Source organism: Shewanella sp. SW24 (assembly GCF_025653395.1).
Taxonomy (GTDB): domain Bacteria; phylum Pseudomonadota; class Gammaproteobacteria; order Enterobacterales; family Shewanellaceae; genus Shewanella; species Shewanella oncorhynchi.
The window spans coordinates 1-57671 of sequence record NZ_JAKKSH010000029.1 but is presented as its reverse complement, the minus strand read 5'-3'; the positions used below and the strand labels follow the sequence as shown (position 1 = coordinate 57671).

Sequence of the window (57671 nt, the reverse complement as noted above, 5' to 3'; positions counted from 1 at the left end):
CTGGTCATACAGTAGCACTTTTTCGATTACTTCCAGTGTGTTGCTGCTCTATCTGCAGATAACTATAAGGAATAGGCATTGAATAAGCAGGCTGAAGTTTTATTGAAATACCGATGGTCTTTGCTGGTCTTGCTGGTAGGCATCACGCTTAGTGTATTACTGGGATATCAAACCCAGAGCAACAATATGCTGCGTATTCATCAGGCGATGCAAGGGGAGCTTGATCTCGTCTCAGAGGACATCTTAACCAAAGTTAAGCTATACCAGTATGGTTTACGCGGTGTCAGAGGTTCAGTATTAACCGCAGGTGAGCATGGCGTCAGTCGGGCACTATTTTACCGCTATAGTTTAACGCGTGATGTTGATGTCGAATTCCTCGGCGCTCGAGGTTTTGGTTTTATTCGCAGGGTGCCTGTCAGTGAGACGCCGCGGTTTTTAGCAAATGCGCGTGCAGACGGCTGGCCTGAGTTTAATATCAGGGAACTATCGCCGAACTCAAAAGAGCGCTATGTGATTCAGTACATTGAGCCTGTTGAACGAAATAAAGCCGCAGTGGGTTTGGACATCGCCTCAGAGCATAATAGATACGGTGCCGCAACATCGGTCATGCTGAGTGGTGAAGTCAGATTAACCGGTCCCATTACTCTGGTGCAGGCTTCAGGTTTACCTGAACAATCATTTTTAATGCTGATGCCCCTGTATCGGAGCGTGAAAACACCAGAGACCTTGGCAGAGAGGGAAAAACAAGCTTTTGGCTGGAGTTATGCTCCCCTGATCATGACTGAGGTATTGGCTCATGTCAGAGTAGATTCCAGTAAATTTACACTTAGCCTGGACGATGTAACTGAACCAGAAACTCCGGTTCGTTTTTTTAATAATACTGTGGATGCAACGGGCTTGTACGCTGTAAATGCTGTACACACTATTTATGGACGCAGCTGGCGCATTAATATGGCGGCTCAACCTGCATTTATTCAAAGCATGCAATTGCAATCACCTGTTCAACTCGGTTTGTTTGGCACCTTGGTTTCTTTGCTACTGGCACTGCTTGCTGGCTTAGTTGAGACTAATCGAAGAAATAGAGAACGATTGTTTGCGCAACAAGCCAAGCTGGTTTCATTAGTGGAGAGCTCAGCGGACGGTATTATTTCTTGCACCCTGGATGGCAGAGTTTTAAGTTGGAACAAGGGAGCGGAATCACTCTTTGGTTACACCAGTGAAGAAGCTATAAACACGGAGCTACAAAGTTTGATTGCCCAGCCTTTGCTGGCCGATGAGCTATCCGCTAGGCTGCGCTGCGTGGCGAAAGGTCAATCGATCACCAATTATGACACTGTGCATAAAACAAAAGGCGGCTCACTGATTGATGTTTCTATCACTTTATCGCCTATTTACGCTGAAAACGGCAAGGTTGTAGCAGCATCAAAAACGGTAAGAGATATTTCTGCGCAAAAATTAGCTGAAGCTGAAGTTCGCGAATTAAATACCAGTTTAGAAGCCAAGGTAGCTCAAAGAACGGCGGAGATCGCCAGTCTCAATCTATTATTCAAAAATGTACTTGCTTCTGCATCCGACTTTGCCATCATGGCCACAGATATGCAGGGGACGATCCAGTTATTTAATCGGGGTGCTGAGCTTTTATTAGGCTACAGTGCGGATGAAATCATGGGACAAGCAACGCCTTTGCTGTTCCATTCTGCAGAAGAGCTTGCTCGTCGTCTTGGTGCTGTTGATGAAAAGCATCCGCTTTTATCTTCACCTGATTTTCAGAGTCTCATTGAGCTTTCAGAGCATCCTGAGGGGTTCAGGGAATGGTGCTATCTGCACAAAGAGGGACAAAAAATAGATGTCAATCTGGTCATCACTGCAATGCGTGATGATAAGCATCAACTGGTTGGTTATCTCTTTATTGCTACAGATATTACCCTACAAAAACAAGAACAAAACCAGCTGATAGCCACACAACAACAGCTAAGCAGTAAGACTGAACAGTTGATGTTAGCTTACAAAGTTGCAGAGCTAGGTATTTGGGAATGGCGTTTAGCAGACAATTCCCTGGTATGGAATGACAAAATGTTCGAATTTTACGAGCAGCCTTCCGCATTAAATCACAATGGCCTGAATTACTCTCATTGGGAATCCAGAGTGCATCCTGATGATCGCGATGCTTCAGCATCCCTATTGCAAGATGCGGTAGCTGGCACAAGGGATTACACTCCTATCTTTCGTTTACAGTTGCCAAGCGGCAAGGTTCGCTATATTCAAGGCAGTGCTTATGTTCAGCGAGATTCTCAAGGTGCCGCCATCCGGGTGGTGGGTATTAATCGTGATATCACCGCTGAGCGTGAACTTGAGCTTCAACTGCGAGAGTCCAAATATTTAGCAGAGGCGGCAAATAGTGCCAAGTCGATGTTTTTAGCTAATATGAGTCATGAAATCCGAACACCGATGAACGCGGTCCTTGGAATGTTGCAGCTGATCAAATCAACGGAACTCTCGGCACAGCAGCACGACTACACCAGTAAAGCGCAAATAGCAGCCAGATCCTTGCTGAATTTAATCAACGATATTCTTGATTACTCCAAGATTGAGGCAGGTAAACTCGAACTGGAGCAACAACCATTTAACACCGAATCATTGCTTAGAGAACTTGATGTGGTGTTATCCCCCAGTTTAGGCAAAAAAAATATTGAGTTGCTGTTCGATGTTGACAGTGCATTACCAGCGGCTGTCGAAGGTGACAGTGCATTACCAGCGGCTGTCGAAGGTGACAGGCTAAGATTGCAACAAGTGTTAGTAAACCTGATCAGCAATGCGATTAAGTTTACAACTGAGGGTGAAGTGGTTCTTCAATTAACGCTGTTACAATTACAAGACAAAAAAGCACGGGTCCGTTTTAGTGTTCGTGACACTGGTATTGGTATTAGTCCGTCTCAGCAGCAACGTATTTTCGAAGGATTTACTCAAGCCGAAGCCTCAACAACCCGGCAGTATGGCGGCACAGGCCTTGGTCTGGTGATCAGCAAGCGTATTGTTGAGTTGATGGGGGGAGAGTTGCAGTTGCAAAGTGAGCTAGGCAAAGGCAGTCGTTTTTGGTTCGACCTGGAGTTTCATGTTGCCACTGAAGTGGAGGCGCAGCGCCTCATTACTATCAGTTCCGACACCAGGGTGTTGATTGTTGATGACAACGCAACGGCATTAGAGATACTGCAAAAAACAGTAGAGCAACTCGGTGCGAGTGTCATGCTCGCGCGTTCTGGTGAAGAGGCGTTGGCCTGTGTTGAGCATTGTTTTGCAACCAATCAAACATTGCATGTGGTGCTGATGGATTATCGCATGCCAGGCATGAATGGCCTGGAAGTGGCACAGTGTATCAAAGCAAAATCCGATGCAAGCAATTTGCCTGTGGTGATTATGGTCAGTGCCTTTGGCCGTGACGAAATTATGAAAGCACAAACTACTGAAGTCCTTCCTTATGCTGCTTATCTGACGAAGCCAGTCACACCACTGCAAGTTGGCGCGCTTATTGAGGGTTCCATCTCTGGAGATATACTAAAACCTTCCGCGCGAGTGAGGCCAGAGCAAAGCACATCACCTTTGCGCGGCCTGCGTTTACTACTTGTGGAAGACAATGAATTTAATCGTGTAGTGGCTTCTGAGCTGCTGGAACATGAAGGCGCAGTGGTAGATATGGCCTTCGGTGGGCAGGAAGGTATTGATGCGATTATTAAAGGGAATACCAGTTACGATCTGGTATTGATGGATGTTCAGATGCCTGTCGTTGATGGCTTAGAGGCCACACGTCAAATCCGCGCTGATAAGCGCTTTGCATCACTTCCTATTATCGCTATGACAGCGAATGTTTATACATCTGATCAGGAAGACTGCATTAAGGCTGGAATGAACGGGCATTTAGCCAAACCTTTTGATTTAGATAAAGTCATTGAAACTATTTTATTTTTTACCAACAAGAACCTTGATAAAGATACTCACCTTTCCTTTTTAAGCTATGAGTCAACGGAGCAACCGGCTCACTCAGCAAGGCTTTCTGGTGAGGTGGCAGTTAGCAATGATGTTGAGAACGCAAGTCAGAAGGCTTCATCCGAAACGATTAACCTTGCTCTGCCTGAATTGCAAGAAATTCATTTTGAAAGAAAAAATCTTGAAGTGTTGCTTAAGCCTTTTGGAGGGAAAGAGGCATTCTTCAGACGGTTAATCCATGTATTCGAAGCAAACTTTACCAGCCAGCTAGTAAGTCTGCAGGAGAAGATTAAACAAAACGATCACCACGAAGTTCTGGCTATTCTGCATGCCATCAAGGGAACGTCAGGCACTATAGGTCTTGCAACTGTATATCAGGTAATTTGCCAGCTTGAAACTCAGCTTAAACAAGATTTTAACTCAGAAGAGTTCCAACTTAGCACTCTTTATTCCGGACTTCCTGAGCGCTTAGACTTTATTGCACGGCATGAGTTGTCAGATATTCATCAGCTGCTTGCAAAAAAGGAGGCTAAAACTTCTGAAGCTGCTTTACCCCCAGCTTACGATAAAGATGACTTAGTACAAATGCTCGAGACACTCAGGCCATATTTGCAGACTGCTAATCTGGAAGTGTTAACTTTGTCTCAGCAGCTGAAAGAAAAACTTGTTGGTCACGAGCAATGGCTCAGTATGACAAAAGACCTTTTTGACGCGATAGAAAAGTTAAATTTCGATCTGGCTCTGCTTGAGTTGAATAGATTAAACAAATGATGACAAACGAAACGTCATGACAGTGAACAGATAAGCCACAGTAGACAAGAATATACAGGCGGGGTTATGCAATTAGAAAAGATCATGTACGTATTTGAAGCTAATCAGTTTGGAGATCAACAAGAAGCTATTTCTCAACGCTTTTATGCGTTCGCATAACTATTAACACTGGAGTCGCTCATGCAAATACCCGAGTTGCCCTTTACAGAACAAGAAAGACTTTTGACGCTGCAATTGACTGGGTTACTCGACACTGAGTCAGAGCCTCGTTTCGATCGACTCACACGCCTGGCACAAATGACTTTAGGTACAGAAATCGTGCTTATTTCTCTGGTTGATTCAGAACGTCAATGGTTTAAATCTAAACAAGGCCTGGATGCCTGTGAAACGACAAGGGATATTTCATTTTGTGGCCATGCAATTTTGGCTGATGGTATTTTCGAAGTTCCAGATACCCTAGCCGATGTTCGTTTTGCAGATAATCCTTTGGTTTTAGGTGCTCCTTTCATTCGGTTTTATGCTGGAGTGCCTTTGTTAAGACATGGTCAGGCCATAGGAACACTTTGTTTCATTGATAGCAGTCCCCGCCACTTTTCAGACAAAGAAAGAGAGATCGCGGCGGAGTTCGCCAAAGTAGTAGAGCAGGAAATTCAGGACAGGCTTCAGCAAGAAGCCCACCAGCAGTTGGCTGCAAGCGAGTTAATGTACCGCTCAGTGTTAGAAGGAACAAGGATAGGCACCTGGCAATGGAATGTGCAGACAGGAGAAACCCTGTTTAACCAGCGCTGGGCTGAAATCGTTGGGTATGAACTGGCCGAACTGGAACCTGTTTCTATCAATACCTGGCTAAATTTGGCACACCCTGATGATTTACCTGGATCTGGCCAACAACTGCAGGCTCATTTTGACGGGGACGCTGCGTTTTATGATTTTAAGTGCCGAATGAAACATAAAGACGGCCATTATGTGTGGGTGCATGACAGAGGTCGGGTGATTTCATGGACCTCAGATGGTAAGCCACTGATGATGTATGGCACTCATGCGGATATCACTGAGCAAAAAAACAGTGAGTTGGCCTTGTTGCAAAGCAGAGACCAGTTTCAAACCTTAGTCTCCAATATACTGGGCATTACTTACCGATGTCAGGCCGATGAAAGTTGGACTATGTTGTTTATGAGTTCTCATATCGATCCTCTGTCTGGCTATCCTGCCTCTGACTTTATAAACAACGCAGTGCGTAGCTATGCCAGCGTGATCCACCCGGATGACAGAAAATGGTTGGAAGATAGCGTTGCGAAAGCTATGGTCAACAAAAAAAATTGGGTACTGAATTACCGTATTTTACATGCTGATGGTTCAGTTCGCTGGGTAGAGGAAAGAGGCGCCGCTGAATATGATTATGCAGGTAAGGCACTATTCCTCGACGGCTTTATTCTTGATGTCAGTAAAGAAAATAAGCTACAGGAACAGTTAGTAAAGCTAACCCAGCAATTACCGGGCGTTGTCTACCAATTTCAGTTATGGCCGGATGGCCGAACAGCGTTCCCTTACACCAGTGCCGCTATTGAAAACATCTACGGAATAAAAGCCGAAGATGTTATCAACGATGCATCGCAGGCTTTCGCTAAGATATATCCGGACGATTTACCTGCCGTAGCAAAAAGTATTGAAGATTCACGTCTTGGCATGACCCTATGGCAACATGAATATCGGGTTTTCAAAAAAGATGGTTCACTGATGTGGCTATCTGGCAGAGCAACGCCAGAAGTACAGTTGGACGGCAGTACTTTATGGCACGGTTATATTCAGGATATCACTCAATCGAAAGAATACTATCTTGAGCTTGAAGTGCTGAATAAACAATTGCGGTTTACCCAGCAATGCCTTGAGCTTGCCAGCGAACAAGCAAAAATTGGTTATTGGCAGGCTTCGCTTAACAATAGTTCGCTGTGGTGGTCTCCCATTATTTATCAAATATTTGGTTTTGATCCTAATGAAACTAAGCCCAGCGTTACACTGTTTAAAAGCACCTTACACCCTGATGATGTGGCAAAAGTGGAACAGAGTGAACAACGTGCCCGAGAAACAGGTATTCATAACGTGGTACATCGAATTGTGCGCCCAGATGGTGAAATCCGTTGGGTACATGAGCTGGCTCAACTACTGCCTGAAGAGAAAGACCCCGATTTGACATTGGTAGGTTCGGTGCAAGACATCACTGAGCGTATGAAGTTACAACAAATAAAAGACGAATTTATCTCTACGGTAAGTCATGAACTTCGTACACCTCTTACCTCGATCCATGGCGCATTAAATTTACTGACTGCGTCTACCTTAGTCCAACTTCCACCTAAAGCCGAGAAGTTACTGGGAATTGCTAGTAGCAACTGTCAGCAGTTAAGTCGCTTGATTAATGACTTATTGGATATTGAAAAATTGGTGGCGGGAAAAATGCTGTTCGATATAAAGTTAATGGAACTATGGCCAGTTCTGCAAAAAGCTCTGGATGACCATCAGCCTTATGCAGCACAGCAAAATATTCGTTTGCTATTAACGCTTGATACACATGCAAAGGATATTGTGATCTCTATTGATGAACACAGGTTGATGCAGGTATTAACCAATTTACTTTCAAACGCAGTGAAATTTTCGCCTTTAGGGGGCGAGGTTGTATTGTCAGCTAAACGCATTTCTGATGAAGTAGAAATTTCTGTGCAAGATAGCGGCCCCGGGATTTCTGAAGACTTTAAACACAAAATTTTCCAGCGTTTTTCTCAAGCTGACGCCAGCAGTGCCAAGATGAAAGGTGGTACAGGTTTGGGGTTAGCGCTTTGCAAGGAAATAGTCGAAGCTATGCATGGCTCTATAGGCTTCGAGTCCGAACCTGGTTGCGGTGCAAGATTCTACATCAGCTTCCCATTAAGAGATTGATAGTCTAGCCTGATACTAAAATTTTGCAGGAGTAATGCATTTGCCAACTAAAAAGTCGCCTGAACAACTTCAACAATTTATGGAAGAACTGCAAGCAAGTTTTTTGGCCAAGTTAGGTTTAAAGGCAGAATTATTTGCTGAGATATCTCATCAGTTGGAATCAGGTATTCTCACTACTTTCCCTGAACTTATTAGTGAAGCTCATCAGTTAGCGGGCTCCTGTGGTACTTTTCAGTTGAATCATCTGGGAATGCTGGCCCGACAAATTGAAACCATAGCTTTGAGTGTTGATGCTTCAGAGAAACTACAGGGAGACAGGCTCAAAAGTTTGATTGATTCGTTGAGACTTTTTGTTAACGAGGTTGAACAGGTTCTGACTGGACCCAGAGACTTCGCTACAAATCTTTTGCCTGCATTCGAGATGGCACAAGACGTTTGGTTAGTGCTCAACCCTTCGGCTTTGCGCGACGAACTATGTGCTCAGTTAGGCGCCTTTGGTTACCCAGTCAAAATTTTTTCAACTTTTGCTGAATGTATTGAAGCGCTGAGGATCCAAACGCCAGCCTTATTGTTTTCTGAAGCAGTGTTAGCTGATCAGCTTTTGTTTGACCAAAAAGAACTGATCGACATTATGAGCGAGCATAAACGCTGGCTGATGGTTTATTCTGCCACAGACAGTTTTGATTTACGGATCAACGCCGTCAGACATAAGACTCATGGATATTTTGTCTCGCCTCTGGATATCCCAAGTATGATGCAAAGAATTACCCGCCTATTTGATAACAGTACATTTTCAGATAAGAAAGTGAGTATTCTTGATGACGACCTTTTACTAGCTGAGCATTACAGCTGGGTGCTTGAATCTGCGGGAATGGAAGTTCAGGTGATCCGGGACTCAAGATTAGTCATACCGGAGTTACTGTCTTTTAAGCCAGATGTTCTATTACTTGATATGCATATGCCAGAGTTTTCTGGCGCTGAAATTTCAGGTGTTATCCGGCAGTACGAGTCGTTAAGTAGCCTTCATATTGCATTTTTATCTGCTGAGCGTGATATTCAATTGCAGTTACAGGCTTTATCTTACGGGGCTGATGATTTTATTACTAAACCAATCTCTAATGAGAATTTAGTTACTGCCGTCAAGTTAAGGCTTGCGAGAAACAGAGATATTAAGTCGTTAATCGAGCGGGATAGCCTGACAGGTTTGGTTAAACACGGCAGTATAAAAGACGCTGCATTGATTGAGTTTGATCGGATGCGGCGTTCTGGTGAGCACTTTTGTATAGCGATGATTGATTTGGACCATTTTAAGAGTGTGAATGACTCTTATGGCCATGCTATTGGTGATGTTGTGATAGGGACTATTGCAACCTTACTTAGGAAGAGGCTCCGCCGTAGCGACAAAGCTGGGCGTTATGGCGGTGAGGAGTTTATGGTCGTGTTGCCTAAATGCAGCGCTATGGACGCTAAATTGCTCATAGAATCTATTTTAGGTTCTTTCAGGGACATTCATTTCAGTGCAGGGCAGCAATCCTTCTCCTGCACATTCTCTGCAGGTATCGCCTGTAGTTCAACGGGTTATGCAGATGCAGATATGATGATGAACGCCTCCGATCAAAGGCTCTACAACGCCAAACGCAGCGGCAGGAATCGAGTGTGCGTTAATATTGAAGGCGAGTAACAGAATAGGAGCACATCCTTTATATACTCAATGGCAGTTGGTGATTAAAACCAGATATTTATTCAACCTAAACCTGAATTCATTATATGGCCGCTGTTCGCTCATAACTGACTGTCAGGTCAGATATGAGCTAGTACAATTAATCATCGTCATAGTAGTCTTCGATTTTAGCTGCATCCCAACCTCTATCCCAATCTTCTTGCGACCACCAATCAGTTTCTGACCAGTCGTATGGATTGGCAGACTTGGATTTACCTTTCCAATAGGCGTTATAGCCTTCTTTATATTCACTCGACATTTATTTACTACGCGGTGCGTTATTGCCGCGCCCTCCACCTGATTTTTCTCCTGTTTTGCTTGGACCATTTACCGGGGCAGGTCTGCTTGATTTCGCCATGTTAGTCTCCTTTTTGCTTTACACTAGGCTTTGGTTATTCGAATTTGATTGAAAAACGTATTTCTGGTAATTCGGTCACTTTTTTGTAGGTAACATCTGGCTCGAATGGTGCTATTTCTTCACCATCAAAACTCTCGTTAATACCAATAGGCAAAGGTACAAATTTGCCTCTTTTTCTGTCGGTTATCGTTTTCATTAGGTCATCTATATTGGCCGCTGACCAAGGTGCACGTTTGATTTCACCGTGTTCATTTACCCAAACCTTGTAGATGCGTATTGCTTTGGTCATTTCATCTTTATCGTCGTAATTCATATAGAACATGCCAGGCTGAGAGCGGCGAGGATCAGAAATAGGGACTGTATCCAGCCATTCAGAGAATGAGACACGAAATTCAGCAGCGGAATTAAAGATGCGATGTCCTGTGTCTATTATTTTGCGTTGGCCGTACTCAGTGAATTGGACAATAAATTTAGAAGCTGAACCTTCAGGAACAAGTGGATCACCATCTAAGCAAACTTTCTCAACACAGCCGTAAAGCAATCGGTCACGAGTCGTTTCCCATGTATCTTTTTGCCAGTCAGAAAGTTCAGCCCATACCAAGCCGATTTTTTCATTAAGCTCTATAGGTCGTATGGACCAAGTAAGTTCGTCTTCGAAGAAAGTAATCGATATCTTTTTAACCTGAGTCCCATCGATAATTGTTAATCGTGGCTCGTATCCATCTCCATAGACTTTGGCTCGGGACGTTATATCTTCAATAGTCTGGTAATATCCTCTGGCAATCTCACCATCGATAGAGAAAGGAGTTGTGATGTACCATAGCGAATTATCTGAGTTTATGTTTGTGCTCAGCTCTTCAGGTGAAATATCGAAGTGCTTGGCTATTAACTGGATTTTTTCAGTTGTCGTGCGTCCATATCTCTCTATATTCTGATAATGCCTTTCAGTGACTTGACACGCCTCAGCTGTCTCAGCTTGCGTTTCACGTTTATTCTTTCTGAGGTGCTTTAACAAATTTTTATTTAATTGAACTGATTGCTGAGCCATGTGTGTTTCATCATTGAGTGAAGTTGTGGCGATTATAAACGTATGTGAGTTCGTGTAAATGCAGCCATGCACGAAGTCATGGCTTGAATTTGAATTGGTAAGATTTGAGAAAAGGTCAATGATACTTCGGTAACTGCTGTTTAGTTTCTAGATTGATAAACCAAGTCATTTTGTAGCGGCACACTGAATTTGTGCCAAGCGATGAGAGAACATTTGTTGCATATAAGCTGTGGGCTCATGAAAAATCGAATGTCTGCAATTAAGGCAAAGTAGATATTCATGTTGTCCTAAATTGTTTTTGAAAGCGGCAAAATAATTCAATTTTGCCGCGTTTATTTCCCGCCAATGTACCTAATTGCTGAAGCCAAACTCACTAAACACTTGCCTGCAAGATTGAAGCGCCAAACGCTCGTAACGTATCTTCCTCAATTCTTCACGAATATAGCTTTCCCTCTGGGGCGATAACTCCAATAAGATTTGCAGGCCGTTTTCTCTGCCAGCCAGCATGGCTTCTTGGTCAATGAACTGCTCTAGCTTTTGAGTGATGATGGCATTCGGTTCAGGCGTTAATGGTGGGCTTTCTGGAACAGATTGTTGAAACTGTTCCTGTTGGGAATTTTCTGTAGGGATTGAAAATAGCAACGGAGTGGTACCTGGTTGCCGCGTGACAACGATCTTGCCCTCATTAGCCAGACTCAAACTCACCCTATGAAAAACCTGTTTTAAATTTTTGCGATTGTACTCCTGTAACCCAGCGTGATCCGCGAATAGCTCCATCAATTGAGTGCCGGTCTTGGGGTGGCCATCTGCCAGTGTCGCTTGGATAAAATTCACAACTTCCTTTTTTTCGGTTTGTTTCATTGTTATCGCCTCAGATATCTAAGTTTTCTGACGCCTCAAGAGCATCCTGAACGTCAATTCCCAAGTAACGGACCGTACTTTCAATTTTCTTGTGGCCAAGCAACAGCTGAATAGCCCGGATATTTTTATCGCGCTTGTAGAGGATTGATACCTTGGTTCTGCGCATGGAATGCGTGCCATAGAGACTTGAATCTAGCCCGATCGACTCGACCCATTTATGGACAATTCGATCATAAGCACGGGTCGTCATGTGAGGAATACTGTGTTTTCGGGATGGAAATAGAAAGTCATCGAACTTCAACGTTTTCAATTCGACCCAAGCTTTGACGGTTTTACGTGTCTGAGGTGTGATCTCGAATTGGACTGGTGTTCCAGTCTTTTGCTGCACGATACTTGTTCTGGCCAAGACCTCCCCTGATCGCATCACATCAGAAACTTTGAGCGATACTAAGTCACAGCCGCGTAACTTGGAATCTATCGCTAAATTTAGTAACGCCAATTCACGAGTGTTCTTTACAATTTCGAGCCTAGTTCGAATAGCCCAGATCTCCTGCTGCTTCAATGGAGCCTTCTGACCGATGATCCGGCCCTTATTCCATGCAACACGTTTTTCCATGATGACCTCCCGATTTTTTGAGAAACCATAGGGTGAAGTCACTTGGTATAGATGCAAAGCCCTCTAAAATAAAGCTCAAAAAACACACAAAATGAGGAAAGCTTTTTCAGTGAATTCCGCTCTGCATTCGAAAGCAGACGTTCGATGTAAGAAACTGAAATGTCAGGAATTGGCACAGAGCCGTCATTCGGCTCTGAAACGTTTTTGTCCAAAAGTGAGTTTGAAAATGATCAAACTTAATTATGAGAAACTGAAATTCGTCCTCAGATAAATTATCAAACAATAGCGGTATTACCGTTCATGACACCCATAATTTTTATCAAACTTTATTATGGTCGTACAGGTGTTAATGACTAACATCGATTGGCCATCCGGCGCGACATGTGCGACTCAGGAAGAGGACGGTGAAATCATTTTCTGGAAAGCCCCGGTGGAGACTGTATTGTCAGTGCGTGACGACGCTGAAAGCCGTGGTGATCTGCCATCTCTTCTCCATAAGGATATGGTACATAGCTGGTATCATAGGGATAGCGGCCATGACGATGATTTACCAGAGCTGGCGTGTGATTGGCGTACCGCGTTAGTCACCAAACCAGCTCGGTTCTAAGTTAAACGATGACAGAGATAGGCCAGAGATGAAAATCAGTAAGTTAGTTGAACATCAGTACCGTGCTAAGCCAAAACAGCTGGCGTTAAAACCGATCCTTCACCTCGTCTGCGTCTTAGAAGAAATCCTAGGAAATGCCAGTGCTGAGCAACTGCTGGCTATTATCAAAGACCATCAACAGCTAGTTGCGTTGCGTAAGCAATGCGCCACTCCGCACCACAACACGCTTGACGTTTATCGGATAGTGCGGAAAACCTCGCCGTTCAGGGCGAGGATGAATAGCGCAACGGCGAAGCCGTTCTGAGGGCTACGCCGGAGTTTGTTGCTGCTCAATATACTGCCGGATGATCTCAATTGGCGCACCACCACAGCTCCCCGCAAAATAACTGGGCGACCAGAGCGCACCTCCCCAGAGTTTCTTTTTGATCGAAGGGTAATTCTTTTTTCGGATCATCCGGCTGGATACACCTTTGAGACTGTTAACCAGATTCGACACGGCCACCTTCGGCGGGTAATTCACCAACAAATGCACATGGTCGTCTTCACCGTCGAACTCAACCAGCTCTGATTCAAAATCAAGACAGACCTTTTCAAAAAAGATTTTTAGATCATCCAGCACTTCTTTGGTAAAGACATTTCGTCGGTATTTTGTTACAAAGACCAAATGAACGTGCATTTTAAAAACACAATGCCTGCCATGCCTTAAATCGCTTTCAATTTCCATAGACCAATCTATAATTGAGTTGTATTGACACAGTATGAGCAAGCCATGCAACGACTGCAAGCCTACAAATTCGAACTGATTGTCACTGGAGAGCAGCAGCGCCAGATGCGCCGCTTCTCCGGTGCTTGTCGGTTTGTCTATAACAAGGCGCTGGCGTTGCAAAAAGAACGACATGAGCAGGGTGAAAAGAAACTATCGGCCTTTGAACTGAATAATCTGTTACCACAATGGAAAGCAGAGCCAGAAACAAAATGGCTGTCTGATTCACCTTCTCAAACGCTGCAACAGTCGCTGAAAGATTTAGATCGGGCGTACAAAAATTTCTTTGCCAAACGAGCAGACTTCCCGCGCTTCAAAAAGAAGGGTCAGTCAGATAGCTTTCGCTATCCACAAGGGGTGAAACTGGAGCAAGGCAATAATCGACTCTTCCTGCCCAAGCTCGGCTGGCTGCGTTACCGCAACAGTCGGACGGTGGAAGGTGAGATTAAAAACGTCACGGTCAGTCAGGTTTGTGGTAAGTGGTATGTATCGATCCAGACCGAGCGGGAAGTTGAAATTGCCGTGCATCAGGGCGATGCCATCGGCATTGACATGGGCATTGCCCGCTTTGCCACCCTGTCCGATGGCCGTTTCTACGCCCCGCTCAACAGTTTCAAACGGCACGAAACCGCTTTGCGCAAGGCGCAGCAGGCCATGAGCCGCAAGGTAAAATTCAGCAATAACTGGAAAAAGGCCAAAGCCAAAGTTCAGCGCATTCATTCCAATATCGGCAACAGCCGCCGTGACTACCTGCATAAAATATCAAACGACATTAGCAAAAACCACGCGATAGTCTGTATTGAAGATTTGCAGGTCAAAAACATGTCAAAATCAGCGGCAGGAACCGCCGAGCAACAGGGTAGGAATGTTAGGGCGAAGTCAGGCCTGAATAAAGCCATTCTTGATCAAGGCTGGTTTGAGTTCCGTCGCCAGCTCGATTACAAGCTGGCATGGAATGGCGGCCACCTGATCGCCGTTCCACCGAAAAACACCAGCCGGACGTGTCCGTGCTGTGGTCACATATCGAAGGATAACCGCGCCACGCAAGCTCGGTTTGCCTGTGTGGAATGTGGCTTTGAAGAAAACGCCGATGTCGTCGGCGCGATCAATGTATTAAGGGCGGGACACGCCCGATTAGCCTGTGAAGTGAGTGGTGCAACAATGCCGCCAGCAGCAGGAACCCACCGAAGCGAGTCCGGCGTTCGCGCCTAACCGCAGTAGGAATCCTCGTCGTTTACGGCGAGGAGGATGTCAATTCATAGACGGATGGCGAAAAAGCGATATCCCCAAAAGTGGAAAGGAAATACCTGACAAGCTATTAGAGATGTACAAGCTAATCGGGAACACGTTCCGTAGTTTCTCTGAGGATGATATTGCGAATAACATCTTAAGTGGTGAGTTAAGAGAGGTTCGAAATGACTGATGAACGCTTAGATAGAATGCACAAACTGGCTCAGCGTTTAGCTAAAAATGGCACGATGGATCAGCTAACCATGCGAAAAATCGATGCACTCGCGCTCAGCGCAAAGCTAGATGAAATGACAGCAGAGCGAATAAAGCATATTAGGGAGCGTGAGCACATTAGCCAAGGTGTCCTCGCTACGATTCTGAATATGAGCAATGAGAGCATTCAAAAATGGGAACAGGGAAAGTCTAAGCCACAGGGTGCCGCGTTAAGATTGCTTAACATGATTGATAAGAATGGCATTGAGTGTGTGCTTTCTTAAGAGACACAAGCCGCAGACGGAGCCGATGGTTCCGTTTTTTGCTTCTACCGTTCAAATTCCTGCAAATCTGCACCAAGCTAAATCACACCTAACAGCATGAATGTAAAGTGTTAACTTAAATATTTTCAGCTTAATTCCACCGAATCAAAGTTTGAATTTAGCCCTCCCTTACTTAAAATAATGTGACATAATTTACTATTAAATACCCCTACGAGAATTTGCGCATGGTTCAATCAAATCAACAGATAGAAACGATTTTAGCCGCATGGCTTAGCGTGGGGAATGAGTTCAATCCTCATAATAAATTGTATCGGCATCCTGAGTTTATCTTTAGAAAAGCCGGAGAGTGGAATGGATGGAATGATTTTTTTGGTCTGAGCCCCGATGCAGACACTTATGAGGAAAATGATCGAATAAATGAGTTAGAGAATCAGGCTTGGGAGTTATACAAAGAACGCTTTCATCAAGTGCGCCTTCCTTAATATATGTCCCCTGGGAGCGTTGCCGGGAACAACACATCTCCCATGTAAAGGCCTAACAGAGTTACGGACCTGGGGGAATCATGTCCCGGAGCTGAAGAAGTCCCGGACTAAAACACTCACATCTATGTCAGTGCTTAACACACATCTCAACGTCGCTTCATATCTATCCGGGCATTGGCCAAAATCAACAATTCCCATGTAATCGCCTAACAGAGTTGTCAGCCTGGGGGGAAAGCGTGTCCCGGAGCTGTCGTACTTGAGCCATCAGAAAAACATCAATCCCCGTTTGAGAGATTCCCTAGAAATTTGTGTCGTTTTGAATCTGTGAGAAGCTGCTAGAAACTCAAAGCAGGAGCGTACAAGATGACGATGAATATCCTAGGGACAGTAACAACGAGCGAAGGTGGCAGCACTCAATGCCTTAATCAATCCGGCAAGTGGGACTGTAGTTCTCTCTTTAATTGCTGTGATTGCGGCGTAAGCGACGGCGGCGCGGGTTGCGGTTGTCAATACTGTTTTAGCTGCAATGCTTGTGATCATTGCCTACAAGAAGAATGAATCGCTATGAGACCACTGTGTTATTCGGCAATAAGGGCGCGATTAAGCGCCTTTTTCCATGCTTAATGGCAATAAAAACCCGCACTAAGCGGGTATTAATTAGAAGGGACGCTCTTAGCCATTAGAGGTTTTCACGCGCCCAGTCGTAGGCTTGGCGATGATTGTCTAACGAGACTAGGCTGACTGCCAGCTCAACAAAGCCAGCCGCTCGAAGTGCTTCACATTGTTCAAGGTATTTGTCCATTTCGCTTGCGGCAGCAAGAAACGCATCCTCAATTTTTTCGTAGTCTGAAGAAGTGCAGTTGCTAACATCTGACTCGTCAGTGATTTCTTTAACAAACGCTTCTCTTGGGTCTACTGATTGAGTTTCCATCTATTTTTCCTCATTGGGTTATCTACTGTGAATAGGCTACCAATGATTGAATTTCTGGCAAATTTCAGATCTGGTGGATTAGACCTTCGGGAAAATATAGGTGCGTTCTATCTCGAAGCAGTGCAACGGTACTTTGTTAGCGCCGTACTCAGAATTAAAGTTGACCGTGGCTTCAAAATACCTGACGCGGGATACCCCAGCCTGCTTGTAAAAGTAATCAGCGGTTTGAGAGCGGTCATCGTTGTAGCCGCTCAACAAACTAAACTCTCGATGGATCCCCCCAAAAGCCTTCACGAAGGGATAGTACAATCTTGAGCGACTGCCATCATCAAAATCAGACTGATAACCGAGCTGTTTACCTACAGGCGAAGTCTCAGAGCAATCCAATTGGGTAAAGGATTTTTTCTGTTCTATTCCACCGTCTGCGTAAACACAGAGTGAACACGCTAGAGCTACTGAACACAAAAATCTGACTTTCATTTTAACCTTCCTTTTATCCACAATTTTTGTGAATAACGCTTGGATATGCTTAATACAAAATTAGGTTTCATCTGTTTCATCAGCAATTTAACACAAAATCCCCAGATAGAATCAAATCTATAGGGGCTAAATTACATCTTAGGCAGCTTCTTAGGTGCCTTGATGAAACAGAATATAGGCTGCGCCATTATCAATGGCCTCTAGGACCGCACCCCTGATTTCCTGCGGCACATCATCTATTGATACATCACCATCTTCATCGGAAATGCAGCAGGTGTTCACAACGAACTCCCAAATGCCGCAGTTATCCGCGTCATGGTTCTTGCGATGCGTATACGTCGCGATTTCTTCAATCCATGCCCAGACAGGCGTTTGCTCTGGCGTATCGTATTCAACGTATTCAGCCACATTGATGTCAGCAATATTCAGTATTTCCACTACCCTTTCCTCTCAGAATTATCGAGCCATTTGACTCATGCTCATTAACTCATATTGGGAAATTCACGCAAAAATTCGGGGTTCCCAGGCACGAATCAACTTACTCTGTTAACCTATTACTTTAATATTTTTTCGGTCACCATATATGGTTGTAAATTACGCACAAAAAACCGCTCATTGGGAGCGGAAACTCACTTGCGTGGATTGCGCCTGCAAGAGAGACTGTGATGGCCAGTGATAACATCTTGTATTTCACAGAAACATCCTTATATAGCACTATTGAAAAATTTAAGATTAATGTTTGCGGATAACATCGATTTCTTTCGAGCAAGCATAAATTCGCTTTGCCTTTCTCCCGAATCCATTAAACCCATATTTGAAAATATTTTGGCTCCGACTTATTGGGATCGGCCAGTTAAAGGCATGGCGCCGCAGGCTTTATGAGCCCCAGTGGACAGAACAAAAGCCGCTAAAAAGCGGCCATTTGAATAATCCCTACGAGTTATCGACGATAGTTATAATTCTGTTTCTGTGTATTTTGTGGGTAACCGCCCTGTGGTTGAGGCTGGTAACCGCCCTGTTGCTGTTGCTGTTGCTGTTGCTGTGGAGCATTTTGCTGGTAACCTTGCTGCTGCGGGGCATTTTGCTGGTAACCAGAGCTTTGGCCAGCACTGTCCTTTTGTGAGCTACCTAAAAGCTGTACCTGACCATCAAAGTCCACGACTACCTCTGTTGTGTAACGGTCTTGGCCGTTAGCATCTTTATATTTACGAGTCTTTTGCTTGCCTTCAATATAGACCTGACGGCCTTTACCACCGTATTGATTAATAATCTCTGCCAGCTTGCCCCAGACAACAATCTTGTGCCAATCGGTCACCTCTTGCTGAATACCCGCTTGGTCTTTCCAAGTGTCACTCGTGGCCACACTGAAATTTGCTACGCTTGAACCACTAGGAAGTGTTTTAAAATCAATATCCTGACCGATATTACCAACGATGATAACTTTATTAACTGAACCCATTTAGCTCTCTCCAAAGAAGTAATTAACGAGTATATTAAAACACAGACTCATAATCGCACAAATTTTGTATATTTAAATATTACTTGCCACCAGTTCCACACAAAACGGTGATACCGCCCTACCTACTCGCTTAGAAATCGCTTTCATTAGCAGAGTAATCTGCACGTATGCGGCAATTAGCTTGCTACGGCTCGGATCTTCTAGTCGTAACCAAAGAGAATGAAATGGATCGTTTACGTTGTTGCTTAGACAACCGTTGGCCAGCTGTAACAGATAACCCTGCACGTCCAGCCCAGTACCGGACTTCAATGACGAATACGATTTCACAGTTAATGGCTGACGATCACCAGCATGGATACACAAGCGGAAATCCTGCTTGTCGTGAGTAAGCACTGCATCGGCACCATAGAAACTAAATGCTTTACCAATTGGGTCGAGATTGCCGCTCGAAATCTCTGAATAGACAGCGTGAACAAACAACGCCTTTTGAGCGGGAGTAATATCCGGCGTTGGCTGCTCGCAAACTCTGGCACCGTGGTTAATTAACGTGTCAAACAATGAAAGCAGACTGTGTAAGGCGTTAACTTCGTTATCGGGCCACAACGAAGACAGTAAATCGGTTAACTGACTAGAGCTGGATAGTTTCATGAATGCCTCGCAATCAGGGAAAGATGGCCCGATATTCGCACCTGAATCAATTCACGCAAATTTGCTATCCCCTCCCCTGCCACGATTCACCGCAGAATTTCAATATAAATACCGTGTGACCACCAGAGTTTACTCGTCTACTCATAGATTTTTCTCGTCTGCTCTGGAGTGGCTTTCACAGTTTGATGCTAGAAATCAATACTGATACACAAATATATAGATCAAAATCTATCTGTTCCAGAAAATTACATTTAAAATCAGCAACTAACGCAAATTACAAATCATTTTTCCTCCTTGAAAAAATCTGAATCAAAAACTTAACAAAATTGCGCAAAAAAAATACAGATTTTTAATTGAAAGATCCTGTTGTTCAGCATGGAAAATAAATATATATAGAACAGCAGCTTACACTTGAATGACGAATTTTAATCACATTTTAAGACGAGTAAACTATATGGATTACACGAATAAAATATTGGTGTATTACGAGTGAAATATTGTGCAAACACGAAAACAATATTGAGAAACACGAATAAAATATAGGAGTCAACTTGTAAAAATTGGTAGGACACGAAAAAAATATGGAGTAAACACGAAAAAAATATGGAATAGCTATTTGGTGACCGTTATATTGATGCTACGGGAGGATGCCATGACAGATAAAACAAACAACACGCAGATTCAAAATGGTTCAGATGGGGTAACAACAACATCGAAAAAGGTCAAAACTGACAAATTTGATGTTCATCCTGAAGCGCAGCTGCCTCAGACTTATAGAAAGAACCACAATTTAATCTACAGTCGCATTTCAATGACGACTCATGAGCAAAATCTACTAGCTCTATTTCTGATCCAGATGCAAAAGACAGAATGGAAAGAAGATACCCAGCTCGAAATTTCTATCCCAGCTTCAAGATTGGCTGATTGGCTGGAAGTCGAATCCAAGAGCCTAGCTGCAACAATTAAACCTGTGGCACTTCGGCTTCAGAAACGAACTGTTCTAGCAGAGCACCCAACAACTCATGAATTTGAATCATCCGTGCTTTTTCCTACAGTGAAATACGCTCGAGGAAAGTTAACAATGGTTCCAAACTATGATTTGAGAGATTTCTTCCACGATGCTTCTAAGGGTTATGCTTCGGTCAACGTAGCAAGATTCCTACGACTGCGAGGTAAATACTCTAAACCGATGTATGACCTATTATCTCGGTTCAAAACACCTGACAAGCAGTTGTATAAAACAGACGTTATAACGCTCAAAGGTGTTTTCGGGTTAGTTGACGACAAAGATAACTATCTTCCAGGCAAGAAAACGATGAAGGACACATCGGTGTTCGTTAATCAGGCACTTGTAAAGTCGATTGAAGAAATAGAAGAAGCCTGTGGTGACGAATTGATGTTTTTCAACACAGATGCGTCGGGCAAAAAACGTCATGGCATTATCGAAAATAAAACTGGCAACAAAATCACGAGCATCGAGTTCGAGTACCTTTGGATAGATCAATTCATTAAATTGCATCCAATGGATCTCGAGGCGGCAGCGGAAGTCGCAATGAATGCAGAAAATCGCCTCCGTTTGAAGAAAGAAAAGATTACACAGGAAGAGACCGAGCAGCTGGCCGTCGCATACTACGTACTTTCAACACACTATGAAAAATACAGACCCCGCTGTAGAGAGTTATTTTACGATATCTACAAACACTACCGAAAAATTTCAATTGAAAAAGCGGAAAACTATACAGAATCGGAACGGCCCAAACTAAAGAGTTCAGCCCTCGATAAATTAGACTTCTTGTTAAACGTCGAAACCGACAAATAACTCCTCCCCTATCACTCCCTAGATCTATTCCAGTAGTTTACTCAATTGCGAGTAAACTACTGGGTTGCACACGAATAAAATACACAGAAAGTCACGAGTAAACTGCTGGTATATACACTAGCAAACTACATGAGTATTTAGTCAAAAATCTTAAAACCTATGTATCAAGGACTTACATTGAAAATATTACGAGTAAACTACATGTCTCGACACGTATAAACTCTATGAGTCACACGAATAAACTAATTGTTTAAGTACAAAGTTTATTCAATTTAGGGAGTCAACCCTATTTTTAGTACAATAAATAAGCTAATTTTTAGGTTGTGGATAAGTACACTAATAAACTCTATGGGTAACACGAGTAAAATCAGGGTATTACACGAGTAGACTCAAGTTTGATCACGAATTAGATCTGGGTGTAAAGCGAGTTAGATCTGGGTAATCGACGAGTTAGATCTAGGAGTAAAGCGAAAAAACTATTTAAAAAACTATCTTAAGTTGCTGAAAAATTAAGGTAATACTTTCCTTATAGATCTTTATATCTTTCATAGTTCTTAATAAAAAGATCATATTTTTTTATAATCCCAAGCAAATAGATCGTTTATTTGATCTTCTTAAGATCAAAAGCATCAACCCCCTCATTAAGACCTGAACCAATGCACTAATGGGCATTACGATCATTTTAGACAATATCACTAAAAAACCCCCTACTAATCATAATGAAAATCTCTCTGGGATTATTCAGTGGATTTATCTCATGCAGTCAAAAACTAGCTACAAGGTGCGGAAAATAACTCACTCAATATGAGGTGTGTATTTTTACGCACTTACTATTGAAATCCACACCTTTTAGCAGTAGTCTTATACGCAATTGATAAATGGAGTTAAATTTCGATGAATGATCACTTCAGAGACAAAATGCAAATCACTGCTGACAGAGCACGTAAAATGCTCAATACAATGTCAGACTCTATTTCTAAGCACAAAATCGAATTTGGTTTAGACACCTTTCACCAGCGTTACTCAAAAGGCGCATTAGCCAACTTGAGAGGCCTTACACGTAAAATCGTGGAAAAGTCGATTAATGAGATGGAAGCTGCCGGTTACAAATTCGATAAAAAACTAAACGGTAGTGTTGAGGTTTATGATCTCACTGTTGAACAGGTAATCGATATTTACAAGCATCGTGGACACAAAGCGTTAAGAGAAAAATTTGAACGCGGCTATGTAGTATTCCTTTGTAACCTCAAAGGCGGTGTAAGTAAGACAGTTTCTACAGTGAACATTGCCCAAGCGTTACGTTGCCACTCTGAAATGATCCAGCATGACTTAAAAGTGTTAGTGCTGGACATTGATCCTCAAAGCTCAGCCAGTATGTTCATGAGCCATAAAAACTCTATTGGCACTATTGATAACACAGTTGTACAAGCGGTGTTTCAAGACCTGACCCGTGAAGAGCTATTAGATGAGTTTGTCATACCTACTCAAGTTCCAGGTGTAGACATCATACCTTCAAGCATCGCAGATGCGTTTATTGCTTCACAATGGGAAGCTCTATGCGTTCAGCGTTTTGGTTCGGATATTAATCCGTTTGAGGCTTTATCTCGCAACGTGTGTGAAAAGCTGATCAACGATTACGATTTTATCTTTATCGACTGCGGCCCACACTTAGACTCACTTTTAAAAAGCGCATTGTGTGCAGCTGACGTCTTAGTTACTCCGTTACCACCATCAACTGTCGATTTGCATTCAACATTGCAATATGTGACTCGTATTCCTGAAATGCTAGATCATTTAGAAGCAGAAGGCGCAGCAACAAATCTAAAAGGCCATTTGGCATTTATGTCTAAGTATTCGCAGAGCGAACAGGATATTAACAGCTCAATGATTGCTAACGCTGTTTTTGCTGAAGACATGATGATGGCTAGCATTCCTGAATTATCTGCTTTCAAGCGTTGTGCAGAAACATTTGATACCGTTGTGTCAGTACATCCTGGTAGCTACACAGGGGACTCAAAAGCCCTTAAAAAAGCTAGAGAGTCACTAGACCAATTTACCTTGGCGCTATTCCAACACATTTCAAGAATTAGAGGATCAGAATATGGTTTCTAATCCTAAAGAAGCACGTAAACGCGTACCCTTCGGAAGATCCTTAATTGACTCTGCTGGTTTAAATAGCCAATTACATCCAGAATCTGCTGAGTCTGCACTCGTTGCTAATACTGATGTACGGAACGAATCAGCCGCTGCAATTAAAATTAAATTGTCCAGTGGTCGTACTCTTACATTCACTCGTAAGCACTTAACGGCAGAAGAACTCAAAACAAAGTCTTTTGTACACCCATTTAACCCGCGTCCCGCTGCCGATGTAACTCCAAATTCATTGCTGCTCATCCGTGAAACAATAGCAAAAGTGCAATTTTCAGATGCATTGGCAACACGAGATTCTACTGGCTATCACTTGTTTGATGGTCAGCGCCGCCGCATGGCAGCAATCTTAGAGGGTTCCGGTCTAAATGTGCTGTTTACTGATTTTGAGCTCACGGAAGAAGAAGTTCACGAAATCGTTAAATACGTCCAAACCTCAGAAAAGTACAGTTACCGAGATGCTGGTTTTCAGATGAAAAAAGCACTCGCTAAAAACGAGATTGAGATTGCTAACAATGACGAAAAAGAAAAGCCTCAAAAACTCTCCCTAAGAGATCTAGCTGTTCAATTCGACGTTTCTTATTCGTATGTAACGAGAGCGCTGAAGGCCACAGAAATTCCAGATGAAATTATTGAGTTGTTCCCCTGCCCTTCTGCTTTAAGTTCGACACAGATTATGGCTCTTTATGACATTACTCAAAAGCATCAACTTTCCGTTTTATTGAACGAGCATTTACTATCGGCAATAGAAAACATTCGCATAGATGCAAATGAAAGCGGAACATCGGTAGCGGGATTATTCGATGTTGATGGCCTGAAAAACAGTCAGATACTGAAGGTGTTTGAAGATTTCGATAAGCAATTAAAACCCAAGAAGTTGGCAAATGATAAAATTGCAGAGGGTAATGACCGCAATCGTTGGGCTAGATTATCTACTCAAAACCGAAAGACAAAGGTGGAAGTGACAAGGTTGTCGGAGCAAGAGATTGAGAAGCTAAAACAATTCTTAATTGATTTAGTAGAAGCTAAAAACCAGTAGTAAAAAGAAACTGACAGGCCGACCGCCAAGCCTGACCTGTCATGCACCAACAAACATACTTATTCGGAGTATTTATGTCAGCAGAAGTGATGTTAACACTAGCCACGGCCTTAAACAACGCGATTACCAATAAACAACCATTCAGACTTCCTGCAATGAAGTTCTATGAACTGGCGGAACTTAATCGTTGTTGCGCGAAATTGAGACAGAGGGCCCATTAAGAAAATGAAGCCAGCAGTGATGCTGGTTTTTTTGAGTGATTCGGTGGAATCAAGCGTTAAAATATTGGATATATATTTTAAATACAACAACTTAAGAGATTTTTAGTTTGGTGCGTTTTTTAGATAGAACCTAAATATCTGCACCAAGCAGCCTAGCGCGTAAGGTGTTGATAGTAATATGTATTTTAATTTTTTATATCAGTGATTCCACCGAATCAAGCCCGAGTTTTCTGCCCAGCCCTGGTATAGTGTTAAGCTCTAACTGATTTCGTTCCGCCCAGTCCCGCAATATTTCAATCAATGCTGGATTGTTTAGCTTAAATGCTGCTGCATAAGCCTCCCCTTTTAGCACAAACCCGTTTGCTCCGGCATCTAGTATCGCCTTAGCAATCTCAGGCTGATTTGAAGTAATTGCCGCACGCAGCAAAACACCATTCCTAAAGTTCAATAGATTACCCGTGAGCCCTGCTGAGATGTACTTGGCCACCAAGTGAGGTTTTTTATCGTAAATGGCCTTAAGTGCTTTGAGTTGCAGATTCATGTTCCTTCTCCTCCCTATCGAGTTGCAGCCAGAGAAGATTTACGTCTTGCCAATTTGATAACAGACTTGCCTTGTTCGGTGTAGCCTCGGTACTCGTTTTTCTTAATGCTATTTTTCATATTCTCAAGAATTATTGGCAGATCTTGCTCAGCGATAGTCCAATCATCATCGTGAAGCTCAAACACTTCACAAATTGCACAATCTCCCGTTTCTACGGTAATGAGTGGGAATAGACGCTCTGCATACTCGGTTTCTTTCAAATGTGGCTTAATCACTTTTAAGTAAAACACAGCTTGCAAATCGTAGCGTAAGTCTGCGAACTGGTAGGCAGCTAATGCTGGGTTAGCACTGCGCGTGGTTTTCAAATCGCAAGGAACAATGAATTTTTTTACGGCAGTTAACCAATCCACTTTACACTTAAGCATCAATCCGGTCTCAGGATCTCTTGTAAAGAATGCGACCTCCGCCATACCGTTTTTACGATTTAAAAATTTGTTCGCGTGAGCGTTGCGTTCAATGGCTTGATTGAGTCCGATAACACTATCAAACATCTCCTTTGACACTGGCAGCTTAAGCGCCTTAAGCGCGATGTGTTGATTATCCTGAAGTAATTTAATGATTGCAGCACAGGTCACCGTAGACTGAAGTTCGGTATCGCATAACGCAAAACACTCGTCACCAATATTCGCTTTTATCCACTCCAATTGACGAGACTCGAACGGTTTTTGCGGAGCGTTGGCTTGCTCAAGACGTTTGATTAATTCGGCAATGGTGCCGCTGGTTGTTAGTTTGTTGGCTGTGCAGGCATCTTTAAGCTCGGTTAATGATTTTGGATCATCTGGGAATTGCTCTGAGTCGAGCAGAGCAAATCTGCGAGCATTAAATACATCGGCTCCCTCTAGTGTTAATTCATGGCTTAGAACACCGGACTCGCGGGATTTAGCGCTGAAATTTTTACCTTTACCGTTGATATACGCTTGTTCGTATTTCATTGGGCTATCTGCATAGCACTTAACCTGACTTGAGCTAATGGCATCTAATGAGTGATACACATCGTTTGGAATATCTGAGTAAACACCTTCGATAAGTTCACCGGTGTCAGATAAGAATTGTGCTTTGCCGTCCACATAACCAGGCTTGACTAAATGCGTCAGGCTTGCGGGGATGATGCTTGAGGTTTGCTGGCTGGTGATGGTAACCGTGCTCACGCTGGCAGGATCAAAAAATGCGTTCATAGCAGAATTTAACGCATCTAAATCAAAATCAAATGAACTCATGATACTCACTCCAAAAATCTAAATCTTCAATTGCAACCATCATTACACGGCTTCCAAATGAGGCAAATTTTTAGAAATGGAGCAAAAAAATGCCCGCAAGAGCGGGCTATTGGAGTGAGCTTTTAGCTAATAGCTATAAGTTCTAGTTGTTTTAATAATGACTGCATCATACCAATCAAATTTTATTGCGCAAGAAATTCACGAAAAATGACTTGAAAATTGACTTGTGGATGCAAAACTGCTGAAATGCGCAACACACTTTTTGGATTGTAAGCGCTATGAGTATCAAGAAAAAGATAACCAAAATTGCGTTAGCAGTATCGCTTGGTTTGTGTCATCCGCTGGCTATGGCCAACAGTGGCTTAGATGCTTTGTTAGAGGCTAACAAATCAGCTAAGCAGTCACAAACACAACCAGAGAAAATGCCGGAAGGAGAGGGTAAGGAGCTTATCAAGAATGCTTTCTCGATGTTAAACGACATCGTATGGTCTCAAGCGCTTCCCGTGAAAGGTATGGTGATGATGGTCTCTCGAGATGGTACTCAAGTGCTCGCCTCCACGGATGGAAGGATTCTCGTTAAAGGCGGCGAGGTATTCGATGGCTGGAACCGTTCACCTATAGCAACTGAAGCCAACGCAAAGGCGGCATGGCTTGCCAAGATTGATAAGGTCTTAGGGGTTTCTGTGAAGGATATGGCTGCATATTACATTGGTGATTTAGCAAAAACAGAGCCCGATCTAGTTGTATTTGTAGATCCTTTATCGAAGTTAAACGCTGACCTATTTAACAAGCTCCTTTCGATTAAAGGTAAGCAAATCGCGTTACTGCTTACCCCAATAGTGAATGGTAAAGAGGCTGCGATCAGAGCTAGGGAGCTGTGGTGCGCCAAAGACCAAAGTGAATCCCTACGATTGCTAGTTAACAGTGATTTCACCACAGCCCCAGAAACCCTCGAAAACTGCGACATTAAAAAGCTATCCACCACGATTGGGGTTACTCAATTTCTACAGATCCGTCGTTTACCCTATTTCGTTAACGGACACGGACTGCACAACGTCGGATTACCCGATTCATTAACTGATTTCATTTCCCAAACGGAGAAATAATGATTACTCGAGCATTAAAATTAGGCATGGTCGCAGTTAGTTTGGCAACTCTTTTTGGATGTCAGTCGATGTTCGAAACGGGTGAAGAACCTACGGTTTGTGTGAACACTCAAAACAGCGGATTACCCTGTACCACCACTAGAGAAATTCTGAAACTGGCTGATACACCAGGCGGCATTGAGGCAGAAAAAGCGCGGCGAGCAGCTGCAAGCGATGAAGATTGCCCTGACTGTAACGTACCTAAGAAGTCAGTGGCTACCTCCGGCGCAATGGCCAATCAATCCGGCTATGGCTTGGACGCTAACGGCCAACCAATTACCCTGAATGACGTCAGTAATGCTTACATGTTTAGGGCTGATAACAACCGTGCATTACCCGCACCAGAGCCTATCGCTGTTCGACAGGCGCCCAAAATGCTTCGTGTTGCATTTGCTCCATGGCAAGACGACAAAGGCCGTTTACAGAACGTCGGTTATGTCTATACCGAAATTGAAACCCGTAAATACACCTATGGCCGTGAAGCATTCAACATGCCTGCTCAAATCACTCCGCTTTATATTCGTCAGCAATCCATTGAAGAAGAGCGAAGGGGTAACCCAAGCGAAATTAACGGAGTTGGCATTAAGACAGGTAAACCTGGGCGTAATAATTTCAATGCTGATCTAGAAGCGGCAAAGGCCACTTTGGACCAAGCGCCAAAAGCAGTTCAAGAAGCGTTACGCGCTAACGGCAATTAACACGGGTGCGAAATGACAACTGTAAATAACTGGAAAAATAGTCAAGGCATTGAGAAATATTCCTCAATCATCCCAATCTTAGATGAATTTGTGAGTGAGGAAGGGGAGCATCTTGGTTACATCTTAGAAGGGGGTTACCTTGGCGTAACGTGGCTATGTCCACCGTCAGGTGGTTATGGTGCAAATACGATTTCCACGCTGGATTCGATTTTCAAAAAAGTCTATCCAGAAGGGACTGTGCTGCAATTCTCGCTAGTGGCTTCAGACGACTTAGTAACAGTGTTAGACAATTACCGACATTGCCGTGGCAAGCGTAATCGGTTCGATACGGTCATTGATAATGACAATATGACCGAATACATGGTTGATTATTATAAAGCGCTTGCTGATACCTCAATCCCTTCGCGAGATATGGAAGGTGTACCGCTTCGCAACTTCGAGGTATGGGCCTCAATCAAGGTGCCTATCAAGAAAGCCATGCCGACTACAGAGGAAGTCGAAGATTTTGTAGATATGGCTAACAACCATGAAGCGTCATTACAACAAATCTTTGGTGTAGCGACCAAAATGCAACCTGAGATCCTAATTAACCGATTGCAGATGATCCACAACCCATCCCCGAATGCAGTTTGGCGCCGTGGAATTAAAGTAGATGGTAGACAAGGCTGTTACCGTTCTACTCAGCCCATCCGTGCGCAGTTGCTTGAACCTGGCACTGAGGTCAAAGTCGATGGTTCTGATTATATGGCGATTAAAGCGGAAGATGGTTCTACACGATTTATTCAAAGTGTGAGCATTAAAGAGTTCCCAGATTCCATTTACCAAGGCACGTTACATTTAATGACTGGCGATTGGTTGAAAGGGGATGATGGCGCTATTCCCGGCAATTTCATGATCAACCTTGTTGTTGAAATGAGCCCTAAGAAAGTCGCTAAGGATTACTCCAAGCGCCGCCTAATGGCCAAACAGATAGGTGAAGGTCCGTGGGCTCGTTGGATTTCGTCTTTGAAATACGGCCTGCAAGATTTTGAATACTACGAGCATTATCTAGAGCGAGAAAAGGCTCAGCATTGCCGCTTTCATTTAAACTTTCAAATGTGGGGACCGACTTTAAAGTCAGTTAAGAACTGCACTAAAAAACTAATCACGCGCATGGAAGGCTTTAGTTGGTCAGCTGGCGTGGATAGCTTGATTGGCCGTTTCACTTGGCTAAATGGTCTGCCAATGTGTACCTCAAGTGAAGTCAGTAGTTTCATTGAACGCTTTGACTTTCTCCCTAGTAACTTGGTCAAGTTCTTCGTTCCTATGGTGGCATCGTGGCCAGGAAACGCAGTGCGACACCCTGTGCTGACATACATTGCCCGTGATGGTCAGTTAATCACCTTTGACCCATTAAAGTCAGACTCCAATTACAACATCTTTATAACCGCAACCTCTGGCGCTGGGAAGTCGGTCTCTGCTAACTATTTGATTGAAGGTCTACTTTCAACCGGAGAAAACCGTTATCCAGATGCACTTGGTAATATCCACGGTGATCCTGATGGTGGCCGCGTATTCATCATCGACTCAGGTCGCTCATACGTTAAAACAACAGAGTTGTACGCAGGACAGTTCGTAGAGGTTATTCCGGACAACCGCTTTGCGTTTAACCTATGTCCTTTTAAGAGTATCGACGAATCTCAAAAAGATACTGATGAAGGCGTTGTAGATAGTGACGCTAACAACTATTTAGGCGCTCAAGGTGAAATGCTGTTGAACATCCTGAAGTTGATGGCTTTCCCACTTGGAGACTGTAACAGCTATCAATACTCTGCAATGTCAGTATTGCTCATGCAACTGTGGAACGAGAAGGGTAGGGAAACCAGTATTGACGATTTCGCTGATGCTTGTGCTAAACATCCCCGAGAAGAAGTTCAACAAATCAGCGACCAATTGACTCCTTGGTGTTACTTACGCGGTGGCCAAAACAGTTGGATGTTCAACCCTAGCAAGCCGCCCATTCAGTTTGAGAAGGATTTAGTGGTGTTAGAGCTAGACGGACTTAACGGTTCAGACCAGCTCAAAGCGGTGTGTATCATGCTGTGTATTCAACGTATTCAGCAGGAAATGTTTAGGCATGATCAACTGCATATTGTGAAAGCCTTTATTCTCGATGAAGCGTGGGAGTTCTTAAAGGAAAACAAGGGTGTAGATGAGCAGACCCGTCAGGTTCTTCAAACTCTGGCAAAATTCCTCGAATCTGGTTGGCGTCGTTTCCGTAAGTACAACAGCCTGGGTGTGTGTATTTCGCAATCGATGAAGGATGCCAACGAGTCGCCTGCGGGTATCGCGATGGCCAGTAACTCGGCTCACTTATTCTACCTCATGCAAAACGGTGAGGAACTGGCCCGACTCAATAAAGAGGGTAAGTTCATTGAGCAGGATTACCTTTTACTGAGGAATATCAAGACGGTTAGGCCGTTTTTCAGTGAAGTTCTGTTATGCAGTGGCGGCACAAAATCTGTAGGCAGGCTATATCTGCCAAGGGCTAAAGCACTGACTTACTCTACCGCTCCAGACGAGAAAAAACAGATTGAAATCATGATGAAAGACAAGGGGGTCGATATGTTTACCGCTTGCCAGATGATTGCTGAAAGGGAAGGAAAAGATCTAGTCGGGACATGGCGACGTCGATTCGACGCCAAAAATGAATCTTAGGCCTGCTGCTCGCAGGCCTCGCGTTCTTACTTAAAAGAATGGATTAGCGTTGATACTGGAAACAACTTCTTCAAGCTGTCTCTCAGGGAGGCTCGAATCTACCCCAGGGAAGGGGGATAACAGATGTTTATGGGCAACAGCGGAAATCGCTAATGTGATACTCGAATGTTCATTGGCAAGATACAGCTCTATTGCTTGCAGTGTTTCTTCAGGGAATGACCAGTGTCGAATGAACACAGGAAGTAGTTCTTGGTTGAGTGCTGTGCATTCACCAATTGTGACATTAATACCCATGTGATCAGCGTAACCAGCTACCAGCATAGCTCCACCGAATAACGCAATGCCTGTGATATACGAACTGGGTTTGCGCTGAATGTAGTCGAGTGCGATGGCGGTGTCGATTGAATAGTTTATGAGTTGAGCACTGACGTCATAAGCGGAGCTAGGCAACAGTTGTCTTAGCATGTAGGTAATGATCAGATTGACACTTCTGAGCGTTCCTAGTTTGGTGATTGCACGTTTTAAATCATCAAAGTTTTTAATGACGGGTAATGCAGCTGAATTGGCTACACGAAGGAACAACGCAGCGAGAGCAGCATCATTACCAACAAGTCGGTAAAGTTCATTAATGGGATCGTCGTGCTTCAAAATTTCCCTGATCTCCGGTACGGGGACATTTTTGATAAGTAAATCAAACTGAGCGCTTTGGGTTGCGTCAGTTATTGATTTAGCCGATATGGTGTAGTTAGCCATAAATCATCCATTAATTAACCGCTTAGACGCTTAGACGCTTAGACGCTTAGACTGAAGAGTATCATGAAACACCTGATTGAGTGTAATCGTACATCAGTATCTATGCCGTACAAAAAAATTAATTAGTATAAACTACTTTAACTATGGGGGTCGCATGTTGAGAAATATAAATTGTATGGTGTTAGGTTTGATGTTGGCTGTTTTTTATTCGTTCACGGCGCCAGCATTCGCATCACCCGCGCCTAATGAGGCTGAAAGCTGTGCTGTTGCTATGGCCCAGTTTCGCTATTACGCACATGGTTATGAGACTGGGGCTAAATGGATCCCAGGCAGTTTAGAGGCACCTAAGTACGCTGAAAGCGAAGTCAATCCAGAAGGGGTGATTATTGATTATTATATTGCTAAAGAGTACACCGAGGGTAGCAATCAGATCCCTGTTGAAATTACTCGTCGATTAATTCACACGGCATATAACAACTATCAATCGGGTCATAGCGCATCGTTTGGGAGCTACTGGACGTTGGCCTCGTGTATGGGGGTTATTAATAAGCCAATCGAGTTCCTAGGACGCTGTGACGAAAGAGAAGCGCAGCCGACGAAAAGGGGATTCCAAGAATTCGTGCAGTGTGCTAGTCCCAACAGCTAATTCTCAAAATTTGCCTCAATCAAGAAGCGTGATCTAATGGAGACATAGAACACGAATCGGATTGGGGCATGACAGACACGTCTTTAGAGCAATTATCCAAGTTTGGCATAACTGAGTTATGGCAAGTTGGACTTGTAATGCCTCTGCAATACAAAGATTTACGCCTTGTTCAATATGACTTGAATCCCTATCAAGGCTTCTCTGGGATGACGCTTTTCGGCGGTCATATTCACTCCGTATCTGACATCAAGTTAGGACGCACTAAAAAACGCAGTCCCTTCATCATTGTTGAGCTGACAGACCAACAGGGGTTCCGACTGAAAACCTTCGTTTACGACACAGCTGAAAACCTAAAATCGTTGAGCAACGGGCTCGCGATGGCTAATCAGCATCACCCTATCTATGTCTATGGCTTACCGGAATATCAAAACCAACAACTGATTTTAAAAAATCAGGAGTTTATTGCCCCCGATGATTTAGGGCGGTTGCATGTGTGCTATGAACTGGCCAAGGGAAGGAGCAAAGCGGAACCCAAGGTAATCGATTTCCTCAGCCGCTTACTGTCAGAACGTGATGTTATCAAGGAGTGTGCTGACAAGATTAGAGAGCTGCTTTCAGCTACCGCTGTAAGTAACAAACGACTAAAGCAATTTCTGGGTGCAGCCCCGAGTGACAACATCGAGCAGATGTTACAGGAGATCCATTTCCCCGATTGTGTTCAACGAGGTTACGCACGGATTCGGCAAGTTAGTAAGTTAGCAGCAGTCCTCATTGGTGCAGAGGCAAAGAAATTGGCGTCACAGTGGGGAGTAAAGCGTGTCCCGTTGCAGTTTGAGTCAGAGGCGATAGATAACCGCATTAAATCGTTACCATTCCAAATGACCGAGGAACAAAAATCCGCGGCATTAAGTATGGTCGTGCAAATGACCACGGCAGTATCTCAACACATGATGTTAATTGGTGACGTTGGCACCGGAAAAAGCTGTGTGATTGGCACCTGTGCCGCCTCAGTTGTGGATGCTGGTGGGCGAGTGGCCATTATGCTGCCTACTTCGAATTTAGCGCGTCAGTTACATCGAGAGTTCTCTGAGTATTACCCTGACATCAGCCCGACGTTAGTCATTGAAGGGGAGATCATTGAAGAGATTTCCCAATGTCGAATGTTGATTGGTACAACGGCGATTATACACAAACAGTGGCCATTCACATTTGATCTGGCCGTCGTGGATGAGCAGCACAAGTTTTCAGTAGAACAGCGTGAGCTTTTTTGCGCTGACGGGGCGCATTTACTGGAATCGACAGCAACCCCAGTACCGCGAACTGCGGCTTTGCTGAAACATGGAGTGCTGAAGGTATACGAGCTAAAGCATTGCTTCGTAGATAAGCGTATTGAGAGTCGTTTGTTAGAGCATTACGCAGGTCGAGACTTGGCAATAAGAGCGTTAAAAACGCTTCAAAGCGGCCAAAAGTTATTGATCGTTTGCGCCCTTAAAGATGAAAGCAAGTGTGAGGCATTTGCGGATATTCAGAATGCGACAGAGGCATACGAGAAATGGTGCCGATTCATCCATAGTAATCGTCACGTCCTGCCGGATGGTAGCGGGGTAGTTCTGGCGCATGGAGGGCTAACAAACGAAGAAAATGCTGCGGCAATCGATGCGCTCAATACGGGTGATGCAAACGTGCTGGTAGCGACGACATTAGTTGAAACTGGGCTGACGATTAAAGGGTTAACCCACTGCATTGTGATGAATCCAGACAGGCTAGGTCTCGTCCAACTCCATCAGCTTAGAGGGCGCTTAGCAAGGCACGGAGGGGTAGGGTACTTTGATTTACTGTTACCCCTTGAAATAAGCCCAAAATCAAAGGATAGGCTAGAGTTAATTTCTCAAATTTCTCATGGCGTGACGCTAGCGATTGAGGACATGAAATTAAGAGGATTTGGCGATTTAACCAAATCAGGTCGCTCGCAAACGGGAGTTAATCAGCGATATTTGTTCGGTTACAAAATCAATCTTGATGATTTAAACGATGCAATTGAGTTGATTGATTCCTCAAGTTAGGCCAAAATCAACACAATTTTATTAATCTAAGCGCTTTATAGTTTATGGGCAAGGTATGAAACTACAATCGTTAAGCAAAAAATCGTTCATCGCATTTATTGTTATCTTGGCTCTTGTCCTTCTCGCTTGGGTAGTGAGCCAGTTCAACAGCTATAAAACATCACTACCAACGGGTGTTGCCAAAGATGGCCCAACGGCCCTAGCAACTTTGTTGAGCAGTAACGTCAATAACAAAGTGATCCAGAAATGGAGTGTCACCGACGGTTCGCAAAATATCACGGGCTGGCTGGTGGATCTGAGTGGTCAAAAACAAATTTATTGGAGCACGGGTGACTTTGTTATTGCTGGTGGTCTGGTGGATGCGAATGGCGTCAACTTAACGGAGCAGTGGGCAACGACGCTGGGCATCTCCGAAGCCGATAGGAATCAGCCACAACAAGCAGGTCAAGCACAACGCGCACCTGTTGCTCAGCAATCTTACACTGAGCAGGATTGGCAAAGTCTCACTGCGGCGAAATACATTCAACTGGGCTATGAACAAGCGTCAGCTGAGAAAGCTATTTATGTATTCTTTGAACCCTTCTGTAGTGCTTGCAGTAGTTTACTCGCACGTTTGAAACCCGAGATTGAAAGCAAACAGTTGGATGTGCGCTTGGTGCCGTTAGCGTGGATCAGCGCCAACTCTGTCCCAGCAATCCAATCCATGATTGATGGCGGTAAGGACGCGGTGTGGAAGCACGAAGAGGCGAAGCAAACTAAAGCTGCTTATGCCACTGCAACACCAACCCCAGAAACTAAGATGGCCATCATCCAAAACTCTGAGCTCATGGGTACACTGGGCATCCAAGGTACGCCAACGCTGTTTTATCGCAATGGTGGTGAAATGGTCAAAGTTGTGAATAACTTTGCCGCAATCTCCCAAGCCATAAACTCGCTACAACTCTCCGCATCAGTCAATTAATTTCCCATCTCCATAAGGAGATCCCAATATGGGATCTCCTTGGTATCATAAACTCATTTGATTAATTTAATGTGCATTTATTCATCGCAAAATTCCCGTTAATTGCTTAAAAAATGGGTAAATAAATATATCCATTTATATAATTCTGATAACCTATGTAATCATAAAAAAATGTTGGATTCAGAATGAGCGACTTAATTTTCAGTAAATCCGCCATAGCGCTACTTATACTAGCGCAATCGGCGTGGTCATTTAACGCTTTAGCTGTATCCGGTGTAACCATCACTGGTGAACTGTCTGCAAAAATGCCCGAAATCGTCTTGACCCCACCTTCAGGAGTGGTGGCTAACGTCCAGCAGGTGCAAATCAAACCAACTCAAGGAACCGGTGCGGGTTGTAGCTTAACGACGGATGTAGCGGCGGCAAAAGCCTTTACGCAGTCCCAAGGTAACATGCTCTGTTTACTGGAGTGGAGCTTGCCATCAGGGTTAAGCACTTACAGCGATGGTATTCAGGGTTACTTTAATAACTCTGGCAATAACATCATCGGGTATACCGTAAGTATTTATTCTGGCAGTGGCAGTGAAAAAGTGCTGGTTGAAACAGGCTCGATGACTGTGGAAGCGGCGCAAGCTATTTCCCCAAACATCGTTGAAATCGTAAGTGACTTAACCACTGGTATCCAGTTAGGCTCGGACGTAACCAGCAACAGCAAGGGAAACATCCTCAAAACCGTCCAAGTTAAGACCGATTCAAGGCCATATACCCAAGTAGTTAATGCGCCGAGTCTCGGGGCGTGTACCATCCCGATTGGCAGCACATCATGTACCATGTCCACAGCTGGCACGACTATTGTCACCGACACAAGCAGTTCGACGGGCTCAACCAACTACAGCATGAGCGTGGATTCGGATAATGGCTATTTCAAAACCATCAATGGCCAATATCAGTCGCAATACAATCTCGCGTGGGACTTCAGGACCGCGACACTCGACGATTATATGATGCAAGCGGTGGCCTCAGGTAACGAGGTGCCAATCACTAAAACATTTGCAGACGGCACGACACTAACTATCGAGAACGAAAAAGCGCTATTAACAGTAGCTACCCCTCACGCGGGTAAATCCGGTACGTGGTGGCATCCACAGGCGACTATTACGTTAAAACCAGATCCACAGTATTCAATCAAACAACCAAGCTATAACCTGGCAGGAAATGACATTCTCTCTACCGATGTTATTACCTTACCTACGGGAGAACTTAAGCTGAGCCCTAAGCTCGTTGAGCAGCATTCCGATGTATGGGCATTCGAGTTTAACCTGTCTTCGCTTCCAGATGGCGTTTACATCCCATACGCGACGTTGACGGACGCTTACAGCAACACCTGGGAAGGTGTCGTAGGTGAGTCCAGTAACATCGATAGAAATCCTCCAACTATCAGGATTTACAACACTAACGGCGGCATTGTTAACGCTGCCGACCCTATTTATTTCTTTGATGATATTCTCGTTGCGGCTGTTGATTCCATGTCTGGTGGGGGGAAGGTGATTGCTGCGTCAGTGGATGGCCAATCAGTTCTTGGAGATGGTATTGATGAAGGGATTGAGTATTTAAAAATGCTCAAAACTCCAGATACTCCATTAGAGCCCAATACTGATAAATTACTATCTGTGGTAGTCCAGGATAATGCTGGTAACACATCAGTACAGGAAGTCTCAATTCGATATATGCCAGTAAAATGGCAGATAGATGACAGAAGCCAGACCTATCGAAGAGGTGTTCAAGCGGTCTCTATGCCACTCAAAAACACCGAGGGGGTTGGTTGTCGCATGTATGCGTCAGCTGAGCAGGCACGTAAAGCTGGTGGTCAGTTAAATTATCGCTGTTTTATTGAATGGCTACAATTCCCTGATGGCACAGGCTCTCAATGGTCTAACTCTCAGCAAGTGCTCGCGGGTACGTTCCAAAAAGCGACCAGTACATCCTCACTTAACGAGGCTAAGTACAAGGTTTGGATGATCAACCGAAAAAACTCAGAAGCGCTCAGCTTTGTGGGTTCGCAAGCATTTAAAGTGACTGAGCCGGAGCCGCCAGTAGTAACTGTTGCTAAATACCGTGAATTTAAACCTGACATTTTTACGACGACAGTTGATGGTGGGGTGATTACCACCACGTCAGCTGAGTTTATTAACGGTGATTTAACTTTTTCAATCACTAGCAGTGATGGCACTCAGGTGTCATACCCTTACACACAATCAGGCTCAGCTCAGTCTAAAAAGCGGATTGGTAAAGTTTTAAGTGTGGGGGCATCTGCCTTGTGGACCACAAGAGATATTGAGCTAAAAGCTCAGTACACTGGGGACAAAACCGCGTTAGGCACTAAGAAGGTTAAAGTTCTGACTGTGCCAGCTAATACTATTGTGGCGAAGCTAGAAACCCCCGAGGTACTTCAAAACACTCAGTCTACGATCACTGCTAAAGTGAGTATTGGCTCTCTGGACTTCTTAACTCGAAAAATGACTTACGATAAAGAGACTATGGGTGATTGGTCTGCGGTCATTGCATTGGAGTCGCGAAACAAAGAAGGTACTAGCTATCAAAACCTAACAGAGCCATTAAAGCTTAACAGTGAAGGTGTGGCATCTGCGGAAATCCCATTCAAGGACTTTTCTATCGGCAGTTCTCGCTTAGTGGCTCTGGTGACTGTGGACAGTAAACTGGCTGATTACCAAAAAACGATTAAGAGTAATTCTGCATTTTTCCAGATTTATAAAGGTGAGGCTATTGACGGAGATATCCAGATAAAGCGCATGGCGGGTAAAGCGCCATTCGCGGCTCAACTGCTATACGTACCTAATACACTAAATGACCGTCGTGCTAAAGGCGACGTGACTTGGGAAATGTCGAAAGATAGTGGCGGTACGTGGGAAGAAATTGCCACTAACAAAGACTTTGTTCAACTCCTATTATCAACAAAAGGGATCTACCAATTTAGAGCGCAGATTGCGAACAAATACAGTGGAATTAGAACAACCACTGATTTTCAAGAGGTGTTGGTGTACGAGCAACCTGATCTGAAGATTGAAGGGGTTAGTGCATTGCATAGTGGGGAAACTGGTGAGTACAAACTTCTGGATAATGACGAATCTATCGACTTGACTTCAACGGAGGTCCAATGGTCTTTAGATGGTGTGAACTGGGTTAATGGTGATGATAGTTTTACATTAACAATGGACAACGATACTCGCTACAACGTTTATGCACGCGCTGCTTACGTGAATACTGAGCTGGCTGGTGGTGCTAGATTCTCGAAGGCTACTAAGATTGTACGTGCTGCACGATTACAACCTGTGAGAATGTCGTTGCCAGTAATCAAAGCGATGGAAGAAGGTGTACCCTACACACTAGATGTGACAACTACCTTAGCTGATACTGCCGCAGGTACTCCAATCATTACTGAATGGACTTTGCCGGACGGTACTAAAACTCTATCACCATCTATTACTTACACCCCAACAGCGGCAGATGTCACTAATAAGCTGGTTACACTACAAGTCAGAGCATGGGCAGAGGGGTATCAGGCTGAGACTGAAAACCTGAAACGGTTAACGCCTGCTGCATGGAGATATACTTTCCCATCTTTTGAGATCATCAGCAAAACGAACAGTAGTTATGCCCCAACTTCTGGTTCAATGTTGATTAACACACCGACAGATCTCCCTCCTTACTATTCAGGAGTGACTTTCTCAGTAGAATGGAAAATCCCTGAGACATTTGAAGTGGTTCGTAAGTCAGATAAGCAAGTGGTTTTCAATGTGACGGAAGCGGGAACCGAGAATGTTCAAGCTACGGTCACCGATAACAGAGGAAACGCTAAGGTGGTTTCAAGCTATATTGGCACCAACCAAGCGCCGGAGCCCCAGTTGAGCATTGAGCCACGTTATAGCAACACTATGATGCGCGAGCCATTAACCGTGATAGCAAACTTGTCAGGCAAAATGGGACATCCATTAGACAGAATCAACACGGTTAGTTGGTATCTAGATGGCAAGCTGGTGGAGCCTACCAATCTGAGGGTGATGGTAAGTGGTGTTGAAGCGGGTGTTCACAAACTAAAAGCGGTTATGACATCCGTATTCAACATCCAACGGGAGTACGAAATGGAAATCCCCGTTGCCAAAAACGTAGAACCCAAATGTAACGTGAAGGAAAGCAATTATTCCAACATTCTCCGACTCGATCTGATATGTACTGACGAAGATGGTAAGATGGCGAAATACGAGTGGAACATTAACGGTGAAGTATCACCCTACATTGGATCTTATATTTACGTAAGTAAGTCAACTGGTTATAGTGCTGTGATTATCGCTAGAGGCGTGGATGACTCTGGCGCTTACTCAAATTCTATTGAGAAACATTACACATATTAAACCGTTCAAATAAAGAATCCCGCAAGTGCGGGATTTTTTATAAATGCTAATTTCATGTGAGACATTAAAATTTGTCAAATGAGACGTATAGTGCGATAATTAATCATAATTTTGGAATGCAGGAGTCATTGATATGGCTGTTCAACAATTACGTGAGTTCAGATTAAAACCTAAAGCACATCAATCTATCTGGGCTAAAGTGGGGTTGCCTGCTGGCGAAGGCCCTGTGCTAAGTGACGCAATAAATCATGGGTTTAGTATTGATGTTGTGAATCGCTTTGCCGAAGCCGTTTCCATGCCCGTTACGAACCTTGTTCAGTATGCCGGTTTAAGCCGGGCAACCTTCGCCCGTCGGGTAAAGGATAAAGAACATCGACTGAAACCTAGTGAAAGCGAAGCGTTTGCAAGGATGATACGAATGTATGAAGCAGCAACTTTGATGCTTGGTGGAAACAAGGCTGATGCTATTCAATGGCTCAATGAACCCGCAATTGGATTGAACGGTAAAAGACCAATTGAGTTAATGGGCTCTGAGTCGGGCACATTAGATGTCATTCGTCTAATTAATAGATTAATGCACGGAGTTTACATGTGAAGCTCTATCGCATTGTATCAAAGCAGTACGTGGATTCTGCATGGAATGGACAAGGGGCTGCAATGTATGGGGGGCGCTGGAACTCATTGGGAGTACCGATGGTGTATACCTCTCCTACACTATCTCTAGCAATCCTAGAAGTCTTAGTGCATCTCAATTCACCCCGAAGATTCGATAACTTCGTCACGCTTGAACTGGAATTGCCCGAAAGTGAATTGATGATGTTGCCACAAAGCGAATTGGCCGAGGGGTGGCGATACAACGACATAATGTCCAGAGGGCTTGGAGATTCGTTTATAGAGTCTGAATCGGCGGCTGGACTGATGGTGCCCTCGTTTATTGTGCCCTTGGAGCACAATGTGTTGGTCAACCCTTCCAATCCAGTTGTAATTGAGTCGGTTAAGAATGCCGTTGATTTAAAATATCAAATCGATCCAAGACTAATTTAAGTTGTTGATTAGCTAGCATAGACAACTCGGTTAAGCGGGTTCTCATTTTATTTATGACAAGTAAAATCTAACCCAAACCAAAAAAAACCGAGGTGGTTGAGGCCTCGGTTAAATGGGTCTAAACGGAAGATGGTTGTTCACTATTGAGCTAGTTTGCTTAATGAATCGATCGAAATATCGGATATTGAATCATTAGCAGCATTTGCGGTTGCAACTTCAATTTGCATAAAGTAGCTAAGAACATAGGTATCATTAGGGCTGCTGGTGCTGTTGAATAAACTAAATGTGGGGTCTAAATAGTAGTCGCCACGCTTTAACCATCGATGATCTAGCGCGATTAAATTATCACCTATCGCGACAATCACGATCCCTTGCACTATAAGTTCAGCATTCAATATGCTCTGAGTTCTACAGCAATTCACAAAACTCTTCCCACATTCTACGTGTGCGGAAATGCGGTCCAACTCTTCAATTGTAAGACCTGTAATATTCACTGGGATCAGTGTTGTCGGGTCAATTCCTAGTTGATTCAAAATTAGCTCTAAGTCATTCACAGTAGATTTCATCGCCGCTCTCGTTGTTGCTGAACTGCATTCCGTCTAGTAATATACATGAACTGTATACTAATAGAAATGTGTAGATGATCAAATTCGACAAGGCTCACTGGCGTCACACGTATTTACTTCCATTTTGTATTGCTGCCGTCATTACAGCTGCTACTACGTGGTTTAGTCATAGCTATAAACTGATATTGGTACTCAACAGCGATAAATGCATTCCAGGTTCAGTATTCGTGGTAGACACACGACAAAAACACGTTAATAGCGGCGAGCTGGTGATGTTCATGTCTCCTCAAACCGACATTCTTCCGTCAGGGATCAACATCATAAAGTTAGTGGCAGGTGTCGAAGGAGACCTCGTAGAAATAGGGAGGTTTAGTGTGACCAACAAAAAACACAGGTTCCCAGCACCTATCGACAATGCGGCGAATGCGCTGAATATCGATGTACAAAAGCTCATTGGTACTCGGACTGTAGAGAATGGCGGGATCTTTGTGTTAGGCACAGAACCTGGCAGTTATGACAGTCGTTTCTTTGGTTCAATCAAAACTCAGCAGGTGATTGGTCGTGCTTACCTCATTATCTAATAGACAGTTTCTTGTTAGCTTGTTTGTGGCGGTAACGATGTCTGCCATTTATTTCGATGCAATGGCTACAGACGATAACCAGCAGTTTATTCTGGATGCAAAACGACAGATGGATGAAGTCCGTAGCCAAATCGAGGCTATGAGGCAGAACAATACCCAGCAGCCCCAAGGTGGCCTCCCCGCTGCTTGGGGGCAGCAATCTTACATTTCACAAGCACAAATGCTCACCCAGCAGGCCGATGCGATCAGGCATCAAGTGCTGCCAAAGCCAGAACCTGTCACGCCTGTTGTGCAGCAAGAGATAGCCGCAAACGGAGAGGTATTCATTTTCGCTTCATTCGGTATGCCAGCATACACGCTGAAATCAGCGCTGAGAGCAGCATCTCAAAGCCAAGTTAAAACAACAGTCGTATTTAGAGGCCTGAAAGATGAATCTGAAAGTCTGCGTGATGCCTCCAACGCCATTCATAGAGTGATAGATGAAGCAGATTTAGATGTGACTCCAAGAGTTATCATAGACCCTCGTTTGTTTAATACCTATGCAGTCGAAGTAGCGCCAACAATGGTGTATCGCAACGGTGGCAAAGTGGTTACCGCGACAGGGCTACAGTCATTAGAAGATTTCGTTAAGCAGTCCGAAGGCTTGTTGCAAAGCGGCTCGCTCGGGAAGTTGTCAGACACTTACGACATTACTGAGATGGACATGCTCGAACTTATCCAACAGAAGCTCAAAAAAGTAGATTGGGAAGAGAAAAAGCACGAGGCCGTTAGCCGATTCGTTAACCGTAAAGAGGTTCAGTTGACAGAGAGCCTTAAAGACGAGGATGTGCGTTACAAAATTGACCCGCGTGTTCGCTTTACCCAAGACCAAACAACGCCGGATGGCCAGTATTTTGCCAAGGCCGGTGATGTTGTAGATCCTACAGCATTACTCCAAATGGAAACCCGCTTATTCATGATTGACCCAACCAGTGAACGTCAGCTGGCGTGGATGAATGATGTACTTTCCGTGACTGAGCACAAGCAAGTTTACGTGCTGCTATCTGCGCTGCCGGCCGGTAGCGATTTAACCGAATTTAACCGGTTGCAGACAAAACTAGGCCGTCGCTTGTACTTGATGCAACCGACGATGGTGTCTCGTTTTCAGCTTGAGCATTTACCCGCATTGGTTGATTTGTTTAAGGGAGAAATCCGCGTCACTGAGATTGGTCAACGAACTCTGAGTAATGCGGGATTACCGACACTATTAGTAGCTCCAAATGGCGGTGCCAAATGATGAAGAAGTTCGCAAAAGTAGCTGTTTTTCTGGCTTCCATGATGTCCGTAAATGTGAGTGCGAACAGTAAGCCGGACTCGGTTTGCCCCGATGCTGGCTATTTCTCAAACCTGATTAACTCTTTTTGCTGGTCATGTACGCTACCTTTTAACCTCGCCGGATTCTCGGACAATGTGCCTAAAGGGGCTAATTCGAGTCGTTTATGCTCATGCTCGGATGCTCTGGGTGTGCCGGAGCTTGGGGTATCTCTGGGTTACTGGTCACCTGATCATTTAGTTGAAGTCTCTGCAACGCCATGGTGCAGTCCAACGCTGGGTGGAACCTTGCTACAAAATGACATGACGATGCGGGGGAGGGCATCCAACCCAGAAACTCAATCTGCCGAAACGGTATCGTTCTTACATTACAACTACATCATCAATCCGGTTTTCAAGATGTTAGGTCTTTTCTTGTTGCCTGAGTGCGACACATCCCCTGGTTACTTTGACCTCGATATTGCGTACATGTCAATCCTCGATGTCACCTACGAAAACTCGGCGCTGTCATTTCTGTTCACTCCTGACGCAATTCCGATTGCGAATCCAGTTGGCCGCGCCATTTGTGTTGCCGATGGGATGATCACTGCTAGTAGCGGCAGTGCTAACGAGGCGCTGTGGTTCTGCGCTGGTTTAGATGGTCCCTTGTATCCATTAACCGGCTTTATTGGGGCTGACAATGATTTTATCCGCAATACCCAGTTAATCACGACTCGTTCACTTGCTGCGCTACATCGCAGGGGGTTAGCGCGAAAAACTTACGGTAAAGAGGCGATGTGTAACGCCGAGTACAGTCCAATGATCCCTAAGGCGCAGTACAAAATTTCTATGATGTATCCGTCTCCTGAAGCTAATCCTGCAGCAGCATCAGCTGTGAAACCCACGAAGGCTTTTAATATTGAGGATCTACAAAATCCTGAAACTGGCAATGACGACAACAGCGAAGATAAAAATAAATCAACCCTAGATGGTTCATGGGATGAATGTTGTCACCCTCTCGGTTGGCCTACGATTTGGTGGGGTTCAGGTAGAAAGTCTCCTGGTAATGGAAAAGACCAACACGCGGTTTATTCAATTTTCAGATACACCGATTGCTGTGTGAGGGTTCAATAACAATGGAAGATAAACTGGTTACGTGGTGGGAAAAGGCAATCTCTTACGGAATAGGAAGCATTTACTTATTCAATATTTTAACTATGAGTTTTCTGGCGCTATTTCTCACAAGTAGCCCTGCATTTGCAGATCTCCCATTGCCAGTATCTCTTCAGTATTCCTGCCCAACAGGGTGGAGCTTTTCAAATGGCACTTGTGTTAAGTACACCTATGCAGCGCCAGTAGTGACATGCCCTACAGCTGGTTATTCCGTCACCACTGTTGATGGCTTACAAACATGCGCCAAAAATGAGTCCCGGACAACGATTAACAGTTGCCCCACTGGGACTAACTGGCTCGATATCCAGCAATCGTGGAATTATCAAGACCCACTGTATCCCAATTATTGCTCTGCAAGGCAAAGCGCATCCTCATTAGCGAATTGCCCCAGTGGGTACACGACATATAGCAATGGGATCTGTTTTAAGCTACAAACTCCATTGGGAAAAACGTGTCCAAATGAGGGCGGAGCCTCTGAAAAGGTTGAGCAAATCTGTCCCCAGACCTATGTAGACCTCGGACTCTGTAAAAAAGACGAGACAGTCACTGTGTCACTGCCTGACCAAAGCTGGCAAAAGCAGAATGAATCTACTTGTAAGCGCACTCTTTACGAAGGTACGGTCTCCACCTGTCCAACGGGTTACACCCCTGCCGGTGATGACAACTGTGTGAAAGTGCAAACAACCCCGTCTACGGTAAGTTGTCCGTCCGGCTATTACCAAGATGGCGGTCAGTGTTCACCTGGGACGGCCCCGAGCTGCCCAGCAGGAACGTCGTATAAGAATGGCTCATGCGTGAGCACGTCAGGTACAGTAACCAGCTGCCCAGCAGGAAAAGAGTTAGATCCCTACAGCAATACCTGTATTACGGCGAAGGGAAACTTATCAGATCCTGATTACTTTATGCAGATGGGCCGCGATTTTGGCAAATCCGCGGTAGGCGCCATTGAGCTGCCAGGAGGTACAACTAACAATATTAAGCTTAATTACCGGAATGTTGGTCAAACAGATATGACCACATCTAATATGACCAATGCTGATATGCTCGGGCTTGACTCCAATAACGGTTACAACGTATCTGCAACAGGTACTTATCAGGACGAAAAGGCGCAACAAAAATCGATTAAAGAGGCCGTTGAGCGAAACACGGCTTATGGAAAGTCAGAGCCCGTTGTTGGGGCAAATCAAGATGAAACGAATGATGCGCAAGATCATAGTGCCAATGCTTATCTAACCTTGCTTGATGCTCAAAACAAGAACCCGCCACACACTATTGGAAAGGATGCTTCATTCCTTAAATCTGGATCACAGGAACAGCAAAACATTCTTAATGGTAGTGGAGGACAATTTTTCGGAGATTGTTCGACTGATACTGTCACCAAAACTACTATCGATGACTCACTGGTTAAAAATACGATTCAAGAATGCTTCAAGCCAAACAGAAACAATCTTTCAAGCTGTAATAGAGAACGAATCTTAACGCCACCTAACGAGAATAAAATTTTTGGAAGTGGGTTTGGCTATTGCGGTAAGCGCTGTATTTCAATAATTTTGGGTGATGAAACTAATAATGCTCTGCCGGACAATGAAGACGGTACGTGTAAAGTTTATCGCAATGCAACATCGTTCAGATTGCTTGACGGAATAAACATTGTTTCCGCGACTATCGGAAAATCGAGGTACGACGATTATTTTAAATTGTCAGTTAACGACACAATTCTGAATCAATCTTCGACGTTCCCACTCGATGGGCAGTCTTGTTCCGATGTGGGTAATACCATCGCCGCGACCCCCATTGATGTGACTGTGCCGTTTCAAAAAGCATTGGCAAAGAATCGCACACTGACTGTCGAGCAGATGCTATCCGTAAAACATCTGGGGGAAGGATATACCAGTATCACTCTCAATTTTGATCAGGATTTGCTTGCTAACTGGGTTGAGGACATTGTTGAGTCGCCTGAAGGATGCGAGGCTTCGTTGTCAACGCCTGACAGTTTTTGTACGGCTTCTGATTGGAAATGCGATGCTCGGTTAGATTCAGAGTTAATCAACAACGGTGGTGTTCTGAATCTATCGGATATTGAAGGAGCTCCGGGTGTTCAGGCAGTTTCCGGGGCAAATGACGTAGTATTAATGGTTATGCGTAGGGATTTTGAACCAAGTTTGGCAAATGGGACTAATTCAAACTGCGGTAACATAGTTGGCACCACTGACTCCGAGGGCGATAATAAAAACGATGACGGTCTATGGGTGTGTAAAGAAGGCATCGGATTCCAAACCCACAGTATCTATAGTGGCCCAGGAATGTACGGGACAGAGTTTGTAAACGTCTTACCCAAGAGGAACAAATGGTCTGTCTTCGCTGTAAAAATTAACAATGGTCTGACATCTCGGTTTTACAATGAAAATGGTCAGATATTTAACGCTAAGCAGATGTATGGTGGAAGCTTTGACTCATTAAAGCAGCGTCGAATTATCATTGGTCGAGGGAATACCTCACAGGATTGGACCAAACGTGCGAATGCGCCACTCTATCTGGCTCATTGGGAAGTGCTTCGTGATATTACCTCGGATCAACAAGTGCTCGACGCACTAGAAAAAACCAAGGATATGTTTGCACTGGTCAACTTAGACCCCTTATATGAGGGTGATGATGGTCTTACCCCTTGCATGTACGCACATATGGAAGATTATGTGTGTGATCCTCTCAAGGGAAATCGATTACCGCTTAATGGTGGTTCAGTTGGTTATTCTGACATTCGCACAATGGGTGACCAATGTACCCAGTACACTTCAGATGAAAAGTGCAGTATTGAATCCTCTACGTGTGCGGAAGGTTGGCTAGATTCAGCAACGAATACCTGTTTTGGTTGGGATGTCACGTATCGCTGCGAAAGCGGTTCGGTCATAACTAAAACCGAAACCGTGGAGAATAATACTTGTTTCACTGATGCATCTTGCGTTGATGGAAATTGCGAGACAAAAGCTAAAGAGACCAATACAGACTTTGTTCAAACCGCGGCGATGTATGCGGCGATTAACGAGTTAGATAACGGATCATCATGTACTGACCCAACTAATCCTGATACCTGCCAAGTGTTCGTCGGCAGTGTTGAGCAATGTAGTTGGGATCAACTCAAGGTAAATGACTGCTGCTCCACCAAAGGCACCGATACCACATCCAACTTATTTAAACTGTCATTAATGACCTTTAAAGCTGGGCAAAACGCAGTGTCCAGTGAGAACGCGTGGGTGAATGAGTATTTAGGCGGGGAATATGCCAAAAAAGGCTGGAGCATGGTAAAAAGTGGTTGGAATGATGCCGTCGATTGGGTATCTGACTCAACTAAACCAGCGACGGAGGCTGCAAAAGGTGCATGGGATTATCTAGGTAAATCCTTTTCGTCTGAAGCTACTGCTACAGCAGGTAATGCGACAACTACCGTATCAGGAGAAGCTGGATCCGTTGTTACTGACTTTTTTACGGATTTGGCTACCTCAATCGATACGGTAAAAACAGAAATCTATCAATGGGTTTACGATGTGATGCCAGAGGCAATGCAAGAAGCGATTCTAGCTGGCGCCGAAGCGCTTGGGGTTAAGATGGCTGGGGAGGAAGCAGGTGCTCAAGCGATGGAAGGGATTGTCAGCAACCTCGTCGCAGCACTTTCTTTCGTTATGATGCTTTACACCATCTATAACATGCTGAAATTGCTTTATACGATATTGACGGCCTGTGATGACGATGAGCTAAAAATGGGTACAGAGCTGAAAGAACGAAAGTGTTTCTTTGTCCGTAAGGTTCCTTGTAAAAAGACATTAGGGATATGTACCGACAAGGCCCATAACGAGTATTGTTGTTTCAAGAGTACCTTGGCCAGAATAATTATGGAGCAAGTAATTGTTCAGTTAGGTCAAAATCCGGTGTCATGGCATGACAACGAAACGTGTCGCGGATTGACTCTAGACGAGTTAGCAAATATCGACTTGGGTAAAGTGGATTTCAGCGAATGGGTAGGGTTGATGACTGAATCAGGTATGTTCCCTGAACCAGACATGGAAAAGACGGGTAAAGATGCTGTGGTTAACCGAGAAGCTCGAGATAGTGCCGATGACAGGATTAAAAATCAGTTAGGGGTTGACACTGGTGTTAAAGTTCGAGAAGCGTTCCAGAACGCATCACCTGCGACTAACTTAGATTGTTCAGGTTTCCCAAGACCGCCGAGCTGTCCTGTATAAAAACAAAGGCCGTTACAGCGTTTATTGTAACGGCCTTTTTGTTAGGCTTTAGGTTTGATGAATAAATGGGTCTGTTTTTTATTCAGGTCGATTACCTGCTGATATTTTGCTCTCAAATTATCAGCATCGGGGCAGTCTCTATTCGCAACAGCATCCACCGGAGGCACATATAGGTAAGTTGGATAAGTGGTCGAGATAGCATTTAACTTATCTAGCAGCACGAGCTCTCCGCAAGTGCTCACTGACGTTGTAACTACTAAATAGTCTCCAACATCAAATGATTGATCAAATAAGGAAGAAGCCTGTTCAGCATTTAATGATGTCGCTGGGGTGGCGACGCCATAAGTTAACCATGCCCAACCTGCTTCTTTCTTGTTTGGCGCTAACTGGGCTTTAGAATCCTTAACAAACATTGGGTGAGTCATTTTGCTCCCAATTTTTACACTTCCGATCTTATATTCAGTTCCAACATCTTTGCCTAAATAGTCGGCTAATTGCTGAGAATGTCCTACCAAATCTGAGGCAGGAATCACTTGAATAAGGTTAAACTTTGCTAAAGGCTTTTTGTTCGTAGTTCCGAGAAAGAACAAGCCTGCATTCATTAAACCGCCACTTAATCCACTGCCACCGAATGCGCCAATACCAGCAGTGCCTGCAGCCATATTCATCGCCATGACAGAGCCTGAAGCACCATTAACCTTATGCCAATCTTCCGCAGATAGTTCAGTGTCTTGAGTGTTTTTATCGCCTCCAGCTGCTTTTAGCACTTTTAGAGCAAACGAATCGTCTGATTGAATATCGAGTTGAGAGACTGTTTTAGGTGCTGATTTGTCAGTTGGTGTTGACGCGCAACCAGAGAACAATGCGGTGCAAGCAAGAACAGCGGCAAGTGAGTAGGTCTTTTTCATGGTGAACTCCTGATAGAATTACCAACAATGTTAACACAGGCTTAATACTTGGCAAATTTCTTGAAATATAATATGAGTGGTTAAAGGTTGATTGTTTTGCCTGTGAAAATTATCATTCGGACAACACATAAATTTAATGGTGAAGTTTAAATGGGCTCAACAAAAGATCAGGGGTTAGTCATCGAGCGTGACGACAATACCCTTGTTTGTGCATTACCTGGAAGCGGCAAAACCTATGTTTTGGTAGAGCTGACTAAGCGTTTACTGTCCAGAGATGGCGCCTATTCTGTCCATTTACTCACCTTCACGGATGCGGCTCGTGTTGAGCTCACTGAGCGAATGCTTCACGCCCTTACCCCACGAGCTATGGAACGGGTAACTATCAGTACCTTTCATTCAACTGCGTTAGCGATGACTCGCGGCAAACTTAATCGCCGGTTATTAATGGCCAATGAGTTAATGCTGTTCGTTAAGTCGGTGCTCAATGAAGCTGACCATTTAGACCTCATTGATAAGTTCAGATTTAAGGTGCCGGACGTTGTTAGGCTGTTTGATGAAATGGGCCGAAGCCAAGACCTGTCAAAAGAGTATAGTGACACAGAAGTTGCTTTGTACGAGCTTTACAAAGATATGCTTATTAAGCAGGGCAAGACGGATTTTAACGTCGTATGCCAACTGTCCGTGAGCTGGCTGGCGCAAAGGGAAATCCCCCCTGTGTCGGCTACGCATATTCTGGTAGACGAATTTCAAGATACCGATGCACTGCAATACATGTGGCTACGTGAACACGCGCTGCTTGGTAAAAAGCTGGTGGTCGTTGGTGATGACGATCAAGCTATCTACTCGTTCAGGGGTGGTCAAGGATACGACAATATGGTGGCCTTTCAGTCAGAGTTTAACGCAGATGCTTACGTGCTGAGAGACTGCTTTAGATGCTCAAAGGAAATCCTGAATCGAGCGGGGATGCTGATTAAGTTCAATAACCCCGATAGGATTGATAAGCCGATGAATGCGGTTAGGGAAGAGCAAGGGACTGTCAAAATCATTAAGTCTGGCACGATGGATAACCAGCTTAACAGGATTTTAGATGCGGTGAGCAAAGAGCCTCATACGTGGGCAGTAATTGCGAGGAACAATGCCATCCTTGACCGGGTTGAAACGGTTATTCAGGGTCATGGCATTGAGTACAATCGACGCGGCGGTAAGTCGTTTTTTGATGGCGTTGCACCCTACAGCTTGATTCAAATTGCCTCTGTGATTTCAGGCAAACATGATGACCATACCCTACATCGGGCTTTGGCGGCTTTGTCAGTGCCAGAGGCGGAAACGGCAAGAATTATAGGTTTATGCCGGACGGCGAAAACGACCTTTGGCGGCCTTAAACATGCGGAGATTGGTCATCATGCTGACCTGCAAAAGTTCCACTCATTAGCTGAAGGCTGGCATGACATACCAGCAGGGCGTGAGGATGCGAAGCGAACCTACATGCAATCTATCGTTAAATTGTTAGTCATACACCTCGATAAGCGCGACCAAAAACATGCTCAAGTCGTCGGTGATGTCATTGCTGGACGTCACTGGGAGAGCCTGGGCGAAAGTATTGCGCAACTGAAGTCTTCGTTAGACAGCAAAAAGCGCAAAGACCAATCAGAAGAGGCCGCACCTAAGCTGTCATTGATCACTATGCACTCTTCAAAAGGTTTGCAGTTCGACAACGTGTGGATAGTGGGGAGCGACACAGGAACCATCCCGAGCAAAGAGGCGTTAGCAGGGGGTAAGATAGCGGAAGAACGTCGATTAATGTATGTGGCCATGACTCGCGCTATCTCGTCGCTCACTATGAGTTACACCAGTGAGCCCAGTGAGTTTCTGTACGAGGTTAACAATGAAAGGGTTGTAGAGCTGGAGTCTGGATATGAAGACGATGACGACGATTTTGACGCCGCATAAGGTGGATAAGTCTAATTGTTGTAACACCGATAAACACAGATTGACAAGCTTACGAAATTAAAATAATGTGTAAGCAGGCGGATGACCTTCGCCTTTCTAAGTGTTCTACTTTTCAGTAGGCATTCTTTTCAGGGCCATGATGTACACACCTGTTCATGGCTTTCGTATCGGTGGCTTTAGCTATTTCTGATTTACCTCCAGTTTCACTAGGAAATAACGATTTCCTAGTGCAATTGCGCAACCGAACCTCCCACCTAAACGTCTGGCTCGCTGAATATCAGCTTTCCATTTCTTTACGAAAAATCTATCACTGAAAAATTCAGTTAGATAGATTCGGCGTTTAGTTCAAAAGGTGTTGCTACGCAGCAACCAAAAGTCTCCGTTAGCCTCGGACTCAGACTCAATTCAGATTAGCGACCTGAAACCAGATGTTTAGATTTTCTAAATATCTTCCCTTGTGGGTGAATATTCCCCCACAGGGATTGTTCACCCAATTTTTAATTATTGGAGTGAACTATGAATAGTATTTTTTCGGCCGAGAGTGTTCTGCATCAGATCACCCTTAATCAAAAAATCACACTTTGTGACGCTGAAGGCGAGATTCAAACTGCTTCAGCTCAGATTGCCTTGCTTAACGATTCTCCGTTTCGTGATGTCAATTCAAAAATTCAAAAAAACGCCAAATTCCATGCTGATTTAGCTGGTGAGTTGTGTGGGACCCTTTATTTATCTGCGGCTGAATCTTTGAAATCAGAGATGGTTGCGACATTTAAAGAACTAATGAATCGACTCCCTTTAGAGCTTCAAGACAGTTTTACGTATGCCTTGCTTGACTCTGGCGCACGTACACGCTTGGCCAAACGGAATCTATTCAACTTGTTACATTGATTAACAAACCTACCTTTTTGGGGTGATGAATTGCCCTAAAAGGCGTTCTCACCCCTTTTCTTTTTTATTTTATTAAAACTGGAGTGAGACTATGGACGCTATCGTATTTGCGGCAATCTTTATGGGTTTTATGACTATCTATCTGTTTTTAGTTAGACCTGTATTAGAGAGATTGGGCCTAGTTTGGTAATGCCAAATTAACCACTGTAAATCGACATCACTTAAGCGTCCTCTAGGACTGTTTATGGGGTGTCACTAATGCTCTTTCGCAATAGACAGCACTAGCGACACTCTATAAACAGGAATTTTACTTATGTCTACACTATCTGCGATTTTCTACTCTGATCTGAATGTGCTCGTTACCGCGTCTGAAAAATGTGTTGCTATTACATCAAGCAAGGTTGGTTTTGATGTGAGCAGCAGTGATCATGGCGAACTGGCTGAGCGTTTATCAGTTTGGGCAAAATCTCAAAACATTCTGTCACCAGAGGAAACTCTAGGTGTTATCTAACCGGCTAGTAAGACCGTCTTACGGACGTGTCAGCCAATCAGTGCCGGTGCTGATTGGCACAACTAACCAAAGTGGGTTTTTTCAAGCCTATTTTGCTTAGTACCACTCCATGCTTCCTCACAACAACTCCCAATTAAGCGCTGAACATCAGTATTCCAATCGCCTACGCGAAACTGGAATTTAATTGCCGAGTTGTTGTTTGGTTGTGGTGCGTCTACTAGAGCATCTAGTTTGACCATCACAATCTCCCGAAAGGGCGCTTTGATGCTGCGTTAAGCATTTTTTCCCTTGTGGGTTCTGCCCACTAAAGGGCCGTACCCGCAACTTATTTATTTGGAGTGGGTATGGCTAAAAAATATCAAACCCGCGAGAAATCGTTGGGTGAATTAGGCATTCATGAATCTGTTGATTGGAGCGCTGAACAATGTCGCGCTTTTTGGGACGGAATCATTTCTGCAAATCTGGAGTTACTGAGAGATTCGGTGACTGAAGCGGAAGACATTCTTGACTGGGTGTTTTCAGAGCAGTTTCTAGTTGCTTGTCGTTATGCTGGTTTAGATTGTGATTTACTGAGGGATGGTGTCTTAGACGTCGTTGACCCAGTTGAAATCGTCAATGCCAGAATAAAGCTCAACAACGAAACTTGGTCTAAAAAACGCACTAAGCAGCAATCGCAATTGCGAAATGGCGAAGGCGTTTGGCAGACTATTTCTTGGGGCGAATCATTGGCACTATTTTGAGTCAGTATCGCTCCAGCATATCCAATTGCATCAGTAGAATCCGAGCCATAAAACGCTAACGGAGTTTGACTGCTGCAGCTGGTGAACAAATCAATTTATTAACCCTTGGGGTGAGTTTTGTCCCCCCCGGGGCAGACTCACCCTTTTTTTATGCCTAACGGGCATATTTGGAGTGAGTCATGAAATTTAATACCGCAGGTAACATCGCTGCACGTCAGGCCAAAATTGCTTCATTGCAAGGCCAAAAAGGTCTCCATCTGTCTTTAGATTTCTCGTCCTTTTCGGGCAAGAAGTCAGAGAAATCATCAAAGGTATTTGATGATCAAGGTGGGGACGTGTCAGAAGTCACAGAGAAGCCTCGTAAGTTCTTGGTTGATAAATCAGCCCTCAAATTCGTCAGTAAATATTACATGAGAGCTAAGCGACTCATGGATACTGCTGGCATTCCTGTTTGGGGTGGGTGGTTAGTCCCTGAGAGTGAGTTCGATACCTTAAAAATTCGCTTTGAAGCAATTCAGCGTGCTTTTAATGAGGAAGCAGAAGCCTTCGTGAAAGATTACGAAGAGCTGCTGGATAACCAGTGTGCGGCACATCCTGAAGCGGCAAGATTCATTCGCCGTGATGCGCCTACTGTCAGTGACGTGGAATCACGCTTCTATATGAGCATGAGCCCACCAATGTCTATCGTTATCGGTTCTATGTCCGATGATGAATCGGCTGCTGCTGATACTCACTTGGATAAAAAGCTGCTTCAAGAATTTGCGGATTTGTCAGAGGATGTGTTGAATAAGATTGGTCGCGGCGACGTGATTGGTCAAAAGGCAATTTCATTCCTTGCTGATATGGAAGCAAAGGCGGCGAACTTCAGTTTTCTTTCTGATACTTGGGTCGGACTTGCGGCATGTCTCAATGAGATGCGCAACTCGTTCCCTAAGAATGGGCAACTGGATAGCAAATCGTTAGGTTTGTTACGGCTGTTACTAACGTCATTAAGCAACAAAACCGCGCTTGAAACTCTGTTAACGTCATACGACGAACTAGGCTTGGAAGCGATGGTTGAGCCTGAAATTGTTAACGAGCCTATGGCTGAGATTGATGAAGATGTCGCTCAGTTGCTACATGCGTTACGCGGATCCACAGAAGACAGTGGTGAAACGGAAGTTACAACGGCAAAAGTGACTGAAGAAGTGGAGCACTCGGAATTAAGTGCCGAGTTAGATGCCGCTTTTGCTGCGTTTTTTAATTAATTTTTAAACCCTTGGGGGTGAGTTTTGTCCCCATGGGGCAGACTCACCCTTTTATTTTAATGCCTTACGGGCATTTCTAAAATTTTGGAGTGAGTTATGTCTATTAAAGCTAAACAAGTATCCGGTGCAACAGTATTCCCATTATGCCCAACTTTAAGCGGTAAAATGGTCGCTGTTTTTGAAGGTATGGCTAACGTGCCAAAAGTGAACCCCAAGTACAGACCAAACGAGCGTAATTTGCTCATTGCGCTGACTTGGATGTTCGGAAAGAGTCGTAACATGTCACTGGCTTGTTATGGCGAAACAGGTACGGGTAAAACGGAGTTTGTCGCGTTTCTTGCGGCTTCTCTTGGCTTATCTCTGCACCGAGTATCCGTGAGTGAAACCATGCGCCCCGAAACGCTGAAGGGCAACATTGGTATCAAAAATGGTGAAACCGTTTTTGAAGAGAGCGTGGTGGTCAAAGCGTATCGCGAAGGCGGTATTCTGTTGCTGGACGAGCTGGATAAAGGCTCATTCGACCTGCTAGCTAGTCTTCACCCAATCCTCGAGGGCAAACCTCTTGCGATTGAGAAAACTGGCGAGGTGGTAAATCCTCACCCGCTCTTTAGAGTAATTGCAACGTGTCAGACCCCAGGTATAGCCGACATGTCTGGCCGTTACGGTTCTATTTCATCCGATATGGACGAGGCGGTTAAACGTCGCTTCCTTTGGATTGGCTTTGAATATCCAGCAATTTCTGTGGATACAGATATTCTCGGTGATATGACTAAGCTGTCTTATCGTATTCGTCTTGCTATGGCGAAATTTGCCAAAACGGTACGTGATGCGATGAACACCGATGCTGTCAACGGCAATTCTCAGCACTGCATTCAATCAGCACTATCAACTCGTGTTTTAGTTGATTGGGCGGTAATGTGGGAGTTGTTGCCTGACTTCACGATGCAGGAGGTGTTTGAGATTGTGTTTACAGCCGCTTCAACTCCTGAAGAGCGTCTAGCGCTTAATGAGTTGGGCAAGCTGCATTTAGCTGAAATGTTTACGCAATCGCTAACAGCTGCGAATGCTTAATTTAACCCTTGGGGGTGAGTACGCCCCCAAGGGCTTTCTCACCCCATTTTTTTGTACCTTACGGGTGCAATTGGAGTGAGAAATGAAAAGAAATACTGAACAAGCGTCATTCTCGATGCTGTCGAATGCGTTAACTCGCAAAGGCGTTAACGTCACGATTGCTGGTGGCAGTTCTTACACCAACGGTAAAAGAATTGTCATTGGGGTTGGCCCGTGGGATCAGATGGTTTGCTCGTTACTTCACGAGTCGGCCCATCTCAATCACACCAACTTCAGTGCAATCGGAAGCGTCATGCTGCAGACCAGTATAGTGTTGAAAAACGCAATCAACGTGCTTGAGGACATAAGAATCGACTTGCGCAATATCAGGGAATTTCCTGGCGCGATACAGTCTTATCAATCAAGCCGAAGAATATTGGTAGACATCATTACCAAGCGTGAGTTTACAAACTGTCTCGATGACATTTTGTATTACGTACTGCTAGTCGGAAACCTTGAAAACGGGATTACTGCGATCAAACAAGCATTAGCTGGATTTGATTGGGTAACACCGGAGCTTGATAAGTTGTGTTTGAAATACGCACAGCTTGCACAAACGGCGAAAGACACCTTAGAAGTGCGTGAGTTGGCAGAAAACCTTCTGTTAGAGCTTGCGGCAATGCAACAGGCTAATCAGCAAGAAGGTGAAGCTGAAGGTGAAGCTGAAGGTGAAGCTGAAGGTGAAGCTGAAGGTGATGCTGAAGGTGATGCTGAAGGTGATGCTGAAGGTGATGCTGAAGGTGATGCTGAAGGTGACGCTGAAGGTGATGCTGAAGGTGACGCTGAAGGTGATGCTGAAGGTGACGCTGAAGGTGAAGCTGAAGGTGATGCTGAAGGTGATGCTGAAGGTAAAAGCAACGGCAATACAAGCGGGAAGACTCTTAGCAATAGCAAAGGGTTCAATGAAATCGATTTGGAGCAATCCTTCGAGGACTTGGACGTTGGCAAACTGTTAGAGGCTCACCGATATCAGCAAGATATGAGTAACTATTCTCGTGTTCCTGAACCAATCAAAGTCGTTCCTTACACAGTGCAGGAGTTGCTGCGTGGTAATCCAAGCAATGTTTTCCCTGCGGCAAATCTGCAGGTGAATGGCGCTGTCGCCAATGCTGTTAAGGTCATGTTCCGACAACGAAACATGAAATTATCCGGCGTGACGCAGTTTGGGGAGTTAGACGAGGATCGGTTGGTCGATGCTTTTCTGGGGAGTCCTGGCGCTAAAAATATCCGTCGTGATATTGCGGCAAACCTTTCAGTTGGTGTGTTGCTTGATGCTTCAGGTTCTATGGGGTATCCGTGGGACGACACACACCGCTCTTATGTAGCAACAAAGGCGGCAATGGCAATGACACAGGCTGTAGTGGCACACTAATTTTGGCCACCTAAATAGAGGTGATATTATTACCTCGTAGATGACTTTAGGTGAACACATGAGATCGACAACCAGAAAAACATTTAGTGCTGAATTCAAACTTGAAGCAGCCCAATTAGTCCTCGATAAAAACCATAGCATCATCGAAGCTGCAAAGGCGATGAACGTAGGTAAGTCCACTATGGATAAATGGGTGAGACAGTTAAAACTAGAACGCCAGGGTGGCACACCA

General features: G+C 44.3%; 47 protein-coding genes. 32 read left to right on the top strand and 15 right to left on the bottom strand.

The window, feature by feature from the left end:
• The first annotated feature begins 78 nt into the window (after positions 1 to 78).
• From L5M17_RS18970 to L5M17_RS18955, 3 genes are all read left to right on the top strand, one after another.
• Complete coding sequence (locus tag L5M17_RS18970) at positions 79 to 4752, top strand: CHASE domain-containing protein (RefSeq protein ID WP_263148837.1); 4674 nt, start codon at positions 79 to 81, stop codon at positions 4750 to 4752.
• A 180-nt stretch (positions 4753 to 4932) separates the two neighbouring features.
• Positions 4933 to 7683, top strand: a complete 2751-nt coding sequence (locus L5M17_RS18960) for a PAS domain-containing protein (protein WP_317629600.1) — start codon at positions 4933 to 4935, stop codon at positions 7681 to 7683.
• 34 nt (positions 7684 to 7717) lie between these two features.
• Positions 7718 to 9364: a diguanylate cyclase gene (locus tag L5M17_RS18955; protein ID WP_263148836.1), complete on the top strand. Its 1647-nt coding sequence runs from the start codon at positions 7718 to 7720 to the stop codon at positions 9362 to 9364.
• Positions 9365 to 9503: 139 nt separating this feature from the next.
• Here the strand turns inward: L5M17_RS18955 and L5M17_RS18950 are convergent, their stop codons facing one another.
• The 4 genes from L5M17_RS18950 to L5M17_RS18935 form a co-directional block, all read right to left on the bottom strand.
• The gene (locus L5M17_RS18950; RefSeq protein ID WP_263148835.1) at positions 9504 to 9662 is read right to left on the bottom strand and encodes a hypothetical protein; all 159 of its coding nucleotides are present in this window, start codon (positions 9660 to 9662) and stop codon (positions 9504 to 9506) included.
• Positions 9663 to 9795: 133 nt separating this feature from the next.
• Complete coding sequence (locus L5M17_RS18945; protein ID WP_263148834.1) at positions 9796 to 10809, bottom strand: helix-turn-helix domain-containing protein; 1014 nt, start codon at positions 10807 to 10809, stop codon at positions 9796 to 9798.
• Between the two features lie 351 nt (positions 10810 to 11160).
• The gene (locus L5M17_RS18940) at positions 11161 to 11670 is read right to left on the bottom strand and encodes a hypothetical protein (RefSeq protein WP_263148833.1); all 510 of its coding nucleotides are present in this window, start codon (positions 11668 to 11670) and stop codon (positions 11161 to 11163) included.
• Positions 11671 to 11680: 10 nt separating this feature from the next.
• On the bottom strand, positions 11681 to 12286 hold the full coding sequence (locus L5M17_RS18935; protein WP_263148831.1) for a tyrosine-type recombinase/integrase: 606 nt from the start codon (positions 12284 to 12286) through the stop codon (positions 11681 to 11683).
• A 349-nt stretch (positions 12287 to 12635) separates the two neighbouring features.
• Between L5M17_RS18935 and L5M17_RS18930 the strand changes: the two genes are divergently transcribed.
• Entirely contained in the window at positions 12636 to 12893 is a 258-nt protein-coding gene (locus L5M17_RS18930) for a hypothetical protein (protein ID WP_218737364.1), read from the top strand.
• 28 nt (positions 12894 to 12921) lie between these two features.
• The gene (locus L5M17_RS18925; RefSeq protein ID WP_259216134.1) at positions 12922 to 13197 is read left to right on the top strand and encodes a hypothetical protein; all 276 of its coding nucleotides are present in this window, start codon (positions 12922 to 12924) and stop codon (positions 13195 to 13197) included.
• 3 nt (positions 13198 to 13200) lie between these two features.
• On the opposite strand, the gene tnpA is transcribed toward L5M17_RS18925, so the two are convergent.
• Positions 13201 to 13617 (bottom strand): IS200/IS605 family transposase, encoded by a 417-nt coding sequence (tnpA, locus tag L5M17_RS18920; protein ID WP_037426855.1) that lies wholly within the window; start codon positions 13615 to 13617, stop codon positions 13201 to 13203.
• 45 nt (positions 13618 to 13662) lie between these two features.
• Between tnpA and L5M17_RS18915 the strand changes: the two genes are divergently transcribed.
• From L5M17_RS18915 to L5M17_RS18905, 3 genes are all read left to right on the top strand, one after another.
• A complete protein-coding gene (locus L5M17_RS18915; RefSeq protein WP_086904945.1) occupies positions 13663 to 14868 on the top strand; it encodes an RNA-guided endonuclease InsQ/TnpB family protein in 1206 nt (401 codons plus the stop codon).
• 203 nt (positions 14869 to 15071) lie between these two features.
• The gene (locus L5M17_RS18910; protein WP_140906700.1) at positions 15072 to 15383 is read left to right on the top strand and encodes a helix-turn-helix domain-containing protein; all 312 of its coding nucleotides are present in this window, start codon (positions 15072 to 15074) and stop codon (positions 15381 to 15383) included.
• Between the two features lie 224 nt (positions 15384 to 15607).
• The gene (locus L5M17_RS18905; protein WP_259216132.1) at positions 15608 to 15865 is read left to right on the top strand and encodes a hypothetical protein; all 258 of its coding nucleotides are present in this window, start codon (positions 15608 to 15610) and stop codon (positions 15863 to 15865) included.
• A 679-nt stretch (positions 15866 to 16544) separates the two neighbouring features.
• Here the strand turns inward: L5M17_RS18905 and L5M17_RS18900 are convergent.
• From L5M17_RS18900 to L5M17_RS18880, 5 genes are all read right to left on the bottom strand, one after another.
• Entirely contained in the window at positions 16545 to 16796 is a 252-nt protein-coding gene (locus tag L5M17_RS18900; RefSeq protein WP_259216131.1) for a hypothetical protein, read from the bottom strand.
• Positions 16797 to 16874: 78 nt separating this feature from the next.
• On the bottom strand, positions 16875 to 17276 hold the full coding sequence (locus L5M17_RS18895) for a hypothetical protein (RefSeq protein ID WP_259216130.1): 402 nt from the start codon (positions 17274 to 17276) through the stop codon (positions 16875 to 16877).
• A 150-nt stretch (positions 17277 to 17426) separates the two neighbouring features.
• On the bottom strand, positions 17427 to 17714 hold the full coding sequence (locus tag L5M17_RS18890; RefSeq protein WP_259216129.1) for a hypothetical protein: 288 nt from the start codon (positions 17712 to 17714) through the stop codon (positions 17427 to 17429).
• A 502-nt stretch (positions 17715 to 18216) separates the two neighbouring features.
• Positions 18217 to 18735 (bottom strand): single-stranded DNA-binding protein, encoded by a 519-nt coding sequence (locus L5M17_RS18885; RefSeq protein WP_263148828.1) that lies wholly within the window; start codon positions 18733 to 18735, stop codon positions 18217 to 18219.
• A 72-nt stretch (positions 18736 to 18807) separates the two neighbouring features.
• On the bottom strand, positions 18808 to 19383 hold the full coding sequence (locus L5M17_RS18880) for a hypothetical protein (protein ID WP_263148826.1): 576 nt from the start codon (positions 19381 to 19383) through the stop codon (positions 18808 to 18810).
• Between the two features lie 652 nt (positions 19384 to 20035).
• Between L5M17_RS18880 and L5M17_RS18875 the strand changes: the two genes are divergently transcribed.
• From L5M17_RS18875 to L5M17_RS18865, 3 genes are all read left to right on the top strand, one after another.
• Complete coding sequence (locus L5M17_RS18875; RefSeq protein WP_259560892.1) at positions 20036 to 21202, top strand: replication initiation protein; 1167 nt, start codon at positions 20036 to 20038, stop codon at positions 21200 to 21202.
• 894 nt (positions 21203 to 22096) lie between these two features.
• The gene (locus tag L5M17_RS18870) at positions 22097 to 23314 is read left to right on the top strand and encodes an AAA family ATPase (RefSeq protein WP_259216125.1); all 1218 of its coding nucleotides are present in this window, start codon (positions 22097 to 22099) and stop codon (positions 23312 to 23314) included.
• Positions 23304 to 24389, top strand: coding sequence for a hypothetical protein (locus tag L5M17_RS18865; RefSeq protein ID WP_259216124.1), 1086 nt, complete (start codon positions 23304 to 23306; stop codon positions 24387 to 24389). Before L5M17_RS18870 ends, L5M17_RS18865 begins: the two co-directional genes overlap by 11 nt.
• A gap of 414 nt (positions 24390 to 24803) precedes the next feature.
• Here the strand turns inward: L5M17_RS18865 and L5M17_RS18860 are convergent, their stop codons facing one another.
• Both L5M17_RS18860 and L5M17_RS18855 read right to left on the bottom strand, forming a co-directional pair.
• The gene (locus L5M17_RS18860) at positions 24804 to 25151 is read right to left on the bottom strand and encodes a hypothetical protein (RefSeq protein WP_259216123.1); all 348 of its coding nucleotides are present in this window, start codon (positions 25149 to 25151) and stop codon (positions 24804 to 24806) included.
• A gap of 14 nt (positions 25152 to 25165) precedes the next feature.
• Complete coding sequence (locus L5M17_RS18855; RefSeq protein WP_259216122.1) at positions 25166 to 26428, bottom strand: PD-(D/E)XK nuclease-like domain-containing protein; 1263 nt, start codon at positions 26426 to 26428, stop codon at positions 25166 to 25168.
• A 278-nt stretch (positions 26429 to 26706) separates the two neighbouring features.
• On the opposite strand from L5M17_RS18855, the gene L5M17_RS18850 reads away from it, so the two are divergent.
• Genes L5M17_RS18850 through L5M17_RS18840 form a run of 3 tightly spaced genes read left to right on the top strand, consistent with a single transcriptional unit; the run spans position 26707 to position 30968 of the window.
• On the top strand, positions 26707 to 27534 hold the full coding sequence (locus tag L5M17_RS18850; RefSeq protein WP_259560890.1) for a hypothetical protein: 828 nt from the start codon (positions 26707 to 26709) through the stop codon (positions 27532 to 27534).
• Complete coding sequence (locus L5M17_RS18845; RefSeq protein WP_259216118.1) at positions 27534 to 28271, top strand: TraV family lipoprotein; 738 nt, start codon at positions 27534 to 27536, stop codon at positions 28269 to 28271. Before L5M17_RS18850 ends, L5M17_RS18845 begins: the two co-directional genes overlap by 1 nt.
• A gap of 12 nt (positions 28272 to 28283) precedes the next feature.
• A complete protein-coding gene (locus tag L5M17_RS18840; protein ID WP_259216117.1) occupies positions 28284 to 30968 on the top strand; it encodes a TraC family protein in 2685 nt (894 codons plus the stop codon).
• A 30-nt stretch (positions 30969 to 30998) separates the two neighbouring features.
• On the opposite strand, the gene L5M17_RS18835 is transcribed toward L5M17_RS18840, so the two are convergent.
• Positions 30999 to 31721, bottom strand: a complete 723-nt coding sequence (locus L5M17_RS18835) for an HDOD domain-containing protein (RefSeq protein ID WP_259560888.1) — start codon at positions 31719 to 31721, stop codon at positions 30999 to 31001.
• A gap of 154 nt (positions 31722 to 31875) precedes the next feature.
• On the opposite strand from L5M17_RS18835, the gene L5M17_RS18830 reads away from it, so the two are divergent.
• From L5M17_RS18830 to L5M17_RS18805, 6 genes are all read left to right on the top strand, one after another.
• Positions 31876 to 32367 carry a hypothetical protein gene (locus tag L5M17_RS18830; protein WP_259216115.1) on the top strand — a complete coding sequence of 164 codons (492 nt, stop codon included), beginning with the start codon at positions 31876 to 31878 and terminating at the stop codon, positions 32365 to 32367.
• 68 nt (positions 32368 to 32435) lie between these two features.
• On the top strand, positions 32436 to 34430 hold the full coding sequence (locus tag L5M17_RS18825) for a helicase-related protein (protein ID WP_259216114.1): 1995 nt from the start codon (positions 32436 to 32438) through the stop codon (positions 34428 to 34430).
• 55 nt (positions 34431 to 34485) lie between these two features.
• Positions 34486 to 35391: a thioredoxin fold domain-containing protein gene (locus L5M17_RS18820; protein ID WP_259216113.1), complete on the top strand. Its 906-nt coding sequence runs from the start codon at positions 34486 to 34488 to the stop codon at positions 35389 to 35391.
• Between the two features lie 185 nt (positions 35392 to 35576).
• On the top strand, positions 35577 to 39821 hold the full coding sequence (locus L5M17_RS18815; RefSeq protein WP_263148824.1) for an Ig-like domain-containing protein: 4245 nt from the start codon (positions 35577 to 35579) through the stop codon (positions 39819 to 39821).
• A 133-nt stretch (positions 39822 to 39954) separates the two neighbouring features.
• Complete coding sequence (locus tag L5M17_RS18810; protein ID WP_050991311.1) at positions 39955 to 40416, top strand: antitoxin Xre/MbcA/ParS toxin-binding domain-containing protein; 462 nt, start codon at positions 39955 to 39957, stop codon at positions 40414 to 40416.
• Positions 40413 to 40865 carry an RES family NAD+ phosphorylase gene (locus L5M17_RS18805; protein WP_037426858.1) on the top strand — a complete coding sequence of 151 codons (453 nt, stop codon included), beginning with the start codon at positions 40413 to 40415 and terminating at the stop codon, positions 40863 to 40865. Before L5M17_RS18810 ends, L5M17_RS18805 begins: the two co-directional genes overlap by 4 nt.
• Positions 40866 to 41005: 140 nt before the next feature.
• On the opposite strand, the gene L5M17_RS18800 is transcribed toward L5M17_RS18805, so the two are convergent.
• Positions 41006 to 41431: a hypothetical protein gene (locus tag L5M17_RS18800; RefSeq protein ID WP_083848303.1), complete on the bottom strand. Its 426-nt coding sequence runs from the start codon at positions 41429 to 41431 to the stop codon at positions 41006 to 41008.
• Between the two features lie 74 nt (positions 41432 to 41505).
• Here L5M17_RS18800 and L5M17_RS18795 point away from each other — a divergent pair, with 74 nt between their 5' ends.
• The 4 genes from L5M17_RS18795 to traN are packed head-to-tail and all read left to right on the top strand — an operon-like array spanning position 41506 to position 48713.
• Positions 41506 to 42012: a S26 family signal peptidase gene (locus tag L5M17_RS18795; RefSeq protein WP_037426844.1), complete on the top strand. Its 507-nt coding sequence runs from the start codon at positions 41506 to 41508 to the stop codon at positions 42010 to 42012.
• Between the two features lie 37 nt (positions 42013 to 42049).
• Positions 42050 to 43288, top strand: coding sequence for a TrbC family F-type conjugative pilus assembly protein (locus tag L5M17_RS18790; protein ID WP_239642740.1), 1239 nt, complete (start codon positions 42050 to 42052; stop codon positions 43286 to 43288).
• Positions 43285 to 44436, top strand: coding sequence for a TraU family protein (locus L5M17_RS18785; RefSeq protein ID WP_259216108.1), 1152 nt, complete (start codon positions 43285 to 43287; stop codon positions 44434 to 44436). Before L5M17_RS18790 ends, L5M17_RS18785 begins: the two co-directional genes overlap by 4 nt.
• 2 nt (positions 44437 to 44438) lie before the next feature.
• Positions 44439 to 48713 (top strand): conjugal transfer protein TraN, encoded by a 4275-nt coding sequence (gene traN / locus L5M17_RS18780; protein WP_259560884.1) that lies wholly within the window; start codon positions 44439 to 44441, stop codon positions 48711 to 48713.
• 41 nt (positions 48714 to 48754) lie between these two features.
• Here the strand turns inward: traN and L5M17_RS18775 are convergent, their stop codons facing one another.
• Positions 48755 to 49621: a hypothetical protein gene (locus L5M17_RS18775; RefSeq protein ID WP_259560882.1), complete on the bottom strand. Its 867-nt coding sequence runs from the start codon at positions 49619 to 49621 to the stop codon at positions 48755 to 48757.
• A gap of 150 nt (positions 49622 to 49771) precedes the next feature.
• On the opposite strand from L5M17_RS18775, the gene L5M17_RS18770 reads away from it, so the two are divergent.
• The 8 genes from L5M17_RS18770 to L5M17_RS18735 all read left to right on the top strand — a co-directional run.
• Positions 49772 to 51571, top strand: a complete 1800-nt coding sequence (locus L5M17_RS18770; protein ID WP_263148820.1) for an ATP-dependent helicase — start codon at positions 49772 to 49774, stop codon at positions 51569 to 51571.
• Between the two features lie 516 nt (positions 51572 to 52087).
• Positions 52088 to 52459: a hypothetical protein gene (locus L5M17_RS18765; RefSeq protein WP_037426830.1), complete on the top strand. Its 372-nt coding sequence runs from the start codon at positions 52088 to 52090 to the stop codon at positions 52457 to 52459.
• 313 nt (positions 52460 to 52772) lie between these two features.
• Positions 52773 to 52970: a hypothetical protein gene (locus tag L5M17_RS18760; RefSeq protein WP_259560879.1), complete on the top strand. Its 198-nt coding sequence runs from the start codon at positions 52773 to 52775 to the stop codon at positions 52968 to 52970.
• Positions 52971 to 53314: 344 nt separating this feature from the next.
• Positions 53315 to 53710, top strand: a complete 396-nt coding sequence (locus L5M17_RS18755) for a hypothetical protein (protein ID WP_011711540.1) — start codon at positions 53315 to 53317, stop codon at positions 53708 to 53710.
• Positions 53711 to 53889: 179 nt separating this feature from the next.
• Positions 53890 to 54957, top strand: coding sequence for a DUF3150 domain-containing protein (locus tag L5M17_RS18750; protein ID WP_011711539.1), 1068 nt, complete (start codon positions 53890 to 53892; stop codon positions 54955 to 54957).
• A 96-nt stretch (positions 54958 to 55053) separates the two neighbouring features.
• Complete coding sequence (locus L5M17_RS18745; RefSeq protein ID WP_011711538.1) at positions 55054 to 56028, top strand: AAA family ATPase; 975 nt, start codon at positions 55054 to 55056, stop codon at positions 56026 to 56028.
• An 82-nt stretch (positions 56029 to 56110) separates the two neighbouring features.
• Positions 56111 to 57439 carry a hypothetical protein gene (locus L5M17_RS18740; RefSeq protein WP_263148819.1) on the top strand — a complete coding sequence of 443 codons (1329 nt, stop codon included), beginning with the start codon at positions 56111 to 56113 and terminating at the stop codon, positions 57437 to 57439.
• A 58-nt stretch (positions 57440 to 57497) separates the two neighbouring features.
• Positions 57498 to 57671, top strand: a 174-nt coding sequence (locus L5M17_RS18735; RefSeq protein WP_263148818.1) for a transposase, incomplete at its 3' end; no start/stop codon positions are given.

Excerpts from the sequence above, each read along its gene's own strand:
- L5M17_RS18785 (WP_259216108.1), top strand. The coding sequence starts at position 43,285 with ATGATGAAGAAGTTCGCAAAAGTAGCTGTTTTTCTGGCTTCCATGATG.
- traN (WP_259560884.1), top strand. The coding sequence starts at position 44,439 with ATGGAAGATAAACTGGTTACGTGGTGGGAAAAGGCAATCTCTTACGGA.
- L5M17_RS18795 (WP_037426844.1), top strand. The coding sequence starts at position 41,506 with ATGATCAAATTCGACAAGGCTCACTGGCGTCACACGTATTTACTTCCA.
- L5M17_RS18850 (WP_259560890.1), top strand. The coding sequence starts at position 26,707 with ATGAGTATCAAGAAAAAGATAACCAAAATTGCGTTAGCAGTATCGCTT.
- L5M17_RS18930 (WP_218737364.1), top strand. The coding sequence starts at position 12,636 with ATGACTAACATCGATTGGCCATCCGGCGCGACATGTGCGACTCAGGAA.
- L5M17_RS18915 (WP_086904945.1), top strand. The coding sequence starts at position 13,663 with ATGCAACGACTGCAAGCCTACAAATTCGAACTGATTGTCACTGGAGAG.
- L5M17_RS18845 (WP_259216118.1), top strand. The coding sequence starts at position 27,534 with ATGATTACTCGAGCATTAAAATTAGGCATGGTCGCAGTTAGTTTGGCA.
- L5M17_RS18765 (WP_037426830.1), top strand. The coding sequence starts at position 52,088 with ATGAATAGTATTTTTTCGGCCGAGAGTGTTCTGCATCAGATCACCCTT.
- L5M17_RS18760 (WP_259560879.1), top strand. The coding sequence starts at position 52,773 with ATGTCTACACTATCTGCGATTTTCTACTCTGATCTGAATGTGCTCGTT.
- L5M17_RS18940 (WP_263148833.1), bottom strand. The coding sequence starts at position 11,670 with ATGAAACAAACCGAAAAAAAGGAAGTTGTGAATTTTATCCAAGCGACA.
- tnpA (WP_037426855.1), bottom strand. The coding sequence starts at position 13,617 with ATGGAAATTGAAAGCGATTTAAGGCATGGCAGGCATTGTGTTTTTAAA.
- L5M17_RS18885 (WP_263148828.1), bottom strand. The coding sequence starts at position 18,735 with ATGGGTTCAGTTAATAAAGTTATCATCGTTGGTAATATCGGTCAGGAT.
- L5M17_RS18860 (WP_259216123.1), bottom strand. The coding sequence starts at position 25,151 with ATGAATCTGCAACTCAAAGCACTTAAGGCCATTTACGATAAAAAACCT.
- L5M17_RS18865 (WP_259216124.1), top strand. The coding sequence starts at position 23,304 with ATGGTTTCTAATCCTAAAGAAGCACGTAAACGCGTACCCTTCGGAAGA.
- L5M17_RS18855 (WP_259216122.1), bottom strand. The coding sequence starts at position 26,428 with ATGAGTTCATTTGATTTTGATTTAGATGCGTTAAATTCTGCTATGAAC.
- L5M17_RS18770 (WP_263148820.1), top strand. The coding sequence starts at position 49,772 with ATGGGCTCAACAAAAGATCAGGGGTTAGTCATCGAGCGTGACGACAAT.
- L5M17_RS18950 (WP_263148835.1), bottom strand. The coding sequence starts at position 9,662 with ATGTCGAGTGAATATAAAGAAGGCTATAACGCCTATTGGAAAGGTAAA.
- L5M17_RS18820 (WP_259216113.1), top strand. The coding sequence starts at position 34,486 with ATGAAACTACAATCGTTAAGCAAAAAATCGTTCATCGCATTTATTGTT.
- L5M17_RS18740 (WP_263148819.1), top strand. The coding sequence starts at position 56,111 with ATGAAAAGAAATACTGAACAAGCGTCATTCTCGATGCTGTCGAATGCG.
- L5M17_RS18895 (WP_259216130.1), bottom strand. The coding sequence starts at position 17,276 with ATGAAAGTCAGATTTTTGTGTTCAGTAGCTCTAGCGTGTTCACTCTGT.
- L5M17_RS18825 (WP_259216114.1), top strand. The coding sequence starts at position 32,436 with ATGACAGACACGTCTTTAGAGCAATTATCCAAGTTTGGCATAACTGAG.
- L5M17_RS18905 (WP_259216132.1), top strand. The coding sequence starts at position 15,608 with ATGGTTCAATCAAATCAACAGATAGAAACGATTTTAGCCGCATGGCTT.
- L5M17_RS18835 (WP_259560888.1), bottom strand. The coding sequence starts at position 31,721 with ATGGCTAACTACACCATATCGGCTAAATCAATAACTGACGCAACCCAA.
- L5M17_RS18830 (WP_259216115.1), top strand. The coding sequence starts at position 31,876 with ATGTTGAGAAATATAAATTGTATGGTGTTAGGTTTGATGTTGGCTGTT.
- L5M17_RS18945 (WP_263148834.1), bottom strand. The coding sequence starts at position 10,809 with ATGGCTCAGCAATCAGTTCAATTAAATAAAAATTTGTTAAAGCACCTC.
- L5M17_RS18900 (WP_259216131.1), bottom strand. The coding sequence starts at position 16,796 with ATGGAAACTCAATCAGTAGACCCAAGAGAAGCGTTTGTTAAAGAAATC.
- L5M17_RS18875 (WP_259560892.1), top strand. The coding sequence starts at position 20,036 with ATGACAGATAAAACAAACAACACGCAGATTCAAAATGGTTCAGATGGG.
- L5M17_RS18790 (WP_239642740.1), top strand. The coding sequence starts at position 42,050 with ATGTCTGCCATTTATTTCGATGCAATGGCTACAGACGATAACCAGCAG.
- L5M17_RS18755 (WP_011711540.1), top strand. The coding sequence starts at position 53,315 with ATGGCTAAAAAATATCAAACCCGCGAGAAATCGTTGGGTGAATTAGGC.
- L5M17_RS18745 (WP_011711538.1), top strand. The coding sequence starts at position 55,054 with ATGTCTATTAAAGCTAAACAAGTATCCGGTGCAACAGTATTCCCATTA.
- L5M17_RS18870 (WP_259216125.1), top strand. The coding sequence starts at position 22,097 with ATGAATGATCACTTCAGAGACAAAATGCAAATCACTGCTGACAGAGCA.
- L5M17_RS18815 (WP_263148824.1), top strand. The coding sequence starts at position 35,577 with ATGAGCGACTTAATTTTCAGTAAATCCGCCATAGCGCTACTTATACTA.
- L5M17_RS18925 (WP_259216134.1), top strand. The coding sequence starts at position 12,922 with ATGAAAATCAGTAAGTTAGTTGAACATCAGTACCGTGCTAAGCCAAAA.
- L5M17_RS18935 (WP_263148831.1), bottom strand. The coding sequence starts at position 12,286 with ATGGAAAAACGTGTTGCATGGAATAAGGGCCGGATCATCGGTCAGAAG.
- L5M17_RS18960 (WP_317629600.1), top strand. The coding sequence starts at position 4,933 with ATGCAAATACCCGAGTTGCCCTTTACAGAACAAGAAAGACTTTTGACG.
- L5M17_RS18840 (WP_259216117.1), top strand. The coding sequence starts at position 28,284 with ATGACAACTGTAAATAACTGGAAAAATAGTCAAGGCATTGAGAAATAT.
- L5M17_RS18880 (WP_263148826.1), bottom strand. The coding sequence starts at position 19,383 with ATGAAACTATCCAGCTCTAGTCAGTTAACCGATTTACTGTCTTCGTTG.
- L5M17_RS18775 (WP_259560882.1), bottom strand. The coding sequence starts at position 49,621 with ATGAAAAAGACCTACTCACTTGCCGCTGTTCTTGCTTGCACCGCATTG.
- L5M17_RS18955 (WP_263148836.1), top strand. The coding sequence starts at position 7,718 with ATGCATTTGCCAACTAAAAAGTCGCCTGAACAACTTCAACAATTTATG.
- L5M17_RS18750 (WP_011711539.1), top strand. The coding sequence starts at position 53,890 with ATGAAATTTAATACCGCAGGTAACATCGCTGCACGTCAGGCCAAAATT.
- L5M17_RS18800 (WP_083848303.1), bottom strand. The coding sequence starts at position 41,431 with ATGAAATCTACTGTGAATGACTTAGAGCTAATTTTGAATCAACTAGGA.
- L5M17_RS18810 (WP_050991311.1), top strand. The coding sequence starts at position 39,955 with ATGGCTGTTCAACAATTACGTGAGTTCAGATTAAAACCTAAAGCACAT.
- L5M17_RS18910 (WP_140906700.1), top strand. The coding sequence starts at position 15,072 with ATGACTGATGAACGCTTAGATAGAATGCACAAACTGGCTCAGCGTTTA.